Source organism: Pseudomonadota bacterium, assembly GCA_026388255.1.
Classification (GTDB): domain Bacteria; phylum Desulfobacterota; class Syntrophorhabdia; order Syntrophorhabdales; family Syntrophorhabdaceae; genus JAPLKB01.
On the sequence record JAPLKC010000103.1, the window covers coordinates 1 to 46,275 of the forward strand.

General features: G+C 43.9%; 43 protein-coding genes, 2 tRNA genes and 2 pseudogenes. 28 read left to right on the top strand and 19 right to left on the bottom strand.

The features are described from left to right. Positions 1-159: 159 nt before the first annotated feature. Together NT178_15890 and NT178_15895 are read right to left on the bottom strand one after the other, a co-directional pair. Positions 160-3,208 (bottom strand): annotated as a pseudogene (locus NT178_15890) (PAS domain-containing protein). Positions 3,209-3,733: 525 nt separating this feature from the next. Further along, positions 3,734-3,919, bottom strand: coding sequence for a hypothetical protein (locus NT178_15895; GenBank protein ID MCX5814006.1), 186 nt, complete (start codon positions 3,917-3,919; stop codon positions 3,734-3,736). A 186-nt stretch (positions 3,920-4,105) separates the two neighbouring features. On the opposite strand from NT178_15895, the gene NT178_15900 reads away from it, so the two are divergent. Continuing rightward, the gene (locus tag NT178_15900; GenBank protein MCX5814007.1) at positions 4,106-4,393 is read left to right on the top strand and encodes a nucleotidyltransferase domain-containing protein; all 288 of its coding nucleotides are present in this window, start codon (positions 4,106-4,108) and stop codon (positions 4,391-4,393) included. After that, entirely contained in the window at positions 4,374-4,814 is a 441-nt protein-coding gene (locus tag NT178_15905; GenBank protein MCX5814008.1) for a hypothetical protein, read from the top strand. Before NT178_15900 ends, NT178_15905 begins: the two co-directional genes overlap by 20 nt. Positions 4,815-4,903: 89 nt before the next feature. Here NT178_15905 and NT178_15910 read toward each other — a convergent pair whose 3' ends face one another. The 3 genes from NT178_15910 to NT178_15920 all read right to left on the bottom strand — a co-directional run bounded on the left by NT178_15910 (position 4,904) and on the right by NT178_15920 (position 6,801). After that, positions 4,904-5,407, bottom strand: a complete 504-nt coding sequence (locus NT178_15910; GenBank protein MCX5814009.1) for a hypothetical protein — start codon at positions 5,405-5,407, stop codon at positions 4,904-4,906. Positions 5,408-5,465: 58 nt separating this feature from the next. Further along, positions 5,466-5,687 (bottom strand): hypothetical protein, encoded by a 222-nt coding sequence (locus tag NT178_15915; GenBank protein ID MCX5814010.1) that lies wholly within the window; start codon positions 5,685-5,687, stop codon positions 5,466-5,468. Positions 5,688-6,294: 607 nt separating this feature from the next. Then, positions 6,295-6,801, bottom strand: coding sequence for a hypothetical protein (locus NT178_15920; protein ID MCX5814011.1), 507 nt, complete (start codon positions 6,799-6,801; stop codon positions 6,295-6,297). A gap of 347 nt (positions 6,802-7,148) precedes the next feature. Here NT178_15920 and NT178_15925 point away from each other — a divergent pair, with 347 nt between their 5' ends. The 3 genes from NT178_15925 (at position 7,149) to NT178_15935 (ending at position 9,622) form a co-directional block, all read left to right on the top strand. Further along, positions 7,149-8,108 (top strand): hypothetical protein, encoded by a 960-nt coding sequence (locus tag NT178_15925; protein MCX5814012.1) that lies wholly within the window; start codon positions 7,149-7,151, stop codon positions 8,106-8,108. 105 nt (positions 8,109-8,213) lie between these two features. Next, complete coding sequence (locus NT178_15930) at positions 8,214-8,558, top strand: helix-turn-helix domain-containing protein (protein ID MCX5814013.1); 345 nt, start codon at positions 8,214-8,216, stop codon at positions 8,556-8,558. Then, a complete protein-coding gene (locus NT178_15935) occupies positions 8,558-9,622 on the top strand; it encodes a site-specific integrase (protein ID MCX5814014.1) in 1,065 nt (354 codons plus the stop codon). Before NT178_15930 ends, NT178_15935 begins: the two co-directional genes overlap by 1 nt. A gap of 14 nt (positions 9,623-9,636) precedes the next feature. Here NT178_15935 and NT178_15940 read toward each other — a convergent pair. The 4 genes and pseudogenes from NT178_15940 to msrB form a co-directional block, all read right to left on the bottom strand. Further along, a tRNA-Met gene (locus NT178_15940) sits at positions 9,637-9,713 on the bottom strand. 208 nt (positions 9,714-9,921) lie between these two features. After that, the gene (locus NT178_15945; GenBank protein ID MCX5814015.1) at positions 9,922-10,548 is read right to left on the bottom strand and encodes a hypothetical protein; all 627 of its coding nucleotides are present in this window, start codon (positions 10,546-10,548) and stop codon (positions 9,922-9,924) included. Positions 10,549-10,614: 66 nt separating this feature from the next. After that, positions 10,615-11,523: pseudogene (locus NT178_15950) on the bottom strand (amidohydrolase family protein). Positions 11,524-11,877: 354 nt separating this feature from the next. Continuing rightward, positions 11,878-12,495 (bottom strand): peptide-methionine (R)-S-oxide reductase MsrB, encoded by a 618-nt coding sequence (gene msrB, locus NT178_15955; GenBank protein MCX5814016.1) that lies wholly within the window; start codon positions 12,493-12,495, stop codon positions 11,878-11,880. Between the two features lie 369 nt (positions 12,496-12,864). On the opposite strand from msrB, the gene NT178_15960 reads away from it, so the two are divergent. From NT178_15960 to serS, 5 genes are all read left to right on the top strand, one after another. Further along, on the top strand, positions 12,865-13,164 hold the full coding sequence (locus tag NT178_15960) for a hypothetical protein (GenBank protein ID MCX5814017.1): 300 nt from the start codon (positions 12,865-12,867) through the stop codon (positions 13,162-13,164). Positions 13,165-13,389: 225 nt separating this feature from the next. Next, entirely contained in the window at positions 13,390-14,163 is a 774-nt protein-coding gene (locus NT178_15965) for a TatD family hydrolase (protein ID MCX5814018.1), read from the top strand. 235 nt (positions 14,164-14,398) lie between these two features. Then, entirely contained in the window at positions 14,399-14,992 is a 594-nt protein-coding gene (locus tag NT178_15970; protein MCX5814019.1) for a cysteine hydrolase, read from the top strand. A gap of 183 nt (positions 14,993-15,175) precedes the next feature. Continuing rightward, positions 15,176-15,601 (top strand): GerMN domain-containing protein, encoded by a 426-nt coding sequence (locus tag NT178_15975; protein MCX5814020.1) that lies wholly within the window; start codon positions 15,176-15,178, stop codon positions 15,599-15,601. Next, positions 15,602-16,870, top strand: a complete 1,269-nt coding sequence (serS, locus tag NT178_15980) for a serine--tRNA ligase (protein MCX5814021.1) — start codon at positions 15,602-15,604, stop codon at positions 16,868-16,870. On the opposite strand, the gene NT178_15985 is transcribed toward serS, so the two are convergent. The 3 genes from NT178_15985 to secD are packed head-to-tail and all read right to left on the bottom strand — an operon-like array spanning position 16,857 to position 21,719. Continuing rightward, entirely contained in the window at positions 16,857-19,172 is a 2,316-nt protein-coding gene (locus NT178_15985; protein ID MCX5814022.1) for a hypothetical protein, read from the bottom strand. The two genes, serS and NT178_15985, sit on opposite strands and share 14 nt — an antisense overlap. Before the next feature lie 46 nt (positions 19,173-19,218). Further along, positions 19,219-20,127, bottom strand: coding sequence for a protein translocase subunit SecF (secF, locus tag NT178_15990; protein MCX5814023.1), 909 nt, complete (start codon positions 20,125-20,127; stop codon positions 19,219-19,221). After that, entirely contained in the window at positions 20,127-21,719 is a 1,593-nt protein-coding gene (secD, locus tag NT178_15995; GenBank protein ID MCX5814024.1) for a protein translocase subunit SecD, read from the bottom strand. The genes secF and secD overlap by 1 nt, the downstream gene beginning before the upstream one ends. Positions 21,720-22,129: 410 nt before the next feature. On the opposite strand from secD, the gene pyrR reads away from it, so the two are divergent. The 4 genes from pyrR to NT178_16015 are packed head-to-tail and all read left to right on the top strand — an operon-like array spanning position 22,130 to position 25,244. Then, on the top strand, positions 22,130-22,666 hold the full coding sequence (pyrR, locus tag NT178_16000; protein MCX5814025.1) for a bifunctional pyr operon transcriptional regulator/uracil phosphoribosyltransferase PyrR: 537 nt from the start codon (positions 22,130-22,132) through the stop codon (positions 22,664-22,666). Beyond that, on the top strand, positions 22,667-23,590 hold the full coding sequence (locus tag NT178_16005; GenBank protein ID MCX5814026.1) for an aspartate carbamoyltransferase catalytic subunit: 924 nt from the start codon (positions 22,667-22,669) through the stop codon (positions 23,588-23,590). After that, positions 23,587-24,870 (top strand): dihydroorotase, encoded by a 1,284-nt coding sequence (locus tag NT178_16010; protein ID MCX5814027.1) that lies wholly within the window; start codon positions 23,587-23,589, stop codon positions 24,868-24,870. The genes NT178_16005 and NT178_16010 overlap by 4 nt, the downstream gene beginning before the upstream one ends. Then, the gene (locus NT178_16015) at positions 24,870-25,244 is read left to right on the top strand and encodes a cyclophilin-like fold protein (protein MCX5814028.1); all 375 of its coding nucleotides are present in this window, start codon (positions 24,870-24,872) and stop codon (positions 25,242-25,244) included. Before NT178_16010 ends, NT178_16015 begins: the two co-directional genes overlap by 1 nt. 45 nt (positions 25,245-25,289) lie before the next feature. Here NT178_16015 and NT178_16020 read toward each other — a convergent pair. Further along, positions 25,290-25,374, bottom strand: a tRNA-Leu gene (locus tag NT178_16020). Between the two features lie 317 nt (positions 25,375-25,691). Here NT178_16020 and NT178_16025 point away from each other — a divergent pair. Next, positions 25,692-26,195, top strand: coding sequence for a YaiI/YqxD family protein (locus NT178_16025; protein MCX5814029.1), 504 nt, complete (start codon positions 25,692-25,694; stop codon positions 26,193-26,195). Between the two features lie 69 nt (positions 26,196-26,264). Here NT178_16025 and NT178_16030 read toward each other — a convergent pair whose 3' ends face one another. From NT178_16030 to NT178_16040, 3 genes are read right to left on the bottom strand one after another with little or no spacing between them, the layout of a single operon-like run. Beyond that, a complete protein-coding gene (locus tag NT178_16030) occupies positions 26,265-30,224 on the bottom strand; it encodes an AAA family ATPase (GenBank protein MCX5814030.1) in 3,960 nt (1,319 codons plus the stop codon). Continuing rightward, entirely contained in the window at positions 30,221-31,507 is a 1,287-nt protein-coding gene (locus tag NT178_16035) for a DNA repair exonuclease (GenBank protein ID MCX5814031.1), read from the bottom strand. Before NT178_16035 ends, NT178_16030 begins: the two co-directional genes overlap by 4 nt. A 33-nt stretch (positions 31,508-31,540) precedes the next feature. Beyond that, positions 31,541-32,272, bottom strand: a complete 732-nt coding sequence (locus NT178_16040) for a DUF4197 domain-containing protein (GenBank protein ID MCX5814032.1) — start codon at positions 32,270-32,272, stop codon at positions 31,541-31,543. Between the two features lie 199 nt (positions 32,273-32,471). On the opposite strand from NT178_16040, the gene ffh reads away from it, so the two are divergent. The 4 genes from ffh to rimM are packed head-to-tail and all read left to right on the top strand — an operon-like array spanning position 32,472 to position 34,830. Then, the gene (gene ffh / locus NT178_16045; protein MCX5814033.1) at positions 32,472-33,803 is read left to right on the top strand and encodes a signal recognition particle protein; all 1,332 of its coding nucleotides are present in this window, start codon (positions 32,472-32,474) and stop codon (positions 33,801-33,803) included. Positions 33,804-33,814: 11 nt separating this feature from the next. Further along, entirely contained in the window at positions 33,815-34,072 is a 258-nt protein-coding gene (gene rpsP, locus NT178_16050) for a 30S ribosomal protein S16 (protein ID MCX5814034.1), read from the top strand. Between the two features lie 16 nt (positions 34,073-34,088). Next, a complete protein-coding gene (locus NT178_16055; GenBank protein ID MCX5814035.1) occupies positions 34,089-34,322 on the top strand; it encodes a KH domain-containing protein in 234 nt (77 codons plus the stop codon). After that, on the top strand, positions 34,315-34,830 hold the full coding sequence (rimM, locus tag NT178_16060; GenBank protein MCX5814036.1) for a ribosome maturation factor RimM: 516 nt from the start codon (positions 34,315-34,317) through the stop codon (positions 34,828-34,830). The genes NT178_16055 and rimM overlap by 8 nt, the downstream gene beginning before the upstream one ends. 79 nt (positions 34,831-34,909) lie before the next feature. Here rimM and NT178_16065 read toward each other — a convergent pair whose 3' ends face one another. Together NT178_16065 and NT178_16070 are read right to left on the bottom strand one after the other, a co-directional pair. Then, the gene (locus NT178_16065) at positions 34,910-35,926 is read right to left on the bottom strand and encodes a hypothetical protein (protein MCX5814037.1); all 1,017 of its coding nucleotides are present in this window, start codon (positions 35,924-35,926) and stop codon (positions 34,910-34,912) included. A 372-nt stretch (positions 35,927-36,298) separates the two neighbouring features. Continuing rightward, positions 36,299-36,760: a hypothetical protein gene (locus NT178_16070; protein ID MCX5814038.1), complete on the bottom strand. Its 462-nt coding sequence runs from the start codon at positions 36,758-36,760 to the stop codon at positions 36,299-36,301. A 109-nt stretch (positions 36,761-36,869) separates the two neighbouring features. Here NT178_16070 and trmD point away from each other — a divergent pair, with 109 nt between their 5' ends. The 8 genes from trmD to NT178_16110 all read left to right on the top strand — a co-directional run bounded on the left by trmD (position 36,870) and on the right by NT178_16110 (position 42,344). Continuing rightward, a complete protein-coding gene (gene trmD / locus NT178_16075; protein ID MCX5814039.1) occupies positions 36,870-37,604 on the top strand; it encodes a tRNA (guanosine(37)-N1)-methyltransferase TrmD in 735 nt (244 codons plus the stop codon). A 28-nt stretch (positions 37,605-37,632) separates the two neighbouring features. Continuing rightward, complete coding sequence (locus NT178_16080; GenBank protein MCX5814040.1) at positions 37,633-38,178, top strand: RNA methyltransferase; 546 nt, start codon at positions 37,633-37,635, stop codon at positions 38,176-38,178. Then, a complete protein-coding gene (gene rplS, locus NT178_16085; GenBank protein MCX5814041.1) occupies positions 38,162-38,509 on the top strand; it encodes a 50S ribosomal protein L19 in 348 nt (115 codons plus the stop codon). Before NT178_16080 ends, rplS begins: the two co-directional genes overlap by 17 nt. Further along, positions 38,509-39,093 (top strand): ribonuclease HII, encoded by a 585-nt coding sequence (locus NT178_16090; GenBank protein MCX5814042.1) that lies wholly within the window; start codon positions 38,509-38,511, stop codon positions 39,091-39,093. The genes rplS and NT178_16090 overlap by 1 nt, the downstream gene beginning before the upstream one ends. After that, on the top strand, positions 39,083-39,433 hold the full coding sequence (locus NT178_16095; GenBank protein MCX5814043.1) for a YraN family protein: 351 nt from the start codon (positions 39,083-39,085) through the stop codon (positions 39,431-39,433). Before NT178_16090 ends, NT178_16095 begins: the two co-directional genes overlap by 11 nt. Then, positions 39,433-40,173, top strand: a complete 741-nt coding sequence (larB, locus tag NT178_16100) for a nickel pincer cofactor biosynthesis protein LarB (GenBank protein MCX5814044.1) — start codon at positions 39,433-39,435, stop codon at positions 40,171-40,173. The genes NT178_16095 and larB overlap by 1 nt, the downstream gene beginning before the upstream one ends. Further along, positions 40,170-41,339, top strand: a complete 1,170-nt coding sequence (gene larC / locus NT178_16105; GenBank protein ID MCX5814045.1) for a nickel pincer cofactor biosynthesis protein LarC — start codon at positions 40,170-40,172, stop codon at positions 41,337-41,339. Before larB ends, larC begins: the two co-directional genes overlap by 4 nt. Before the next feature lie 138 nt (positions 41,340-41,477). Next, complete coding sequence (locus NT178_16110; protein ID MCX5814046.1) at positions 41,478-42,344, top strand: formyltransferase family protein; 867 nt, start codon at positions 41,478-41,480, stop codon at positions 42,342-42,344. Positions 42,345-42,442: 98 nt separating this feature from the next. Here NT178_16110 and NT178_16115 read toward each other — a convergent pair whose 3' ends face one another. Beyond that, complete coding sequence (locus NT178_16115) at positions 42,443-44,068, bottom strand: methyl-accepting chemotaxis protein (protein MCX5814047.1); 1,626 nt, start codon at positions 44,066-44,068, stop codon at positions 42,443-42,445. A 148-nt stretch (positions 44,069-44,216) separates the two neighbouring features. On the opposite strand from NT178_16115, the gene pcnB reads away from it, so the two are divergent. Beyond that, positions 44,217-45,551 (top strand): polynucleotide adenylyltransferase PcnB, encoded by a 1,335-nt coding sequence (gene pcnB / locus NT178_16120; GenBank protein ID MCX5814048.1) that lies wholly within the window; start codon positions 44,217-44,219, stop codon positions 45,549-45,551. Positions 45,552-46,275 lie beyond the last annotated feature (724 nt).

Genomic DNA, 46,275 nt, shown 5'->3' on the forward strand with positions numbered 1-46,275 from the left:
TACCATCTACCCCATATTTCTGAAAAGGGGGTAGGTCTTCACTACAGCGGTTTTAGGGGGTAACTGGCTTGTAACCCATTGAAACTACATGACCAGAAAAATGAAATTAACGATTTTTAGGGTCGAATCCGCTAAGTCGGGTTAGGTCGATCATCCATATTACTCATTGTGCACCGTCATCCTTCGATCAATCCTGAATGCCTTTGCCCTCTCCGTTGTCGTAACCGCATACATATGCCCTACATCATTCACCAAAGCAGTGGCAGTCATCCAAACCTCCACGACAGTGCCATCTTTGGTAATCCGTTGCGTGTTATACGGCTCCAGAATTTCAGCCAAGCTAAGCTGATGTACCTTAGCCAATGCGTCCTCCCGGAGCCCCTTTGGGATCAGGTCACGGATATTCATGGAGAGCGCCTCGCTTTCGCTCCAGCCGTACATCTTCTCCGCCGCCGGATTCCAGCCCAGGATACGGCCATCCAGGTCCTGCACGGTGATTGCATCGTACGCGTCGCGCACTACCACGGCCAGCCGGTGCTGCTCATTGGCTTTCCGCAACGCTTCCTGCGTCCTTTTCATCTCAGTGATGTCAAAAAAGGTGATCACCGCACCTTCGATCACGTTGTCCATCGTGCGGTAGGGCAGAATGCGCATTTCGTACCACTCGCCCGCCTGGGTCCGGACTTCACACTCTTTGGGGATCAGGGTGCTGAGTACTGCCTGAGTGTCCGCCACAAGACGGTCGTAGCCCGCCAGGTTGGAGACAATGTGGCCCACGGGCCGCCCTATGTCGCTCAGGATCAGGTTGACAATCCGCGAAACAGCGGGGGTGAAGCGCAGAATGTGCAGCTTGTGATCTACAAAGATGGTGCCGATGCCCGTGCCGGCCAGGAGATTGTTCATGTCATTGTTGGCACGGGACAGGTCTGCCATCTTGGTGTTCAGCTCAGCGTTGACTGTTGCCAGTTCCTCGTTGAGCGACTGCAATTCCTCCTTGGAGGTCTCAAGTTCTTCGTTGGTGGATTGCAATTCTTCGTTGACCGACTGCATCTCCTCATTGGAGGATTTGAGTTCTTCGTTGGAGGTCTCCAGCTCTTCGTTGGCAGCCTTTAGATATTCTTCCTTGGCCCACAGTTCCTTTTTGAGCACAATGACCCGTGCGTCAACATCAATGCCATGGCCGTCCGCCATTGCACCGGCTTGCAGGGCGGCTGCCTGCTGCATCTCCTCGGGGTCAAAGGGCGGGGCTTGCTCCAGGATAACCAGATAGAGGGGCGCTTCAGGCGTTGCGGCAGGGCCTGTTGTTACCGGGCAGACCGTCAGATTGACTATGGTGAAGTCGCCGTTGGTTCTAACGCGCAGGCCCGGACAGCGCACGATTTCATGTATCCCCACTGCTTTGTGCAAGGCTGTGGTCAGGTCGCGTCGCAGTCCTTCCCGGGCCATCTTGAGGATGTTGTTGATGCCCGCCTCGCCCGGGCTCAGTTCCAGGTACAGGCCGGTGCGGCCATGGAGGTAGAGGATGTCGCCATAACCGTTGACGAGCGCGCCCGTCGGGGCGACCTGCTGCAAGAGCGCCTGTTCGGTCAGCTCCCGTAGCGGCGCCTTCTTGAGACCGGCTGTCTTTCCTGCGGTCCGGGGGAGCACCACATCTATCGCAGTCAAGGGCGGCAGAAACCGGCCCATAGCCGCACGTTGCGTACCGTGGATGTCTTCCCTGCGCTGATAGAGCTTCAATTTGTGGTCCATTGTCGCAAAGAGGTCCATAAATTCGCCCACGGTCTCGGAAGTGCCCAGGAAGAGAAAACCGCCCGGGGACAGGGCATAATAAAACATGGGGATGAGCTTGTTCTGCAATGCCCCGTTCAGATAGATCAGGAGGTTGCGGCAACTGATGAGGTCGATCCTGGAAAAGGGCGGGTTTTTGATCACATTCTGGTCGGAAAAGACCAGCATGTCGCGGATGCCTTTATGGATGCGGTAGGCGCCGCCGCCGGGCTCGGCAATGAAAAAACGCGTCAGGCGCTCTTGTGAGATGTCAGCGGCGATGCCGGCCGGATAGATGCCGGCCCGGGCCGTGGCAATTGCATGGCTGTCAATGTCGGTGGCAAAGACCTGCACCTTGTAACTCTGCTTCATCGCCTCCTGACGTTCAGCGAGGAGGATGGCGAGGGAATAGGCTTCCTCGCCGGTGGAGCAGCCCGGTACCCAGACGCGTATTACCGCGTCCGCAGGTTTGCCTGCAAAGAGCTTCGGGATGATCTGCTCCTCGAGGGCACGGAAGGCCTCGGGGTCGCGGAAAAAGCTGGTGACCCCTATCAGAAAATCGCGAAAGAGCGCTTCTACTTCTGCCGGTGTCTGCTGCAGATACCTGATATACCCGTCCATGGTTTCAATCTGGTGGACGGCCATGCGCCGTTCGATGCGGCGGTTAACTGTACTCTGCTTGTACTGGGAAAAGTCGTGGCCGGTCTGGGCACGGAGCAGGATGAAGACCTTTTTCAGTGTGTTCTCGGGCGCCGGGCCGGTGGCGGGCCGGGGGGGCTTGCCGAAGGCATGGGCTACATAAGCGATGAGCTGGGCGGGCATCTCCGCCGGCGGCAGCTCGTAGTCCACCAGGCCGGTAGCAATGGCGCTCCGCGGCATGCCGTTGTACTCCGTGGATGCGGGGTTCTGGACCATGACCATGCCGCCCGCGCCTTTAATAGCCCGCAATCCTGCAGTGCCGTCGCTGCCCGTGCCGGAGAGGACGATGCAGATGGCCCGCTCATGCTGGTCCTGGGCAAGGGAACGGAAGAAGAAGTCAATGGGCAGGCGCTGCCCGCGGGGCGCGCCGGGCTCCAGCAATTGGAGGGCGTTGTTGAGAAACGCCATGTCGTGGTTTGGGGGGATGATATAGGCGCAGTTGGGCTTAACCTTCATCCCGTCTTCGACCTCAAAGACCTCCATGTGTGTGTAGCGCCTGAGGCGCCAGATGCTGCACCAGGACAAAGGCCATCCCGGGATCAATGTCAGCGGGCATACCGGAGAAGAAGGCCTCGAAGGCCGCCAGCCCCCCGGCGGATGCGCCTATGCCCACGATGGGAAAAGCGCCTTCAGAAATGGTATGCTCATCTGCCTCCGTCGGAGTCTCAACCGCCTCGCTTACCCTGGAATCAAGCGTTACTATTGATTCTTTTGGCTTGCTTCTTTTTCTTGCTTTTATCATAATTGTTCCCTCCCTTCGGATTGCTGATTTCTGATAGTGACCAGTTAAAGACATCTTATCAAGCTCATTTAAAATAACCAGGGGTGTAGAAGGAATTGCTATCTTGCAGCGTAGGCTTATAAGTCTCGGATGACGGATTCGGGATTCTGTTTCCGCTTTGTCAACATTATTTATCTCTGTCATATCCTGACTCCTCTCAATTCTCGCACCTCGCAAAAGGCGAAAAAGATTCGGGGGGGGGGGGGGGGGATGAAGAAAAACACATTATTTTATCTCCATCAATATATCTATATTTGATTATAGCAGAGAAACATCGAAAAAACACAAGAGATATTTATTGCCATGCGAAAGTGAGTATAATTCCTATTTCGTCAAAACTGTTGCTTCAGGAAGAACACCCAGACTGTGCAGAATCAGAAAACGAGCTATCAGGCACTTGCTCATTTCATCGCGGTATTCAATTAGCTATCTCGAATGCGCATGGTATAGAAAAGATATTTGCAACGGTTGATATCTTCTTTCTTCTCATTCCCCAAACAACATCTCATCAGTGATTGCAGACAATAAACACTTATTCTCAAAATCATCCTCTTCTACAAGTTCATAAGGATCACCTTTTGCTATACCAGATCTTTCCAAGGCATCAACAAGGTCAAAGGCATCAACTGTCCGGCTTTCCAGATTGTTTATTTTAAAGGTATATTGTGGCATGATAACCCTCCTTTATAAATAAGTATAGCAGATAAGAGTGACAACAGTATGTCACCGATACAAAATTATTTTTATGTAACATTGCTGATTGATTTCCATTCATAACATTTTGTATTTGTGGTAAATTATGGCTCATAGATGTTTTTCGATTTGACAGTGGTGTAATTATAACCAGGAGGAGCAATCATGATCCCCAAGGAAGAGCTTGAAAAGGCAGTCGAGATAGCACGGAAATATAGAGTTAGAAAACTCTATTTAATAGGTTCATCGCTAAGTAAAGCTCCCGTAGATGTAAATGATTATGATTTTGCGGTCAGCGGTGTTCCAAAAGGTAATTTCTTTAAATTCTATGGAGAACTATTCAGATCAATGTCAAAAAACGTGGATTTGATAGACCTTTCCGGCAGCATGACTAAATTCAAGAAGATTATCATGAACGAAGGGAAGATCATCTATGACAAAACAGCAGCTTAGAAAATATTGCGAAGCTGAGTTTGACAATATTGATGTTGTCATCTCTGAAATTTTTATTGTGGTAGTCCCTGACAAAACAGAATATTCAACGGCAGAACTTGCAGCAATCGCTACTTTTATCCACAACTTTTACAATGGCATTGAAAACATACTGAAAAGAATACTTATTTATGAAAAAAACGAAATCAAGGAAACCTCAACCTGGCACAAACATCTATTAAAATCCTCGGCTGAAAAAGGCATTTTGTCTGATGAACTATATAATGATTTGTCGAACTATCTTTCCTTCAGGCATTTTTTTATTCATTCTTACGGTTTTCCCTTACGTTGGGATGAATTAAAACCGCTTGTTGATGGGATACATAGTGAGCTGGACTTGTTCAAGAATTCAGTAAAGGGATATATCGACAGCCTTTTGTAGCCATATAGAATGCTTATTAAATTGAAAGGGCAAAGAGTCTTCTTCACCCTTTGCCCCATCTTGTTTTCCCTTTAATACTACCTTCACTCTCAGGCTGAACTCTGTTGCATCTCACCAGTATTCAGTAACCTTCTCTCCAGGTCTTTTTCAGTGCATCTACCGTAGAATCTTTCTCCATTCCTTCTTCTTTTTTTATTGATTGGTTTTTGAGCAAGATAATCGCCAATAAGATACATATTGTTAATCTTGCGTCCTTCCTCAATTTTATTTGACAGATGCCTGTATTGTTTCTCTGTGAATAATCCGTCCTGATAAACAGTGTTGGTGAACTCCTTAACCGTGTCGAAGGACGATTCCCCGTAACCCCATTTCCAGACTTTTTCTTTGTAAATAATGCTCCCGAACTTCTCATTGGAACCAAGATACCAGAGGTTATAGTCACCCTTCATAGGCAGGCAGCATTCAGCGTCTTTTAATAGGAAATTATAAATTTCCTTTCCGGTGGCGTATCTGTCGATCATCTCATGGCTAAAATTCTCTGTGTAGATTTTGCAGTAAATGCTGATATAGACTTTTTTGTTGTATCTGTTCATTGGTTCCCCATCCTTGAATAAGTCAGGGAAGGTCTTTATGCACCTTCCCCTTTTGTTATTATTGAGTTTGACTCTGTTCACATGATTTCGTAAGCTGTGCTATTTGTTGCCTCCTCATAAAGTAAGTTATTTTGAGCACTGCCAATTCTTTTGTTATTTCAATTGCCGCCTTTTTTATCAGCCTGTTCTTTTTGAAGATGCTCACCACATGTTTCAGAGGTTTTCTGTTTTCCACAGGTACGGTTAGATAAGGTATGATCCTTGCTTCATCAATATCCATTCCCTTTAAAGGCCTAACACCACAGATGATGAATGATGCATTTCGCCAGGTTATTAGGATATTTGATCAATACGGAACAAAAACAGTAGCTTGCGAAAGGATATCTTTCTGGAGGAACAGTTTATCTACAATGTGGATACTAGGACAAAAAACTTAAAGAAAAGAAGAGGTGATATTACTGAATATTTTTTGGCTCAGGTATGGAGTTTTCTCTGCCGAAAGGTATGGAATTTTTGTTGACTTTAAAGGGAGATAAAATTTCTTGACATTTCTCCCCACTATAGAATAAACTTTTCAAGTTACAGTATCTTCAGTAGAATTTCGAAATATATTTTTCAATTCCTCTCAAGCAGAGGAGTACGATTAGACAAATTTTCAATTACATCATTTATAATATGGTCAAGGTTTATCTAATAATGGACACCTTGTTCCGCAAAGTATGCCGCCGCATTCGTGGGCAACTAAAATACTCAACATTTAGCAAGTTCTCAATATAATTTTCACCTTTAATTAATCAGGGAGCATAAGACAATATGTAGGGTACGCCCTTCTTCATCAACAAAAACATACCCTTTGACGGCACACAACATGCTGTCAAAAGAACTCATCATTCTTCTCCACGCATTTTGTGTTCAAGCGTTATCTGTTCGTAACATTGGCGCAAATAGGAGAAGGTAATCTTTGATTTATGATATTTTTCAAGGTACTTGGCTATTTCCCTCCACCCCAGCTCCTTCTCCCTGAGCTGCGTTATGAGGGCATAGTACCGTAATTCAATGAGATCTTTGATCCTGCTTGTCTTTTTCTTCTTCGCAGCCATGATTCTGCCCGCCCTCATGTCCCTGATCTTCTCCATGCCGGCTCCGACATACTCTCCTGTCTCGATACGCTTCATCTTTCTCAAAGCCAGGACAAGCATGGCATAGGTAAACTCTGCCTGTTTTTCTTTGATTCTTTGTCCTGTTTTCATCTGTCGCATAAGGTCTGTCTGGATCTTGTGGGCCTCTATTCTGACAGGTTCGGGCAGCCTGGCATAGTAGTTGATCAAGGACCGGCGTTCTGTATCTGAGAGGCCGGTGATCTCATAGATATAATTCAGATCATAGTCGTACATGTTTATACCTCCTTGACGTGTAGTTTATGTGTGTATTACACACTTGTCAAGATATTAGGTATAAACATGTACAGAAGGCACATTGCCAACAATCAAAATACATAACCTAAACTGTCCTTCTCCGAAGAACAGCGAAAATTAATTACACACCTGAAATACTCGGTGCGATTAAAACATATAGCCATATGCTTGTTTCTTCACGGTCTTCAACAGTGGCTATTCCAATGAAAAAAGACCATCAAGTGTTACGCGAACACACCAAAAAAAGTTCGGATGTATTTAACCAGAGTTTGTCCTGTAGACCGAGGGGTAAAGAAATATCGGTTAAAAAACTTAAGGAGGCAACCATGCGTGGAAGTATACATTATCAAATCTTAGCAGTATTCAACGAGTCAGGTATTTTTGTTCCGGGTCAAAGTAAGCACTGTGCGAAGCAGTTAGCCAGATCAAAAGGAAACAGAGGCTCACATGACGTATCAAAACAAATAGGGATATTCAGCTATGCAACAGCCGGAGCTTATCTGGATATATGGCACCAATGTGCATCATATATACGGCATTCCCACGGCGTAAAAAAAATCGAGAATATAACCCCAGACCATATCAAGGACTACCTGTGCCAAAAAATTGAACGGCAGGTGGCATATAGTACATTCCAGTTAGAATCTTCCGCCCTGCAAAAATTCGAACGGGCATTGAATCTCTTTTCTTTCAAGCATGGCCTGGGTGTTATGTATTGTTTTGATTCTGCCATCAATGAGGCATCAGAGATTGCCCGGAAGACACTGATTAAAAAGGAACATGCACGTGCCTACCGGAACCCCTATGCCATTATTAATGCACTGGACGGTATGCAAAAGCTATGTGGTCTCATCCAGGTTCAAGGAGGAGCGCGTATCCACGAGGTCTCGCTGCTAAAAGAAAGCCAGATGAGAGGAATGGATATTGATACCATAACACAGGAGCCGAGAGGTGTTATCCATTTGATGAACACGAAGGGAGGGCTTCCAAGGGATATCCGGATACTGCCGGAAACATATGATGAACTGCGGGGCTCCATATCAGATCGAGGTTTATTCTCGATCGATGTGAATTCTTACCGGCGTGCACTTATGACGGCTGCCTCCCAAACCGGCCAAACCTATCAGAGCACCCACGGCTTCAGGTGGAACTATGCCCATACGAGATTCAAGAAGTGCATGGACAAAGGCTTCACTTATGAGGAAGCTCTCACAATTGTAAGCAAGGAAATGGGGCACAGAAGGAGTTTTATTACCCTGCACTATCTTGTGCCTACGGTGGAGTAAAATGAGATGCGGAATGTTCCACGGGTGTATCGTGGCATTGATGACAGAACTGTTGGCCGGCAAATATATAACACATTCCACTGAAACCTCATCAGGGTGAAACACATGGAAAAAGGATTTCTCACAATTGAAGAGGTATCTCAGTACCTCAGTGTCAAGATCAGTACTCTTTATGCAAGGGTATCTGAGATACCTCATTACAAGGTGGGAAGCTTACTGAGGTTTAAGAAAGAGGACATAGATGCATGGATGGAATCAAAGAGACAGCCATCAGTAAAGACAATCGCAAGAACCAATAGAAAAGAGACGAATCACAGAAAACTTAATGAGCAGGAAAAAGGGGGTATTACCTCGATCGTTAGAAAGGCAATTGACGAGGCGCATGGCAAAGGTTATAATTTTGCCGGGAAATCAGACCATGTTAAGGGCCTTCGGAAAGGAGGCAAATAATGGGATTATTTAAAAGAGGCCAAACATGGTGGATCAGTTTTTCACACAATGGGAAACAGGTAAGACATTCAACTGAAACAAATGATAAAAAATTGGCAGAGAAGATTTATCACAAGATTATGACAGAGGTTAATGAAGGGAAGTGGTTTGAGAAGTTGCCCGGAACAACAATGGTGTTTGAGGACTTGATGACAAAATATATGAGGGAACATTCCTCGAAAAACAAGACTCCAAAATCACATGTAAGAGACAGAAGTTTGTCTAACCATCTTATAGAACACTTTGGCGGTCTTACGCTGACACAAATTGTCCCCAGTATCATATCTGAATATAAAAACAAAAGATTAGAGGAAGGGGCAGCTCCCAAAACCGTGGTCAACGAACTCGTGCTTCTCGGCCATGCCTTCAAAATGGCGGTTAATGAGTGGGAATTAATTCACGATAACCCTGTAAAGAAGGTATCAAGACCAGAGGTTAATAACACTATGGATCGATGGCTAACCCATGAAGAAGAAGCAAAACTGCTTGCAGAATCACCGGTATGGCTAAAGGAAATCATTGTGTTAGCGGTAAACACAGGCCTTCGGCAGGGAGAGATATTAAGCCTCAAATGGTCTCAGATAGATATATTCAGGAAAACGCTGTATATATCTGAGCAAAAAAATAAGGAAAAAGATACTTTACCCTTAAACAGAAATGCAATGGAAATTCTCAAGACTCGGATGCGAATAAGGCAACTCGATAACAATTATGTATTCTTCAACGGGCAAGGCAATAAGATTGACGCACGTAACCTTTTGCGCACTTTTTACAGAGTTTGTAAAAATGCCAAAATTGAAAATTTACGATTTCATGATTTGCGTCATACATTTGCCACGAGACTTGTTCAAACGGGTGTTGATCTGTACACCGTTCAAAAGTTAGGAAGATGGAAAGACATCTCGATGATTAAGCGATATGCCCACCATTGCTCTGAAAGTTTGAGACCTGGTGTTGAAAAATTGGATGAATTTATCACAATTTTATCACAATCAAATAAAAAAGGGGTTAGCCAAAATGGCTAACCCCTGGATTTGTTTGGTTGCGGGGACCGGATTTGAACCAGTGACCTTCGGGTTATGAGCCCGACGAGCTACCAAACTGCTCCACCCCGCTGTTCAATGGTATATAAGATAATGGAAATAGTTCCAAAAGTCAATCATATTATATACTCAAAAGTCAATCATATTATATACTTTTTCGTTATACAGGACTGCAAGCTTTTAGTCTCAAAGGATAATTTTGCAAAAAAATAATTTAAAGGCCAATATCCATGGGTCATCCGGCATACAATATGCTATTCCCGGGGCTTACCACTGTGAATCTATTTTACAAAAAGAGAGACTAACCGCTTGCTTTTCATATCAGCAAGCCCTTTATCCGTTATTCTGAAGAAGGGCAGACCTGTAAAGGGTATTGTCTGAACAGTCAGAAAGGGACGTTTTATCAATGACCCTATTGCCTTCATGGCTTCATCGAGGGACTTTATTTTATCCCTAAGCATTTCCATTGGGTCAAGCGGTATAAGCCCGTAAACAGGCATAGGAAATTCGTAGATAACCTTGCCTGCTCTCGATATAACCACCCCACCCTGCACATCTATGAGCCTGTTGACCGCTTCCTTCATATCCAGTTCGCTGCTCCCGATAACAAGGATATTGCATGTATCCCAGATAAGCGTTGTTGCAATCGCACCGTCTTTAATGCCTGTTCCCTTTACAAAACCCTTTCCCATCCGTTTCTTATCATTGCGATGTATCACGGCAGCATATGCAATGTCGTTTTGGAGATCATTTTGTAAAAACCCGTCCTTCACAGTAGCTTCCCACAGTAGTTCTTTTGTGATGGTCTCATTCACAAGCTCTTCCACCCTTACAATATTTTTCGACGGTTTTGCCTTTATTCTGAAATCATCCTCGCTCACCTTCTGGAGGGCAAGGGTATGTTTCATACCTTCAGGGTAATAGCTTGGCTCTATCTTTTCCGTAAAACGGCCATCGGAGAAAACAAGCTTGCCGTTACACATAACCTTTTTAACAGATACCCCCTCTATGCTTTCCAGAAAAAGTATGTCTGCATGCCTTAATGGCGCTATAGCTCCGACAAACCTGAGACCGTAATAGTCTGCCGGATTGATTGTTGTCATCTTAATCGCATCCAGCGGAGAAAAACCGTATGCTATCGCCCGTCTGACAATAGAATCAAGATAACCTTCCTCGATGAGCATAACCGGGTCAAAGACGTCTGAAACAAGGATTACCCTCCTTTTATCGATATTTAAGTCCTTCAGTTTTGAAAGTTCCTTCAACTCCTTCCTTACAAAACCTTCCCTGATCATGACATACACACCAAATCTGAGCTTCTCCAGGGCTTCGTCAAGGGTAACGGATTCGTGGCAGGATGTAATCCCTGTAAGAAGGTATTGGATTAGCTTATCCCTGCGTGCACCCGAGGAATGACCGTCAAGTTTTTTGTTAAGAGACATGGCAAGGGACGCCTGTTTCAGCACCCTATCATCTCCGTCTATAATCCTTGTCCAATAGCCTTCGCCGATACCGACGAAATCATCCCTCTTGAGAAGGGTGTTAAACTCTTTCAGGGTTAAACCGAGACCGCTTTCCATCTTAGGGAAAGGAGGGGTAAGCGGCGGTGCGAGAAAATAACACCTTAACGGATATCCCTTTGTGCTTTCAATGAATGAAAGTACACCATTGATCCCGCAAGCTGTTGCAGCCATTGTCGTTTCTGAAATAACCGTTGTGGTGCCTCCCCTGATTGCGTAAGGAACGAGTTCGCTGAAAGTCAGCATGCTGTCGAGGTGAGTATGCGCGTCAATAAAACCCGGGCAAAGATACAGTCCCTTCGCATCTATTTCCACTGTGCCTTTTGTGACAGGGATTTTTTCATCACTTTCGATAGAGACAATCCAACCGTCTTTAATTGATATGGCAAGACCTTCCTCTATCTCATTGGTAAAAACGTTTATGATTTTCCCGTTCCGGATAACAGTATCAGGAGGCTCAATGCCTTTTGCAACTTCCAGCAATTGCTTCATTAATTCTTTTGTCATGAACTTACCTCTGTTTTTTATTCTGTTTAATCTATGCGGGTAAATTCCCCGCAGCTTGTTGCTAAAACTTCATTTATTTTTTGTTTTGGATATCCTGTTCGCTTGGGGCAGGGCAGTTTACCCTCGGGTTTGTTTATGGGTACTTCCCGCACGTCAAAAACAATTGCCAGCAAACGTCGCATTGTCAAAATATTGTATTCTATCCTGTTTTCACTTTTTTTCGAAGAGTTTTTTGTATTCCCCGTAGCCTTCCTTCTCCAGATCTTCTTTGGAGATAAATCGCAGTGCAACGGAATTCATGCAGTACCTGAGCCCTGTGGGGTTAGGCCCGTCAGGAAACACATGGCCGATATGGGAATCGCCCCGTTTACTTCTCACCTCTGTCCGCACATTGAGCAATCTCCTGTCCTGCCGGGTTGCAATATTGTCCAGTTCGACAGGTTTCGAAAAGCTCGGCCAGCCTGTTCCCGAATCATACTTATCTATGGAACTGAACAATGGTTCTCCAGAAACTATATCGACATATATACCTTCCATTTTGTTTTTGTTATATTCATTCCGGAAAGGCGGTTCAGTTCCTTCATGCTGGGTTACCTCATACTGGAGCGGGGTCAAGATTTTCTTTAAAGTTGCATCGTCAGGCTTTGTAAAATTCTTCCAGTTTGGGGGCTGTCCCTTTTCGGGTTTGGCATCCACCGGATTCTTGCTTAAAGTTTTGACATCCTTTTTTACTTTCATTGTACCTTTATCCTCCTGTTGAGCTGTGCTGCAACCATGGAAACCAAGAATCTGAAGTAGGATTACAATGACTACAACCGGTACTTTCATGCTGCCTCCAATGAAAAGTTGAGCACTTCTCAAATAGTAATCGTAATATAATCACTTGTTAACAAACTGCAAGTAAGCGGAGAATTTCTTTCTGCCCTCTTTTGCAGTAACAGGTTTATCCTGAAAGGGGTCAATTATATGACGGATATCTGTCACATATCAGTAATATACATAATGTAAGTAAACCGCATTTTTTATTTGTTTCACTATACAATGTCATGTAAGCAACAGAGTTCCTACGCTGCTGAAGAGTGCAAATAAGAATTAGAGACATGAAACCGGTTAAATTATATTGGTGTGACAAGGGCACAATTATTGCAAAACATATTTAATAGACATACTTGAAATCCTGCATATAGAGGAGGCGACATGGGACAGAAGGTTTTCAAAAACAATTCTATGATGACTTTTGAAGGGTTTTATCCGACTCGCGAGGCATACGAAAGTTGTCTTTCAGGGCCTTCTCTTAAAGAATCGACCAATGTGCATCAACATACATTTAACACCTTTTGTGCTGGATCTCCAGAATGCCGCCGCCAGGATAAAATCGGACAATCTGTGTGTGAGTTTCAGGATTACTGCAACCACCTTTACTATATCGATGACAGGTGCGACTGTGCGTCCGTTTGGAAGAAAACAGCAGGACTTGTTATACCGATATCCACATAATTAAAAGGTACGGCCTTTATAATCTTCAGCGGTTATTAATTGCTCTCCTTGCCCCACATAACCCCCCTTCAATATAAGCAGTAGAGACGCAAACATTGCGTCTCTACTGCAAAAGCCCTCCATATCCTCAAACAGGCGCCCGGCTAATCATACTTATTAACACCAACAAGTGCGCGCCTGTGGAAATCTATAGATTGTCTTTCGTTGAATATGCTATAAAAAAACATGTTTGTTGACTCCCATTGCCATCTTGAAATGGAAACATTTGAACAAGACAGAGATAAGGTTATAGAAAAAAGCATAGAAGAAGGGCTCGATTATATCCTCACCGTTGGCACTGAGGAACGTTATTTTGAGAGGGTAGTCGAGATCATTGAGAAATACGATAATATATACGGCGCCATCAGCATTCACCCTCATAACAGCAGTGATTACACCGTACTAACGGCAAAGACCATATGTCAATATTTAACGCATAAAAAAATTGTAGCCTATGGAGAAATAGGGCTCGATTTTTTCAGGAATTATTCACCGAGGGATACACAGATTCAGGCTTTCAGAGATCAGTTGATAATGGCAAAAAGTTTGAATATCCCTGTTATAATCCATTCAAGGCATGCCAAAGATGAAACCTTGAGCATATTGCAAGGAGAATATCATGGCAACGCATCAGGGGTCATCCATTGCTATTCCTATGATCTGGATACTGCAAAAAAACTGCTTGATATGGGGTTTTATATTTCCATACCGGGGACAATCACCTATACCAACACGCAAAAAGCAATAGAAGTTGTAAAGAATATCCCTATGGACAGACTCCTTGCTGAAACGGACGCCCCTTTTCTGACACCGGTTCCACAGAGGGGCAAAAGAAATGAGCCTCATTTTGTAAAATATACAATTGCAAGATTGGCACAGATTAAGAATAAGGACATTGAAGATGTTGCATCAAACATACGTGACAATTTTGTGAGACTTTTTTTAGGGCAAAAAAGATAGATTCCAACTGGGTTAAGCTTGTGGAGGGGACAGCATAGGCCAGACTTGTAAGGCAGTTGTTTAGCATGCACAGTATGCGAAGAGTGGGGCCGGGGCACCACACCCGCTTGCGAGTGTCCGAGTTTATATAGCTTCAGTGTACTAAATAGCTCACACAGCGAGCGAGAAGGGTAGGCTCCGGCAGCTTGCTGACGGAGGGGGCGACGCAAGCCCCACTAACAGAAGGAGATAAACATTGAACCCTGCGATTATTATCATTGACATGCTTGAAGGCAATTACGGCAGCGTAAGAACAGGTGAAAAAGAGGAAGAAAAGATCATCCCTCATGTAAAGACCTTTCTCAAGGAATGCAGGGGTATTTCTATACCCGTTATTTTCGCCTGTGACAGTTTTTTGAAGGACGATTTTATTTTTAAAGGGCGGATGAAACCCCATGCCATCAGAGGGACAAAGGGTACTCAGCCGCTATCTGATCTCGATCCGCAGGACACAGATATAGTACTCGAAAAAAGGAGATTCAGTGCCTTTTTTAAGACCGATCTTGACCAGACATTACGTACAATTGGCGTTGATACTGTTGCCATCGGCGGCATTAATACCCATTTTTGTGTGCTTGCAACAGCTTTTGATGCTGTCTGTCATGATTTCCACACAATAATACTTGAAGATATGAGTGCTGCACATAAAAGAGAGATTCACAATAATTTCCTTAATGCCTATAGAAACTCTGCCATATACCCACTTTTCAGGGTAATGACCTCCGGAGAATTTTTAAATGAATTCAGCAACAGCCTCAGCAATGGTAAAAACGTGCTCCCTCCAATATAGACAAAAAACCGGCAGTTGTATATAATTTGGACAAAGAAGAATAAAAGCATGAAGCACAAATTCGATATTTATGATACTCCCAAAAGCTTTATAAACAAGAGGCTGGCTATTGTTATTTTTATTGTTGCAATTGCCCTTACAGTTCTTCTGACGGTTTACAGTTATTTGAAACACCCTGAGCCGATGAAAAACGCATCTTCCGTTGCCACTGATAGCTTGAATATTTTTGCCCCGAAGGAGGGGGTTAAACTTGTACAGAATACATTAGAGGTTAAATTGGGTATATCGGAAAAACAAAAGACTGATGAAATAATGAATGAGCTGAAGAGGCAGAAGTGCGTTCCCGAAAAATTGACTCTTTACGATTTCGCAACAGATGAGGATGGTGTCATGTATTTAAACTTCTCAAAAGAAATCCTGAATGATAAAACTGCAGGGCCGGACCGGGAGATAACCATGGCCTATGCTATCGTAAACACATTCATATCTAACTTTAAAAATATTAATAAAGTTCAGTTGCTTGTTGAAGGACATCCAACAGAAACCATAAACGGTGTAATATATATTTATAAGCCGATTGAGTTTAAAAAAGATTTAATGGAGGACTAAATGATTGACCCGAAGATTATCAGGGAAAAAGTCGGGCTTGTTAAAGAAAGTCTTGAGAAAAGAGGCGCTTCTTTTGATATGGAAAGGCTTCTCGTAACGGATGAAAAGCGCAGAGTACTCATACGGGAATCCGAAAAAATGAAAAATGAAAAAAATGAGCTTTCCAATGAGATAGCAAGATTGAAAAAGTCGGGTTCTATACCCCCGGATAAGATAGACCACCTGAAAGCACTGGGAAAGAATATTGAAAGCATTGAGCAGGATCTGAGAGAAACTGAAAAGGCATGGGATGATATGATACTGGTAATCCCCAATATCCCGCACAACACGGTACCTGTCGGTTCAAGCGAAGAAGATAATAAAGTGGTGAAGGTCTGGGGAGAAAAGCCTGTCTTCACCTTTGAGCCACAGCCCCACTGGGAGATAGGCGAGAAGCTTGACATATTGGATTTTAAAAGGGCGGCGAAGATTACCGGCTCAAGATTTACCCTGTATAAATCCTTTGGTGCGCTTCTTGAGCGCTCTCTCATTAATTTTATGCTTGATCTACACACACGTGAGCACGGGTACACAGAGGTGCTGCCGCCGTTTATGGTAAACCGGGAGGCCATGACCGGAACCGGCCAACTTCCCAAGTTCGAAGAAGAACTTTTTAAACTGGAAGGGCTTGATTATTTCCTTATCCCGACCGCCGAAGTACCTGTGACAAATATATTCAGCAACGAAATCCTGAAGGAAGATACGTTGCCCATCAAATATGTTGCTTACACGCCATGTTTCAGGAAAGAAGCCGGGGCTCACGGCAAGGATACGAGAGGGCTTACCCGCCAGCATCAGTTCAATAAGGTTGAACTTGTCAAGTTTTCTTCGCCTGAAACATCCTATGATGAACTCGAAGGTCTTCTGCTTGATGCAGAAGACGTGTTGAAAAAACTAAACATACACTACAGGGTTTCCGTACTCTGCACAAGCGACCTCGGGTTTTCCTCTGCAAAAACCTATGATATCGAAGTCTGGCTGCCTGGGCAAAATGTTTATAGAGAAATATCATCATGCAGCAATTTTGAAACATTCCAGGCAAGAAGGGCAAAAATCAGATACCGGAAAGATAATGGAAAAACAGAGTTTGTCCATACACTGAACGGCTCCGGCCTTGCCATCGGCAGGACAGTAATGGCGGTAATGGAAAATTACCAGACAGAAGACGGCGCTATTGTAGTCCCTGAAGCGCTAAAGCTGTATGTGAATGGGATACTCAGGTTTCCTTGATCGTTGACAAAAGATCGTCAATCTTCATTAATATGACAGGATCTTCCTCGATTTCCCTGAATTCGGAGAGTATGCTCTTAACATTACCGTTAAGAAGCGAATAAAAAAACTCTATGGCCCGCAATTTCAAATGTCTGTCGCCTATGTCCTTCAAGGTATCCATTATTGCAAAAATTGTCCTCTTTTTCCCGGCAAGCCCCATCCCCCGTATCATAAGGTCTTTTATCTCAAATACATTCTCCCTTTTCAAATGTTCCAGCAAGGGATTTATCATGTCCTTGTCCTGTATTTCAACCAACAGACTTATAGCCTTACTTCTTTTATCCGGGTCCTTAATGTAGAGCAATTTAAGGATAGGCTGAATATCTATCCCCTTACCATCCCTTTTTGCCTTTTCGAAAAATGGTACATAATCCTTTGCCTGAAGGATAATACTTGATAGAATCAGTCCCATCTCTTCTTTTGAAAAGACCAGCTCATCCTTCCATTTTTCAAGAATCTTTAACGCCTCAACATCAAGAAATGCTTCGTTTGCAGTTAAATTTTGGAGTATATTACGTATTTTTCTCTTCTCCTCAAAGGCGTCGAGTCTTAAAACCCTGTTAAGTGGCTCTTTCAGATATCTGCTTGATAAGGCATAGCATGCCTGTCCTGTTGACTCATATTCTATTAATATATCTTTTTCCTTTAAAAGTCCCATATAGCCAAGGATTCTTTTATGAGGTATAGCTGTTTCAGCAAAAACATTTTCAAGGGTATATCTCCTGATGTGCCTGTCATTTTTGTCTGCAAAAATTGCGATTATTCTTCTCAGATCGTCTTCATCTTTCAATTCCTCCAGAATATCTTCCAGCACACTCCATATATTCAAATTCGCCTGGATAAGTTCGCACTCTATAGGTTTGAACCGCTCACCTTCATTCCGGAAAATCTTATTTTCTCCGAACGCATCAATAGCCTTTGCACCTTCTATCGGTTTAATTTCACATATTGCAGACACGTTCGCGTTGCTGAAAAGCGTATTCCATTCGAAGAAGCTTTCTTTGTCACCTGAAATAATCAGGTAAACATTGTCCTGTTCGAAACAAAAATTTATAAATCTGTCGAGTTTCTCCTTTTCGGTTCTATCGAGATATGTATACCTCTCACAATTATCGAGAATGAAAAAGCAGGGGGGACCATCTTTTAAAAATTTATTGCACAGTGAGACAATATCAAGACTGGGATCATTAAGTTGCCCGCGTCGCTTGCACATAATATTCTTGATCTCGCTCACGGGTTTTTCCCACAGTTCACAGTAAAACACATTCGGGCTGATCAAAAGCATTTGAGGAACGATAAAAGACCGCATCACCGTGGTCTTGCCTGTAGTTGTTCCACCGACAGCGACAGCATAGCCAAAATTAAACATCTTGTCTAATATCAGAGAAGCCTTCTCCCACCTCTCAAAGGGCGGGCCCTCAAACTCATTGTAGGGAGAGAATTTCGGCATATCGAAAACTTCTCTTTCAAAATTAAAATCGGTTGTTATATCCCAGACAATATCCTTATAATTAAGACCAATTTTACCATTAACATTGCGCTTAAATGTACTGAAGATGGTATCCGTATATTTTTTTGCATTTTCAATAAGGTGTAAATCATATGGACATTTTGCTTTATATTTTATGTAAATAATCCCTTTTCTGCTGTCTATATCCACCTTCGTATCACTATGTCTTAATATGAAATGGGGCTCGTTAAAACGTCTGAATTTCCTGTGTTTCAAATCCGAGCAAAATATGTCAAGTATGAGATGCGAAAAGTTAAACACATGAGCTATAACCTTTGCGTTTCTGATGATAGCCTTCCCGCCGTCCTCGGTGATCTCCCATTCTACAGGTATTTTTCTTATTTCATTAGAAAAGATCAAATAATTTATAATATCAATTGCCATTTCAGGGATGTCTAACTTCTCGCATATCCCATAACTCAATAGCATCCTCTTATCGGCCCCTTCGAGGCTGCTTAATATATTTCTCGTCGAACTCAATCCAAAATTATTTACCAGACCTATATCGTGTAGATATATTGTGCCAAGAAGTGTGAATATCTCTCCGGAAAACATCTCTTCTGTTCTGTCTTTCGGATCAGGTATGATCTTTTCTATTAAAGCCTTCAGGTCTTCAATGTGTTGTTTTAAGGGCAGGTTGACTGACAAGAAAATCGTCTTTTCAAAAAACTGTTTTAAATCAAAAAATCTTTGATGGAGTTTTAACTCTCTTTCTTTACTCTTTAAGACATCCTCAAGTTTCAACTGCATTCAAATACCCGCATCTGTGTTTTGAATTTGACGGCATTACAAAGGACTAACGGAGCTTTTTTTTCCACACATATATTATAGGACTGGCAACAAAAATCGATGAATATGTGCCGATAAGCACGCCAATAAAAAGGGCAAAGGAAAAATCAAAAAGCACCTGTCCACCTAGAAATAAAATTGCGCCTATTGCAAGGAGTGTAGTAAGAGATGTAATGAGCGTCCGGCTTAATACCTCATTGATACTACGATTTATCGTATCGCCGAAATCTGTTTTCGATTTCATCTTGGGCATATTTTCCCTGATTCTGTCAAACACGACGACTGTATCGGTGAGGGAATAACCGGCAATGGTGAGAAGGGCTGTGATAAAAAGTATATTCATCTCCATGTTCAGTATATAAAAAACACCGAGGAGAGCAAGTACATCGTGAAAAGTCGCTATAGTTGCAGCCACACCGAAAATAAAGGTAAACCGCCAGGCAATGTATACGATAATGCACAACATTGATACAATAACGGCGATGGCAGCATTTCTTTTCAATGTTTTGCCAACTGTTGAGCCCACCATGTTGCTGCCGAGAATCTGGAATTTCTTTCCCTGGAATTCCTTGGACAAGAGTGCGCTCAGTTTATCTTGAATCTTTTCTTTCTCTGTATCGGAAAGCTTTGTCTTGATAAAAAACTCTTTTGTTCCACTCACCTGCTGTATCTGGACGTCACCTATGCCACCGTCTGTCAATACCTTCCTCAGATCGCCGATAGCAACCTGATCCTCAAACTTTACTTGCAACTGGGTTCCACCCGTAAAATCAACACTTTCATTTGCCTTACCAACAACTATCATGATAAAGGAAAACAAGCCGAGAAGTACAAGTGCTAATGACAGGACAAAGGCTTTATTCCTCAACCCTATGAAATCTATATTAGTCTTTTTTGTTATTTCAATAAATTTCATTAAATACTTAAGCTCCTCGGTTTATATTTCCCCAGAATCCAGTCAAAAATAGTCTTTGAACCAAGCACAGCAGTAAAAAGGTTTACGATAACACCAATGCTTAAGGTAACGGCGAAACCTTTTATCGGCCCTGTGCCGAATATGAAAAGGATAAATGTGGTTATCAGCGTTGTTATATGAGAGTCAAAGATTGTCACCCATGCCTTTTCGTAACCACCTTCCACTGCAGCTCTAACTGTTTTTCCGAGCCTGAGTTCTTCCCTTATTCTCTCAAAAATCAGAACATTGGAGTCCACCCCCATGCCCATTGTAAGGATTATGCCTGCAATGCCCGGGAGTGTCATCGTCGCCTTCAAAGCGGTAAATGCGCCAAGGAGGTATAAAAGATTTAGAAATAGCGCAATATTTGCAACAATACCCGAATACCGGTAATAAAAAAACATAAAAGCTACAACGAGGATTGCACCGAGAATTGCTGCCTGCACGCCCTTCCTTATAGAATCCTGGCCCAGGCTGGGACCGATAGTGATATTCTGGACAACCTTTACCGGCGCAGGAAGAGCACCTGCGCGTAGTACAATCGCCAGATCCTTTGCCTCATCCATTGTAAAACTACCGGAAATGGACGCTTTGCCACCGGATATTCTTTCTTTCACAACAGGGGCAGAATAGACTGTGTTGTCAAGAATAATGGCTATTCTTTTGCCCACATTTTCAGCAGTTACCTTATCGAATAATCTTGCGCCTTCACTATTAAATTCTATAGCAACATAGGACTCACCGCCGAATTCCCCGCCAATCTTTACCCTTGCATCTGTCAGCAACTCGCCTGTCAAAAGAGACTGTTTTTTTAACAGTATCTGTGTAGTGGTAGAAATGCCTGTTTCCTTGTTTTTTGTTTTCATTGTAAGGACTTCGTCGCCCTCCGGGGGTATGCCTCCCGTATACCTTACTGCATTTTCTTCATCTACAAGTTTAAACTCAAGTTGGGCTGTCCTGCCTATCAACTCCAGGGCCCTTTGTGGGTCTTTAATACCGGGGAGTTGAACAAGTATCTGGTTTTCGCCCTGACGGACGATAACAGGTTCAGAGACTCCAAACTGATCTATCCTGTTCCGTATGGTTTCGAGGGCCTGATGGACGGCATTCTCTTTTATGTTGGACAATTCTTTTTCCGACAGAAGAAATTCAATAGTCAGGTTCTCGCCGTCAACCTTTGTTGTCCCGGCTTTCATGTCAGAAAATTCTTTCCCTATAAGGTTGTAGAGTTTATCCTTTTGCTCCGCCCGTATTATTATAAAGAGTGAATTCTCTTTTTTATCAAGTCCCAGAAAACGTATTCCATCACGTATCATACTGTCTTTTAACGCATCAAATTTCCTGTTTACCATGTTTTCAAGCATCTTGGTAGTATCGAGTTCAAGGAGCAGATGCATCCCCCCTTTTAAATCAAGCCCCAGATGTATCTTGTCCGATGGGAGGTATTTCTTCCATGCACCTGTTGGTTCAATGATATTCGGCAGGCAGTAAATAACAGATATTACAAGAAATAAAACGATAAAAAAAGCCCTTAGCTTTATTGATTTAAGCACCTACAGCCCCGTTTCAATATATTTTTTTGGGTGACAAGCATACAGAAATTATCTTTATCCGTCCTGTTTGTCAAGAGATTTTTATCACAAGACGTTTCCCTGTAAGCCCGGGGGCAACAAGCACCTGCATAACAGCGTCTTATGAAATGACAATATTTAAAAAGTATGTTACAAAATGCTGTTGCTTTTCATTGATTTTTTTTTTTAAACCCATTATAGTTATGAAAGGTGAGGCCATACATTGAGAAACAGTTGTGCAACAACTGCAGAGAGTGTATTGATACCTGTCCCTATGAAGTCTTCTCAATAAATGATAATGGAGATCTGATGGTGTTGACACCTGAAGACTGTATCGAATGTACATCCTGCATTGACCAATGTCCTAAAAAAGCAATATACATGGATGACTGATGAGCGAAAAACCTCTGCAACTTCTTGACCGGAAGGCATTAGAAAGAACTATCACAAGAATTGCCCATGAAATCCTGGAGAGAAACAAAGGCAGCGAAAACCTTTGCCTTATAGGCATCAGGACAAGAGGGGTCCATCTTGCAAACAGGATCAGAAATAAGATAAAAGATATTGAAAACATAGAGCTTCCTCTCGGTATCCTCGACATCACGATGTATAGAGACGACATCTTTAAGCTGAAATTGCCTGCGATAAAAAAGACCGACATACCCTTTGATGTGAACAATATGACCATCGTTCTCATAGATGATGTGATGCATACCGGCAGGACGACAAGGGCAGCGATTGATGCCCTTATGGACATGGGAAGGCCAAGGAAAATCCAGCTTGCCGTACTTGTTGACAGGGGAAGCAGGGAGCTTCCGATACACCCGGATTATGCAGGCATCAAGTATACTGCAACCCCTGAAGAAGATATACTTGTGAGGCTCAAGGAAGTTGACAGCAAGGACGAAGTCGTAGTTGTGAGAACTTAAATGAATTGGATAAAAAAAGATCTTCTTGGCATTAGTGAACTTTCGAAAGAGGAGATCCTCCTTATTCTTGATACTGCCGAGTCTTTTAAAGACATATCAAAAAGAGAAGTTAAAAAGGTTCCCACGCTGCGTGGTAAAACAGTAATTACCCTGTTTTATGAGCCGAGTACGCGGACAAGGGTTTCCTTCGAGATAGCAGCAAAGCGCCTGAGTGCGGATACGATCAACGTCTCTTCCAGTACAAGCAGTTCCGTGAAAGGCGAAACCCTGAAAGATACCGCTAAAAATCTTGAATCCATGCAGCCTGATGTTATCGTTATCAGACACAGCATGCCCGGCGCACCCCATATGTTATCGAAGATAGTCAATTCTTCCGTCATCAACGCCGGCGACGGTGCTCACGAGCACCCTACTCAGGCATTGCTCGACCTCTTTACCATGAGAGAGAAAAAGGGCAAAATAGATGGCCTGAAATTTGTCATAATAGGCGATATCGCCCACAGCAGGGTAGCCCGTTCAAACATTTTTGCCTTGAAACACTTCGACACGGAAATAGTCTGCTGTGGCCCTCCGACCATGATACCGCCATATCTTGAAGACCTCGGGGTAAAAGTAGAATACGACATCAACAAGGCAGTAAGGAATGCCGATGTGATTATGATGTTACGGATTCAAAAAGAAAGGGGCGGCGTTTCCTACATACCTTCCATCAATGAATATTCGACCATCTATGGCCTGAAGCAGGACCACGTGAAAAAAGCAAAAAAGGATGTGATTATCATGCACCCCGGGCCTATGAACAGAGGGGTGGAAATCTCCGGCGAAGTGGCTGACGGGCCCTATTCCGTGATACTTGATCAGGTGGAAAATGGCGTTGCAGTGAGGATGGCAGTCCTTTTTCTCCTCACAGGGAGCGAAGCGTGAAAATCCTTATAAAAAAAGGCAGGGTTATTGATCCCAGGAACGGCATGGATGACGTGTTGGATGTTTTTATAAATGGCGGGTTTATTGAAAAGATTGATAAGCATATTCGTGAAAAAGAGCATGATGTAGAGGTTATAGACGCTGCCGGCCTGATCGTTGCCCCGGGCCTGATAGATGTTCATGTACATCTGCGTGAGCCGGGCTACGAATACAAGGAATCAATCAAAACAGGTACAATGGCTGCTGTAAAAGGTGGATTTACCACAGTAGTATGTATGGCAAACACGAACCCGGTAAACGACAATAAAAGCGTTACAGAATATATTGTGAATCAGTCTAAAAACGAAGGTGTCTGCCATGTTTTCCCCTGCGGCGCAATAACAAAAAAACTGAAAGGGGAAGAACTTGCCGAGATAGGCGAGATGTATCAGGCAGGCATTGTTGCCGTCTCTGATGACGGCAGATCGGTAAAAAACTCCGAGTTGTTGAGGAAAGCCCTTGAATATACAAAGCTATTTGGTATCCCTGTAATATCCCACTGTGAAGACGAAGACCTGTCAAATGGCTTTGTCCATGAAGGGAGGGCCTCTATTATATCCGGTCTCGATGCGGTTCCCTCCATTGCAGAAGAGATCATAGTAAAAAGGGATATGGCTTTAGCAGAATATGTTGGTTCCCCAATCCACCTGACACATCTTTCGGCAAAAGGAAGTGTGGATTCTGTCAGGGAGGTCAAAAAAAGGTTCAAAAAGGTAACATGCGATACCTGTCCGCACTACTTCACGCTAACCGACGAAGCGACCCTCGGTTTTGACACAAATACAAAGGTCAACCCGCCCTTACGGTCAAAAGAGGATGTGGAAGCAATCAAGGAAGGGCTTAAAAATGGATCAATCGATATCATTGCAACAGACCATGCCCCCCATGATTTTACATCAAAAGACGTGGAGTTCAATATCGCCACTTCAGGGATTTCAGGCCTGGAAACTGCATTTTCACTCTCCCTTGCCCTCGTCCATGAAGGCGTGCTTGACTTATCGGGGCTTTTGAGGAAATTTACGGAAAACCCGGCAAGGGTATTTAAACTCCCGTATGGCGAACTCACACCCGGCAGTGCAGCAGACATTATCATTTTTGACCCTGTCGCCCAATGGACAGTCGATAGAAATACCTTCCTTTCGAAAGGCAAGAACACACCCTTTCACGGCTGGAAATTACGTGGCAAAAACCTCCTTACCATTGTTGGCGGAAAGGTTGTTTATAGAGATAAGACACTCTGATGTCTACAAAAATATCCATTAATATTAAAGGTATCACGCTTTCCGGGGAACTGGGAGATACGCTTTGCGCAAAAGCAATAGCAGATGTCCTGCCCATAGAGACAATGCCCAATGAATGGGGAGATGAATTCTATTTTACGATTCCGGTCAGCATGCCCCTTGATGAAACGGCAACAACAAAAGTGAAGGCCGGCGATATCGGCTACTGGCCTCCTGGAAATGCCCTGGCCATATTCTTCGGACCAACGCCCTTGAGTAACGGTTTGGACCCGGTGCCTGCAAGCGAAGTAAACCTTGTGGGAAGAATCACTGATAATCCGGCTATATTAAAGACGGTGAAGGGCACAGCCAAAATCAAGATTGAAAAAGCTTAACGGACCTTACCCGGATAGACAACCATCTTTTTTGAATGATTTTAATGCCCGGGACGAGAATCGAACTCGTACAGCCGCGAGGACCGAGGGATTTTAAGTCCCTTGCGTCTACCTATTCCGCCACCCAGGCATCTTTCTTTTTATAATAGGAAATGCTTTTATTGTCAACAACAATAACACCATTCGTTTTCGAAAGTGTCGAGTGCCAAGTTTATTTTGTCATCTTTAAGGATGATTCTACCGGCTTTCTGTGTGTACATATCAATTTTGCCGCAATAGAACGGTATCGTAACGCTCAAGTTATCTGAGGATATCTTGTCAAGATTACACAATATCATGTGACTTTATTCATGAACAAAAATTGTGAGAAGCTTGAATCGTTATTGACAAAAAACACGTAAAAGAATAGGATTTTGGCAATTTATTTTGCAGCGTAATTTTTGTCAGGTGGTTCACCTTAAAATCACCGAAGATCTTTATGAACCGAAAGGATATCTCTTGATTACAATATATGTTGATGCTGATGCCTGTCCTGTGAAGAATGAGTCAATTAAAGTGGCCAAACGTTACGGGCTGAAAATTTACCTTGTCTCCAACTTTAAAATGCGGATTCCGAAAGATGAATTGGTTGAGACAATATTTGTGAATGACCACCTTGATGCTGCAGATGATTGGATCGTAGAACACATCGGCAACAAAGACATTGCAGTATCAGCTGATGTGCCTCTTGCTTCGCGGTGCCTGAAAAAAGGCGCGCGAGTGCTGGATCCCAATGGACGTGTTTTCACCGAAGAATCCATTGGTGAGGCTCTTGCGCACAGAGATCTGATGACGTATCTTCGCGACCTGGGGAACATAACGGGTGGTCCAACTCCCCGTAAAAAACGAGATAGTTCTCGATTCCTGCAGCGCCTCGATGACCTGATTCAGGCAATTCTCAGAGGAAAATAGTAAGCGATAAAGGGCATAGTATCAAGTGGCTGCCCGGAGTAAAGGTATACGGATGAAGGCAATCTGGTATCATACACCCTTTATCGTTCCATCCTGTAGTTTGTAAACGGGTATATTTCCGTTGTTTTCTCTGAAAATGCCCGCTGTTTCCGGGTGGCAGGTAAAGAACAACACCTGATGTGTTTCAGAGAGCCTAAGTATGGTCTTCGCGGTTTGACGCGCCCGTCCGGGATCAAAATTCACCAGTATGTCGTCTATAATCACGGGAAGCTTCTCTCCGTTGACTGTGAAGTTCGAGATATAACCAAACCGTATGGCAAGATATAATTGTTCGGCAGTACCCCGGCTTAGTTCTTCAGGCTGTTTACGCTGACCGTCCCGTGTGATAACATCTATAGTGCCTTCCCCGATAGGGGCGATGATTTTTTCATATTGCCCCCCGGTAATGGTTTGGAAAAACGTACCAGCATCATGAATTACCCTGGGCTGCTGCTCCTGCTCAAATTGTTTCCTCGCCTCACCGAGGAGAAATCTGGCAATGGCATAGCATGCCCAGTCTCTGGAAAGAAGCCGTATCTCTTCCAACAGGCCCTCTTCTTCCGTTCTCAGACGTGATATATCGTCTGCTGAGGCCAGACGGGATATTTCCTGGGACAGGTCGGCCCTCTCCCGGTGGAAATGATTGAGTTTTATTTCCATAGACTCGATTTGTTCGGAAAGCGCGGCATGGGCAGTATTAAGATATGCATTGTCCAAGGTTTTCAGCTTTTCCTTAAGCGCTGCAATATCTTCTTCCCCTGAAAAGAACTTCAAAGCCCGTTCTTCCTCGCTGATCCTGTTTAACAAATCTGCCCTCTTTGCGAAAAATCTGCCCCTTGTTCTGAACGTCTCCTGATCCTCGCTGCCACCGGCCTTTATAAGCGTGTCGATCTCCTTTTCAAGGCCTGCAATCTTTTCATTGGACAGGGTAATCTTTGCCTCAATGCCGGGCATCTTCCGGGAAAGCTCTTCTTTCCTTGCCCGATTTGCCTTTGTTTCATCAAGGTCTTCCCCGAGCCTGTCAATTGCTGTTAACAAAGACTGTGTTTCAGGCATAGCTTCACCGAGTCTTTCAAAGACTGTCCTTGCCAGAAGCAGGTATGTCTCTATAGAGTCCTTCTTATCAATGATCTGCGCAGTCAGTTCGGCCTTTTCATGCATTAACCGTATGCATTCATCTATTTTCTGGAATGCCTCAAGGGCAATAGCAGGGGATAACTCGTAGTCAAAATCATGCTCCTCAAGCCAATCCTGCCAGGATGCACGGGCTCTTTCTTTATTGTTTTCAACCTCTCTGAGGTGATCTGCTGCCTCCTGAAATGAATCTTCTATCTCTCTTGTTCTGACTTTCTTTCCTGCCAGCATCTCCTCGGCTAATATCCTTTCATGGCGTCTTTTTTCCATTTCACGGTTTTCTTGCAGGAAAAGATCCACACCTGAAAGCAATTCCATCAGTCCCTTTCCCATCAAGACTGCAAGAGAAGGGATATCTTTCGCAAAGGTCAGGTATGTGTCCTTAGTCTCTTCCATCAGCGCAATTCTGTCTTTTATCTCATCTATATGTTTGATCCTGGTCTTGACGGTTTCGATCTTTGTGAAGATCAGGTAGACCGTTCCGGGTAATAAACCCTGCTGGAGTCCAAGTTCCCCCAGGTATTTTTCCCAGTCATCTTTGGCTTCTAGCAGGATCGATTCAATGTTATCAACGGCCTTTGCCTGGATTTCCACTGATTGTTCCATTTGCAGGACGTGGTGTTTGAGGGACTGTACCTCATCGATAAGACGTTTTTTGTTGTCGGATATGCGGATGCCCTCATCTATGCCGGTTTCAAGGCTGTCCATATCGCCGGGCCTGATCGGAATATTTATGCCAAGTTCGTCAGCCAGTCCGGTAATTTTTTCAGAAAGCCCGGCATGTTGCTCCTTCATCTCAAGAAGTTGCGTATCCATGGCAGATACCTGCTGTTCAATTTCTGAAAGATGGGCCTGCTTTTGGGCAATCTGTAACGCTTCTTTGCGGAGGGTATTGCGATACACAAAGAAGATCATGGCACCTATTACAACCAACATACCACCTGTAACCATACCTATTGTCCAGGCCTTGAAGACGGCCAGAATACCAAAAACTGCCGGACCCAGTATAACTGCAATAAAGGCCGTGAGTTTAAGCGCATTGAGTGAATATCCGTTCTCAACCGGGCCTTGACGTGTCATCTCCTGGCGCTTATCCGACAGGCGTTCCTCAAGATGCCTTATCTCCGCGGTAAGGTGATCATGTTCAAGGACGTAGCTTTTCAATATCAGCAGCGCTGATTTCTTTTTTGTCAGTTCATCCCTGGATACCGTAGAAGTATGTTCCATGTTTTCAAGCTCCCTGGCCTTTGCATCATATTTTTCCCGGGCGCTTTTCAGTTCAGTATGAACTGATTCGAGCCTCATCCGTGCATGGGTAGATTCCTGATCTGCCTTTGCCAGGGCAGATTCATGTGATTGGACCTTCTGTTGCGCAGATATAGAGCAGTCGAAATCAATTATGTTTGTTTCAGTCCATTCAGGCGATATCTCCTTTATAGTTTCAACAAGCTCATCTTTTGCTTTTTCCAGTTCTCTAACCCTTTGAGGCAGGTCTCTTGCTATTGAAGCAAATTGATCTCTGCCTTTTTGCAGGGCAATAATGATCTTTTCATCAGCTTCGGCAGGCATATCAAGATAACGCTCAACATCTTTTTGCGCCTGTACCTGTTCAGCCAGGGCTGTTTCGTACTCCTCCTGTTTTGACTTGACAAAACGTTGGGCTTCTTCCCCCTTTAAGCTCATGGTTTCCAGGAGTCTCTGCTGTTTCAGGATTGCCTCCCGTGTAAACAATGATCTGTCCACCTTTGAAATCCGTTCTTCAGTCCAGTCTTTTCCAAGAATGTTGAGGATGTCGAAAATTTCTCTTTTTCTGAGTTCGAGCTTATCGCTCATAATCGGCATGTTTTCCCTTGCAAAAATATAACCTTCCTTTTTATCAAGAAGGGTTCTAATCGGTGCCGCTTCACTGAGCATTTTTTCGGCAACATTTATAGACTTGATCTCCATTGCAAGGTTGTTCCAATCCGAGACAAGCTCGATGCGTATATCTTTCTCTCTGGCAAGTTTTTCAAAGTCACGGTCAAGCCTTTCAACACCGTTTTCAGGGAAGCTATCCACTACCAATGGGAGTTCAGACAATTCTTTTTGGTGATCCTCCAGGGAAATCCAGTTATTCCAGAGCTTCAGGTATGTCTCTGTCAGGTTTTTTTCCTTATTGACAGACTTCTGCTCTTCTTGTAATGCGTCAATTTCATGCATCTTTTTTTCGAGTGCTTCTGAGGCTGCATCATATAATTCAATGCCTGTGCGTGCTTGACGCAGACTTGCCCTCACCGCTTCAAGGGCGACGAGTTTCTGGTTTATCAGGGGGTTTCTGCCTCCAGGTTTAAACATCTCTCCCATTTTTGTCTCGATGCCTGTGATCGCCTTCGGCAATGAGAGCATAGCCGTACCAATTCCCGCGCTGTAGAGAACATTTTTTACTGATTCATTATCCAGGGTGTCTATGGTCTGAAGCTCGTTTAAGCTGAAGGCGTAAATATTTTTGAAGAGTTCACGGGTTGTATTGCCGAGAATTTGATGTAATTCTTCCTCAGTCCCTTTTCGCCCGTCAGCGTATGTAACGGTGACCGATCCCCCTTTTTTGCCGGACCTGCGTTCAACAACGGCCTCTCCGAAGAAGTTTCCGGCAACGGTAATGCTTCCTCCCTGGCGTCCTCCGGCAAGAGGCGGATAAATATTATCCTTTTTGACTTTGTTGGAAAATCCGAAAAGGATATCCCTGAGGAAGGAAAGGCAGGTTGATTTGCCTGCTTCATTGTCTCCGATAAAGAGCGTAAATCCCGGCTGGAGGTCTTTTACGGTAACATTATGAAAAATACCGAAACCGTCTATAAAGAAACGGACAATCTTCACTCGTTGCCCTCCAGCATATTCACGCAAAGAAGGGTGGCCCTCTCGATTATTCTGCTCATTTCATCCTGAGAAAGTTCCTCCAGAGCCTTTTGAATATGACGGTTTTCGAAGAGGTCAGAAAGGACAGGTTTAAGCAATTCGGGGATGTTGCCCTTAGGATCATTGATTGTCTCTGCGATTTTTACCACCTGACCGAGAAAATCCCCGCGTTGTTTTAATTTCTCCAGGTCTATCTCAGGACGGCAGTTTGCTTCTATTTCCTGTACCCATACGAAAGGGTCTTCAGAGGCAAAGGCCTCCCTGGTGCGATCAAGCAGGTCAAGTATGGCGTTTTCCTTTTGAAGTTCGTTGTATAACGGGCCATTTCCTACAATATTTACCCTTAAAACAATTGCAGGGGCTTGGTGCTGAGAACCCATAAGTTCCTGAAGTTCCTGTATGTTTTTCCCTATGGCCCTTTCCAACTGATCAATAGTGTTCATGCCGTCTATACTCACATTCGCGCGAATCCACCTTACTGGACCAAGGGGGCAGAATCGTATATCTGCCACAAAACGGTCTTCTACAGTAACAAGATAACAACCCCTCTCTCCTTGCTCGCGAATGTTGCTTCCCTGCGTGTTGCCTGAATATACAACATAAGGATTGGTGCTGAGGATTACCTTTTCATGGACATGCCCTAATGCCCAATAATCCATACCGAGATTCGTCAGGTCGGGCAGTTCACATGGCGCGTAAGGGTCGTGTCCTGTGTTTGAACCTACATTACAATGGAGAAGTCCGATGTGAAAAACGCCCGGGTCCTCCTTGCTGAATTTTCTTGTCAGATTTTGCGTTTCGTTGCCTTTTGCATGGCTGATGCCTGAGATGATGGCCATGGGAACGTCATTGTGCCCTGTTACTGTCTTTGATTCGACTTTGTTGCCATCAAAAATATGGACGTTTACCGGCCACTCAATGGCAACAGATTGGCTGGGAGCTGGATCATGGTTGCCATGGACTACAAAGGTATGGATATTGTGTTCCGACAGTCTGGCAAGGCCATCGCGGAATTTAAGCTGGGCCCGCAGACTCTTGTCTGCGCCGTCATACACATCACCTGCAACCAGTAAAAATCGAACCTGTTCTGCTATGCACAGGTCTATCAGAGTATTAAATGCATCAAACGTTGCCGAGCGCAAAGTATTGCCGATTGATTTGCTGTCAGTTGTAATTCCTTTGAATGGGCTGTCAAGATGCAAGTCTGCTGCATGGATAAAGCTGAAGGAATTATGTTTTTTCATACGGCTAAACCTTGAAGCACCCGTGAGATCCTTTTATTTTCCAAATACCTTTTTAAGCAGGTCCGTCACCTGCGCGACAGGATCGGTTCTGATCTTTTTTTCTTCCTGGCCAACCATATAGAAGAGCCCATCAAGGGACTTATTTGTAACATACTGGTCAAGGTCAAGGGATTCCATTTTGCCGAAGGGAACAGCGGAAGTATATTTCCCGGTCATTTCTTTATATGAACGTGTAGCCCCTACTTCATTCATACTTTTTGCTACAATGGGTTTGAAGGCATCATAGAGCTTATTGAAAGTTTTTGACTTAAAATAATCGGTTGCAGCAGTATCGCCACTGCTAAGTATATTTTTCGCATCCTCAAAAGTCATTGCCTTGATTGCATCAACAAAGAATGACTTTGCTTTGGGAGCAGCTGTTTCCGCTGCACGGTTCATGCTCAAAACAAAGTTGTCCACCTGCTTTTGATAACCCACCTTTCCCAGTATATTTGCGGCATCTTGAATCTTGTCGGGGAGCAATATCTTGATTATCTGATTCTTGAAATACCCGTCGATTTTAGAGGTAGAGGCTACCGCATTGCCCGTGCCGATGGAAAGCGCTTCCTTAAGACCTGATACAATGGTTTTGTCATCCTTATCGCTGCCAATGGCACCGGTAGGGAGTTTAACTCCCTTCATAAGATCATCAAGGGGACCTGCATAGGAAATAAATGTCATAGCTGTTAAAAGAATAACGGACAGTAAAAATATCCTTGTTTTCATGTGCTCCTCCTTTTTTCCTATGGAGACTATGTTGATTGTGTTATCTTGATATCGCTTTTATATGAATATGCCACTATGTAACACAAATAACAACTTTTTTTCACAGTAATTCCCGGTAAATCGTTTTCAGCGAGAATTGCTGCTAAATATTAATTAACATTGACTATTCAATGAGTTATTTGTTATCTTATTACCTATCATGTTTGAAAAGTTACAGGAAAGATTAGAGGTAACCTTCAAAAAAATGAGGGGTTACGGGAAACTTACTGAAGAGAATATCAAGGATTCTCTCAGGGAAGTAAGGGTTGCACTTCTCGAAGCCGACGTCAATTACAAGGTTGCAAAGGATTTTCTCGAAAGGGTTAAAGAAAAGGCCTTAGGCGGTGAGGTATTAACGAGCATAACACCGGGACAGCTTTTTATACGGATTGTCCATGAAGAGTTATGCGAACTGCTCGGCAAAGTAAATAAACCCCTCGATGTGTCAGGCTCTCCACCTGTGGCGATCATGCTTGCAGGGCTTCAGGGGTCCGGTAAGACAACAACAGCAGGCAAGCTTGCAATATTTTTAAAGAAAAAAGGCAGGAAGCCGCTCCTTGTCCCTTCGGACGTTTACAGGCCAGCTGCTATCGACCAGTTAATGAAAATTGGCAGCCAGATAGGGGTAACCACATTTCCATCGAAGGGCATGACAGACCCGGTTCAGATATGTGTTGATGCCAAGGGTTACGCCATGAAGAATGGCTTCGATACGATGATTGTAGACACCGCAGGCCGTCTCCACATAGATGAAGGAATGCTTGAAGAGTTAATAAAACAGAAAAAATTTCTCAATCCACGGGAGACCATTCTTGTTCTTGATGCCATGACAGGCCAGGATGCGGTAAATATCGCAAAGACATTTAACGAGAAATTGGATATAGACGGCGTTGTCCTGACAAAGCTCGATGGAGACACAAGGGGCGGGGCAGCCATTTCTATTAAAGCTGTTATAGGCAAACCGATAAGATTTATCGGCACAGGTGAAAAGCTCGATGCACTGGAACCATTTCATCCCGAAAGGATGGCATCACGAATCCTCGGCATGGGGGATGTCGTATCGCTTGTAGAAAAGGCCCAGGAAGTCTTCGACGAAAAAAAGGCAAAGGAATTTGAAAAAAAGCTCAGGAAGGACGAATTTACCCTCGAAGATTTCAGGGATCAGATAAAGCAGATGAAAAAGCTTGGTTCTTTGGAATCCATTATGGGCATGTTCCCGGGTTTCAGTAAATTCAAGGGGGCAATTGACTTTTCTGAAGCTGAAAAGGACATTAAGAAAGTAGAAGCCATTATTAGTTCAATGACGCCAAAGGAAAGATTATATCCGAATGTTATCGACGGCAGCAGAAGGGTGAGAATATCAAAGGGAAGCGGGACAAAGGTTCAGGATGTTAATGAACTTTTAAAAAAATATACAGAAACGAAAAAGATGATAAAGAAGCTCACAAAGGGAGGCATGAAAGGCTTCCCGAAACAACTACTTATGAGATAGGAGGTGGCAGTTTGTCTGTAAAATTCAGATTATCGCGGTATGGTAAAAAGAAGAAACCTTTTTACAGAATTGTTGTGGCTGACAGCCGGTATGCAAGTGATGGCAGATTCATAGAAAATGTGGGGACCTATAACCCGTTGACTGACCCTGCCAGTGTAACCATTGATAAAGAAAAGATCAAGGCATGGTATGAGAAAGGGGCAAAACCCACGAAGACTGTTCATAGCATATTCAAAAAAGAAGGGATCCTGAAGGAAGTAACTCAATAATCGATGGAGGGGAGCCGTGTTGAAAGAATTGATCGAATTTATCGCAAAAGCTTTGGTAGACAATCCTGATCAGGTAAGGGTTTCGGAGATTGAAGGCGAAAAAACATCCGTTATCGAGCTTAGTGTTGCCAAGGACGATCTCGGTAAGGTGATAGGCAAGCAGGGAAGGACCGCACGGGCCATGAGAACCATATTAAGCGCAGCTTCCACTAAGGTAAGAAAACGGGCGGTACTCGAAATAATTGAGTAATGAAGTGTATATCCCGGTCGGGAGAATAGTATCCACTCACAGCATTAAAGGGGAAGCTAAATTCCGGTATTATAATGAAGACAAAGAGGTGTTCTACAGGTACACCTCTTTTTTCATTAAAGATGGCGACGGATGGGGAAAACTTGAACTGACTGGCATAAGCTTTCGCAAAGGCTTCTTCCACATAAATTTTAAAGGGTTAGAAAAACCTGAAGACCTTTCCTATCTGATAAACAGGGAACTATTCGTAAAAGAGGAAGACCTCCCGCAGTTGAGCGAAAATGAATATTACGAATATCAACTTCTGGGGCTTGATGTATTCAGCGAAAATGGCGAAGAACTTGGTAAAGTGGCGCAGATCATTCGTACAGGCGCAAATGATGTAATGCTCGTAAGAGGTGAAAAAGAAATTCTTATCCCCATGATAGAAGACTATATTAGTGAAATAAACGTTAAGAAGGTCTTTATAAAATTAACAAACCTATTTACAGAGTTTCCGGGCAACTGATAACAGTTCGTTAAAATTCCGTCATTAATCATCTTTCCGGCAGCAAAAGGAAACTTCTATCGGCAACTGCAATTCGGCATCAACCTTCCCTTACCCTCTCCCTCTCAACCGTTATGCGTTGCGATGAGGCGCCTTCTATTGCCTTTATTGCAATGCTCTGCACCTGAAGCCCTGCTTCGTTTGCTTTCTGAGTCAATTGTTTTATCAGATCGTCCTGTTCGCTTATTTTAGACTCCAGCGCTGCAATCTTTTGCTGGTACAGTTTTCTGTCGCCTTCTATTTCTTTTGATGCAAGTTCGGCTTCGTGGCTATAGGTAAAGTTCAACCGCTCTGTTACAGATTTTTCCGCATCTTTTATCGCCTCTTCAAGCTCTTTCGGGAATGACTCAACCCTGATCTTCAGGTCTGCAAGCTCTTTCTCTCTGGCGGACAGATTTGCCTCACGTTCTGAAAACTCCTTCTCAAAGGCAGCTTTCTTTTCTGTAAGCCCTTTTTCGAGATTGGCCGTGTTTCCCTCGTAGGCATCAGCCTCTTTTTTGCGTTTAAGCTGCAAATTGTACAGATAGTCTTCTTCTTCCCTCTGCCGTTCCTTCTTGGATTGTGCTTCCCGTTCCTTTTTTACAAACTCGAAATCGTCCTGCTCTTTTTTCCAAAGGAATCTTTTCTGTGTTATGTCATTGTCGAAATCCGCCTTCTTTTGCTCCATCTCTGCTTCAAAGGCAACCCGCTTATCCCTCTGTGCTGCAATAAGCGCAGTCAAGGATTCGGCTTCAACCTTAATGTTATAAATGTCCTCAATCGTTTTTGTTTCAACATCTATTGCCTGCTGAAGTTCTGTCAGCTTTTTATATTCTGTGATCAGTCGTTCACCAAGGCCGTCCATGGACTTGATAATCTCCAGTTTTAGATCTGCCATGTTTTGTACTATCCCCTCAACAGAATGCTGTGAAGCCTTCTTTACCGTTTCTTTTTCCTCAACCTCTTTTTTTATCGCCTTGACGTCCATTGCCTTCTGCTCTTTCATCTTTTCAAGCAGATCGTTATAGGCCTCAAGGATTTCCGTTTTTGTGTTCTTATCGGACAATGTCTTTGTCATAAAAACCTCCTCTTTGGAATATATGAGTGATTACGGTTTGGTTTTTGTTTATTGTATTTTTGATATAATAATAGCTTAAAACCGAAATTGCAAAAGGTTTATAAAAAACTTTTCTGGTTCAATTTCTTCACCGGCTGCTTGCAAGGCATTCCCGCCTTCCCTTCAGACATATATTTCCATATGCTATGGTCAAAAACTGTCCTGTTTAAAACTCTTAAACTTGATTATTCCCGGCAGCTTGCTACATGGTAAAGCAAGAAGTTTTTTGTAACAGAGTTTCTTTCCTCTGATACCCCGCAGCTTGCTACATGGAGGTTCATTAATCGACGTTTTTGTTGCCTATTCCTTTTATACACTCCAGTTTTTGAATATTTATATCAAGTTGCCTTCATTCGCATGCCTGCGTCGGCTCCTTGTCGACTCCTCGGTCTGCTTTTGAATGCAACTCGGTATTACAGGGTGTCCGAGCCATGTTTTTAGGTCAACTTCAGTCACAACACCTTCTCTCATGAACAATTCAGTCAGTCCCATAATACGGCTCGTTTTTTCAGAATTCTTCCAGCCTATGAGGATTTTGATCCCGATTTCTTCCAGGGCTGTATTTACATCGGGATGATGGATTTTATAATGGATGTCAGTAAAAATATTAGGCTTAACAACGGGAAAATCCGGGGAAGTTAAGTCTACTTCAGAAATAAGAGCCCTATCCTTAGTGACAAATTGATGCGGTCTTATGTGTAATATTCTGGCTGGCACCTCACCGTTCAATGCAAGCAGCAACCAGCAGGCATGCATCTGTGGCGTACCGGATGTAAAAACACATGCAGGTACCATATATTCTGTGTAAATTCTTGCAAAGTAAAGTGATATCAAAAAAGAAATATGCTATAGTATCCTGTTTTTCGAAAGACATAAAACTGGAACTAAATAAATAATTAATAAAATGATAATTACCATTCTGACATTGTTTCCGAACATATTTGCATCGCCCCTACAGGAAAGCATCATAAAAAAAGCAACGGACAAGGGCCTTGTTGCCTTTAATATTGTAAATATCAGGGACTTTGCAGAAGACATACACAGGACATGCGATGACGCCCCTTACGGCGGAGGCCCGGGCATGGTTATGAAGATAGACCCAATATATAAGGCTATGCAGCACGTTGAGGCACAAATGGGAAAGCCGAAGCATATCCTTCTAACACCGCAGGGCCGGGTCTTCGAAGAAGCAACGGCAGTCAGACTGTCAAAGTTGTCCCACATCTCCCTTATCTGCGGAAGATACGAAGGCATAGATGAAAGGGTACTTCAATTTGTTGACGAAGAGATATCCATCGGCGATTATGTGCTTTCAGGAGGAGAGATGCCTGCACTTGTTCTGATAGACGCCATTGTCAGGCACATCCCTGGGGCGCTGGGCAACGAGCAGTCAACATTGGACGAGAGCCATACGGACAAGCTTCTCGAATACCCACAGTATACAAGGCCGCCTTTATTTATGGACATGGAAGTACCTCCGGTACTCTTATCAGGCGACCACGAAGAGATACGAAAATGGAGGCGAAAAGAGGCGATAAAAAAAACGTTTTTTAAAAGACCCGATCTTATGGATGCCTTTGAGCCAAACGATGAAGACAGGAAATTGTTAAGGCAGATAATGGAGGATATCCCTGAATAAAGTCTATTTAGCCATTATCCATTATCCTGTGTATGACAAGAACAGAGATATAATCGCAACAAGCGTAACCAACCTGGAATTACATGACATTGCAAGAAGTTGCATGACATTTGGTATTGAGTTATGCTATATTGTTACGCCACTTACCAGACAGAGGGAAATATCGGAGAAGCTTATCCACCACTGGGAACATGGGTACGGGGCAACATACAACCCCAAAAGGAGTGCGGCACTAAAGAGGGTAAGGATAATAAGCGATTTCAACGAAATGTTGGAAGAAGTTAAAATAAACGGCGCTCCTATAATCATAGGGACATCCTCCCATGAGAGGGCGCATAAAGCGATAGGCTATCGAGAGCTTCGCGCATGGACTGAAAGAGAAGAAAGACCTTTTCTTATGTTGTTCGGGACAGGCTGGGGTCTGACCGATGAAACAACAGATTTATGCGAGAAGATGCTCATACCGATAAAAGGTGCAGGCGAATATAACCATCTATCCTTAAGGGTAGCGCTCGGCATCATTCTTGACAGAATTTTTGGTGAAAGAGGAGACAAACATGAACGAGATGATTGATTTAATTGAAAAAGAACATATGAGGCTCGATTTACCGGAGATAAACATCGGCGACAACGTAAAGGTCTATACGAAAATCCTGGAAGGAGACAAGGAGCGCATACAGGTTTTCGAGGGCGTTGTCATAAGAAGAAGGGGCGGCAATACCAGGGCAACCTTTACTGTGAGAAAGGTATCTTACAGCGTCGGGATAGAAAAGACATTCCCCGTGCATTCACCCCTTATAGACACTATCGAGGTAATAAGCAAGAGCAAGATCAGGAGAGCAAGGCTTTTCTACTTGAGGAACCTGAGAGGAAAAGCAGCAAAACTCAAAGAAAAAAGGTATTAATGGCTTGTTCTCTCACAGGGCTCATTGGCGGGATTGATGAGGCCGGCAGGGGACCGCTTGCGGGACCTGTGGTATCATCGTGCGTTATCTGGAAAGAATTGCCCGGTGAAAGAGCAGCGATCAATGACTCAAAACTCCTTACTGAAAAAAAAAGGGTGGAATTTTTCAGATGGATCTTTGCCAATGCATATAAAATAGGCATAGGAACCGCAACCCATGAGGAGATAGAAAAGATAAACATCCTGAGAGCCAGTCTCCTGTCAATGGAAAGGGCTCTTAAGGATACAGATATTCAGCCGGACCTCCTGCTCATTGACGGGAATTACGGTATAAAGACATTTCCGCGCAGCAAACCGATAGTAAAGGGGGACAGGAAGTGTTTCTTCGTTGCCTGCGCCTCCATCATTGCAAAGGTTGTAAGGGACAGCATCATGGAAGAATATGATGCGCTTTACCCTCAATACAATTTCAGGAAAAATAAAGGCTATCCCACAAAAGATCACAGAAAGGCAATAGAAGAATATGGGGCTTCTCCCATTCACAGAAAAACATTCAAGGGTGTAAAAGAATATCTTGTCGGGTAAAAGAGAAGAAGGTATACAAGGCGAAGAGGAGGCAACAAAAACCTTGAAGAGCAAAGGCTACAAAATAATTGAGAAAAATTACAGGAGCCCCTTCGGAGAACTTGACATTATAGCTGAAGAAGGTGGTTATCTTGTGTTTGTTGAGGTAAAAAAAAGGAATACCCGAACCTTTGGCAATTCCCTTGAAGCTATCAATGCCGTAAAAAAGAAACGTATAGTCAAAACCGCTATGTTTTATATGAAAACCCATAAATGCCTTGATAGAAAAGTGAGGTTTGATGTAGTAGGTATTGACAGGGAAAATGTGAAGATAGTAAAACATGCATTCATACTGGAATAATGGAAAAAAAACTCATAGATCTGCTTAATGCCGTGAAAGATGGGGTAACATCCGTTGAAAAGGCCTATGAATCCTTAAAGGATATGCCTTTTGAGGATTTGAACCATACAAAGATTGACCATCACAGGGTATTACGGAAAGGTATGGAAGAGGTCATATTCGGAGAAGGCAAAACTCTTGCGCAGATTACGGATATTGTCAGTGCTATGAGAGCAAAAAACCTGGATGTGCTTGCCACGCGAGTCGATAAGAAGACAGGCAGACAGATTCTGAAGCAATTTCCTGAAGGAATCTACAATGAAGATGCCCGATGTTTCTATATAAAAGAAGATAATACAACCAAAGGGAAAGGTACAATTCTCATCGTATCTGCTGGCACCAGCGACAACAGGGTAGCGGAAGAGGCATATGTTACATCTCATTTTTTTGGGAATCAGACAGAAAAGCTCCATGATGTCGGTGTTGCAGGCATACACAGGCTTTTTCAAAACCTTGATATGCTGAAAAAGGCACGGGTAATTATAGTAACTGCAGGCATGGAAGGTGCGCTACCGTCTATTGTGGCCGGCGTTGTCGGGGTGCCGGTAATTGGTGTGCCAACAAGCATAGGCTATGGTGCCAGTTTCGGCGGTCTTACAGCACTCCTCGCAATGCTCAATTCATGTTCCACTGTTTCGGTGTTCAATATTGACAATGGTTTCGGTGCAGCATACTTCGCAACCCTGATAAACCGGTTATGAATATACTCTATATAGACCCCATTTTTGGTATAAGCGGCGATATGGCAATCAGCTCATTTATCGATGCAGGACTGCCTTTTGAAGAATTTGAGGGGTTACTGAAAAAAATGCCCCTGCCTGTGCCTTCAATAATACCGGAAAAGAGGATGCACGGCATTATTGAAGGTATACACCTGAACATTGAACATTCCCATATCCACCTTACAATCAGGGAGATGGAAGATATCATAGAAAAGGTAGAGACACAGACAAAGATCAAGGAAGACGTAAGGGCCATGCTGGCCATTATACTCAATGCCGAGGCAAAGGTGCACGGGGTGTCAAGAGACGAACTGCACCTGCATGAACTGTCTAATATTGATACGCTCATCGATCTTTTCGGCGTTGCAAAGGGAATGGATTATTTCGGGATAGATAAGGTCTTTTGCGGGCCCATTCCCCACGGCCGGGGTACGATAAAAACATCCCACGGAATTATACCCAATCCGCCTCCGGTTACCCTCGAAATCCTTTCAGGGTTCAGGACGGTTTTTCTTGAAGAACCCCTGGAACTTACCACCCCTACAGGCGCAACTATAGTAAGTCATTATGTAAGGGATAGGAATATCCAGCCACCACCATTCAAAATTGAAAATATCGGGCATGGAGTAGGCACATACAAAACGAATAAGCCCGATGTCCTTAGAATATTCATCGGAAAATCTGAAGAACCAGCCTTTGAGGAAGAAGATATATGGGTCATAGAAACGGATATAGACGATATGGAAATGGAATATATCGGCGCAGTTGCCGACAGGATAAGGAGTGCCGGCGCCCTTGATGTCCTCTATTTCCCCGTATATATGAAAAAAGGCAGAATCGGTATGCGGCTCTCAATCACTTCAAGAACAGAAATGCTGCAACGCATGACAAAAATACTTTTTGCTGAAACAACTACATTCGGACTGCGGGTACGGACAGAACACAGAAATGTGTTAAAAAGAGAGGAAATTCTCGTTGAGACATCCTATGGGAGCATCAGGGTAAAATATGGTTATGACATCAATGGCAGTCTCATAAAAACACATATCGAGTTTGAAGACGTCAAAAAAATTGCCGAAGAAACGGGTTTGCCCTACCGATCGGTATTAGAGATGCTCGAATCTGAAATAAGGGGTAAGAAATAATTCTAATTTTAAATCTATCTGCCGCAATAAACTCAGGAAACTCCGGTTATTTTCCTCTTGACACATATTTCCCTTTTTGTTATAAACGACCCAGTTAAGACGCTTTCTTGTAAATATTATAAAATAGAAATGTGAGAAATGACAGCAAGATTGGTTTATGATCCCTCTTATGCACCAATGAATTATGCCTGCGGCGTTTCAGGCTCCGGAAGTAATTACGACAAAATTTACGCATACGATCCCGATAAACATCACGTCGTTTTCAGCAACGCGCCGGGCTGTGAAGGTATAGTAAAAGCAAAAAAACATCTTACCCCGGCAGTTTCGATAGATTCTGATAGATATTTCCATGATATGTGCAGACTTGAAAAAGTTCCCAGATATGGCGTTGAAAGGGACAGTTATGATATGGCAATTATGACGCTTGTAGAGCAAGCATTGAACGGTCAACCGGATCTCATATGCCTGGCTGGCTATGACCTGTGGATAGGGAACTGGATGGTTGATAGATACTATCCAAAAATTCTTAACGTTCATCCGGGTGATGCGAGGAAATACATTGGACTCGGATGGATACCTACTGCCAAAGCAATATTGGCAGAAGAAAGCAGTGTAAAAGCAACTGTATTTTTTGTTGATCAAAGCGATGATGGCGGTCCCATCCTGATCCAGTCGGCATCCTTGCCGATCTCACGCTGGGATAATGAGTTGCGTGACATAAGAAAATTCGCTGAAAAAACAGAAACAAGGGCTCTCAAGGCATTCAGGGAAGCTGCGCAAAGAGAAGGAAACAATCTTTACAAATCACTTCAGGAGGTTTCTGCCAGTGTTCAGGAAGTTCTGAAAGTCGAAGGAGATTGGCAGATATACCCTTTTGCCGTGCATGAACTCATTGCAAAAGGCAGGGCAACCCTTGATGGCAGAACACTCTATATCGACGGCGTGAAAATGCCGGAGGAAGGGTGGCAGGTTGATAAATATGGTTTTGCTGCCAGCATAAGTTAAAATTAATCCTAAGACGTTAGAAGGGGGCGCTTTTTAGCGCCCCCTTAGTTAAATAAAAACCCTCTCGCCTTTCAAGGTTTTTGCGTACCCATAATCAACTACAGTTTAAACTCACTTACCGCTATTTCCATAGTCTCAGATAAATCTGACAGCTTTATCGATGACGATGCAACATTCTCAGCCGAGGCGCATGTATTTTTTGATATCGATGCTATCTGCTCTATATCCTTGCTGATTTCCTCGGATGTGGCAGACATCTCTTCTGTCGCAGAGGCAATCTCCTGAACCATGACCTGAAGCTCGTTGGCGCTTACCACTATATCCTGGAGCGCAGAACCGGCCCGTGTCACAAGGTCCACACCAAGATTGACATTGCTCGTGGCATTTTCCATTGAATTGACTGCCATAGAGACTTCGTCCTGAATCGCCTTTATCATTTGACCTATTTCTGAAGTTGAGTGGGCGGTTCTCTCTGCAAGCTTTCTCACCTCGTCTGCAACAACAGCGAATCCCCTGCCCTGATCCCCTGCCCGGGCTGCTTCTATTGCAGCATTGAGGGCAAGAAGATTTGTCTGATCTGCTATTTCATTAATGACATTTACGATATCTCCTATCTGTTTTGATCGTTCACCAAGAGATTTTACAAATCTTCCCGAATCATCAACAATCCTGGCAATCTCCTTTACCTTCTGTACCGATTTCGTCACTATTTGATCTCCTTCCTTTGCTACCACTACTGTATTGGAAGCAGATTTTGCAATGTTATTCACGTTTTGAGCAATATCCAGTATGGTCTGGGACATTTCTTCCGAGGCTGTAGCCACCTGCGAGGACCTGTTTGCCTGCTCGCTTGACCCAGTTGACATATGTTTGGCGCTGGAGTTCATCTCCTGGGCTGCCGACGATATCTGATTCGCAGCCGACTTCATGTCTGTTACAACAGTTCGCCACTGCTTTTTGAGGCTTATCAGGGCATCTTTTACCACATTGAATTCATCCTTTGTTGCACCTCCCAGATCTACCGCAAGGTCTCCGTTGGCAAATTTTGAAGTCAAATAAGCGATACGGCCAATAGGTCGAAGTATGGACCTCGTTATCAAAAAGGCTGCCACAGTGCCTATCGCCATTGATATAAAACCACATACGAGAAGAAATAATTTTGCCCCGCTGGCGCTGTCCATGATCCCCTCAAGGCTTGCCTTCAAACCCTGATCCTGGTGCTGGACCATCTCATCCATGGCGCCGATAAGCTCCTTCGATGCAGGCACTGCCTCGTTCAAATATTTTTGTGAAGCCTCTGTACTGTTCCCGCCTGCTACAAGATCAATGATCTGATTGTTTATTGCCTGAGCTTTTTCAAGCAGCCCCTTGTACTTCCCGATTATTGCTTTTCCTTTATCAATTGTCTCCAGTTTTTCAAGCTTATCAAGCTCTTCCTTGTACATCTTCGTTTTTGCTGTTACATTCTCTTTTTCCCTGTTTAATGCACCGCTGTCCTTTTCTGATGCAATAATTGCTAATGAGTTGTATACACTGTGAACGGCGTTGATTATTTTCTGTGATAATATTGTTTTCTCGTAGACAACCTTCATGATTTCATTTGTCCTGCTGCTGACGTTTCCCAGGCCAGCGAAGGAGATAACACAAATGAGAACAACAAAAAATATACACATCCCGAAGGAGACATATAGGCGTTTTTTAATGCTGACGCTTCGAAGATCCATCTTCTTTACCCCCTATAAAAAACAACTTCATTTCACAATAGTGCCCAAAAGTGCTACACATTTATTATATTATCGTTTTTCGCCAATTTTTCTTAAGTTGGCCTGTCGGCAGTTTGCTTTTTCGATTGAGTGTGTTATGGTAAAGATCATGGAACCACGAATTATTCCCCGAAAGGAACACCGTATATCACGCAAGCAGATAAGCCCCAATGCCTTGCGCACGCTCTACAGACTTCATGGATACGGTTTTATCGCCTATCTGGTAGGGGGATGCGTCCGCGACCTGCTTCTGGAGCGGATACCCAAGGACTTCGACATAGCCACAAATGCCGCACCCAGGCAGATCAGGCGGATTTTTCGCAACTGCTTTCTCATAGGTCGCCGTTTCAGGTTGGCCCATCTTCATTTTCAGGATGAAATCCTGGAAGTAGCCACGTTCCGCCGTGCTGCCCTTCCTTCCGACAATGCTGACACTGAAGAGACAGTGCACCATAACCGCCCTCCCCGCCACATCAAGGACGAGGATGGAATGGTGCTGCGGGACAACATCTTTGGGACACCGGAAGAGGATGCTCTCTGCCGTGACTTCACTATCAACGCCCTTGCCTACAATATTGCAGATTTTTCAATTATTGACTACAGCACCGGACTAAGCGACCTCCAGCAGCGGCTTATTCGTCCCATCGGCAATCCTTATGTCCGATTTACGGAAGACCCTGTACGAATGTTGCGTGCTGTTCGTTTTTCCGCATCCCATAACCTCGTCATAGAACCTGCTACCTGGGAGATCCTCTGCGAGCTGTCCTCCGCCATCTCCCGCGTTGCACCGTCAAGGCTCTACGAAGAGATACAGAAGCTCTTTCTGCTTGGGTCTGCTCGACCTGGTTTCAGCCTCCTGGACAAGAGCGGACTCCTTGCCGCCCTTTTCCCCGGTCTCAGTCGGTGGATCTATGCAAACAACCATCGCCTGACATTGCTGCAGGCAAACCTTGAATGCTTTGACCAACTATGTCGAAATGGAACGCCCCCATCGCCGGCGCTCTTCCTAACGACACTCTTCGGCCCCAGCCTGGAGGAGGCGGTACTGGCACGCCACCGCGACGGCATCCCCTACCAGCAGGCACTGGATAACATATGTGCTATTTTCATGGAAGAAGTCTGCAAGCCCGCGAGTATTCCTGGACGGGTCGGTAATCAACTGCGCGCTATTCTCGCCCTCCAGCCCTCCCTGCATAGAATGCCCCCACGACGTCCACTTTCCATAGTCAGCAGGCCTGAATTTGCAGACGCCATGTCATATCTCCGTCTTACAGCGGAGACGAGAAGGGAAAACAGAACCTCCCTGGAATGGTGGGACACCTTCCTTCTGGAGGCTCCATTCGTAACGTGTTCAGAAACACCAACCAATGAAGCCCCTGTAAAACGACCAAGAAAGAGACGGCGTAAACATCGCCATACTCCGACCGGACTGCCGTCTGACTAAAGAAAGAGCTTGTACGTGCTCATTCTTGTCCCTGGTTCATCTGTTATCTTCAATTACAACTGGCAATATTTCATGAACGTCCTGCCGATGGCCCGTTATGCACCGTCATTATTGACTCTCCGAAGATTTCCCAAATCGTTAAAACATTTTTAACAACTTCCTCCGGGAGGGCAGTAATTGCTTTAATGAGAAAATTGCTTCTTATTGCTCATGTGGTTCATAAGAGTGTTGAACCATACCGTGTGATGCTTTATATAGGATTGATCCCCCCTTTTTTTTTACGGACACGCGGTAGGCTACCATACGTCCCGGAAAAATTCTCTGACACTGTGTCAGAAACCGCTCAAGCCTTCGTAAAGTCAATACTGACACCATCTCGTACGCTCAAGCTCTCAAAACTAAAGAGCTGAGGGTCAAATCTTTACGGCCTGTTGCCCAAATCCCCTTAACCTTTGCGAGGGTAGTCCAACTATTTTGCTACAATGTCCACAATAGTATACAATAAACTGGCATTTTATGCCTTCATATGATACAAGAACTCATCTCAACTACAAGGAGATACATCTATGATGGGTTATCAGCCGCCTTCACAGGAAAATATATTTATGTATAATATTTATCTTGAAAACAGGGTACGGAAGGATCATCCCTTACGGAGGATAAAAGAACTCATCGACTTTGATTTTATATACAAAGAGGTAGAGGATACATATGGCAAAAACGG

Bases quoted from the DNA above. Each gene is read 5' to 3' on its own strand.
- NT178_16005 (MCX5814026.1), top strand. From the start codon at position 22,667: ATGAATTGGATAAAAAAAGATCTTCTTGGCATTAGTGAACTTTCGAAA.
- NT178_15965 (MCX5814018.1), top strand. From the start codon at position 13,390: ATGTTTGTTGACTCCCATTGCCATCTTGAAATGGAAACATTTGAACAA.
- NT178_16110 (MCX5814046.1), top strand. From the start codon at position 41,478: ATGACAGCAAGATTGGTTTATGATCCCTCTTATGCACCAATGAATTAT.
- NT178_16015 (MCX5814028.1), top strand. From the start codon at position 24,870: ATGTCTACAAAAATATCCATTAATATTAAAGGTATCACGCTTTCCGGG.
- NT178_16035 (MCX5814031.1), bottom strand. From the start codon at position 31,507: ATGAAAAAACATAATTCCTTCAGCTTTATCCATGCAGCAGACTTGCAT.
- larC (MCX5814045.1), top strand. From the start codon at position 40,170: ATGAATATACTCTATATAGACCCCATTTTTGGTATAAGCGGCGATATG.
- NT178_16115 (MCX5814047.1), bottom strand. From the start codon at position 44,068: ATGGATCTTCGAAGCGTCAGCATTAAAAAACGCCTATATGTCTCCTTC.
- NT178_15935 (MCX5814014.1), top strand. From the start codon at position 8,558: ATGGGATTATTTAAAAGAGGCCAAACATGGTGGATCAGTTTTTCACAC.
- NT178_15915 (MCX5814010.1), bottom strand. From the start codon at position 5,687: ATGGATATTGATGAAGCAAGGATCATACCTTATCTAACCGTACCTGTG.
- NT178_16090 (MCX5814042.1), top strand. From the start codon at position 38,509: ATGGCTTGTTCTCTCACAGGGCTCATTGGCGGGATTGATGAGGCCGGC.
- NT178_16065 (MCX5814037.1), bottom strand. From the start codon at position 35,926: ATGACAAAGACATTGTCCGATAAGAACACAAAAACGGAAATCCTTGAG.
- NT178_15910 (MCX5814009.1), bottom strand. From the start codon at position 5,407: ATGAACAGATACAACAAAAAAGTCTATATCAGCATTTACTGCAAAATC.
- NT178_15920 (MCX5814011.1), bottom strand. From the start codon at position 6,801: ATGTACGACTATGATCTGAATTATATCTATGAGATCACCGGCCTCTCA.
- larB (MCX5814044.1), top strand. From the start codon at position 39,433: ATGGAAAAAAAACTCATAGATCTGCTTAATGCCGTGAAAGATGGGGTA.
- NT178_15905 (MCX5814008.1), top strand. From the start codon at position 4,374: ATGACAAAACAGCAGCTTAGAAAATATTGCGAAGCTGAGTTTGACAAT.
- NT178_15925 (MCX5814012.1), top strand. From the start codon at position 7,149: ATGCGTGGAAGTATACATTATCAAATCTTAGCAGTATTCAACGAGTCA.
- NT178_15900 (MCX5814007.1), top strand. From the start codon at position 4,106: ATGATCCCCAAGGAAGAGCTTGAAAAGGCAGTCGAGATAGCACGGAAA.
- NT178_16040 (MCX5814032.1), bottom strand. From the start codon at position 32,272: ATGAAAACAAGGATATTTTTACTGTCCGTTATTCTTTTAACAGCTATG.
- NT178_15985 (MCX5814022.1), bottom strand. From the start codon at position 19,172: ATGCAGTTGAAACTTGAGGATGTCTTAAAGAGTAAAGAAAGAGAGTTA.
- NT178_15960 (MCX5814017.1), top strand. From the start codon at position 12,865: ATGGGACAGAAGGTTTTCAAAAACAATTCTATGATGACTTTTGAAGGG.
- pcnB (MCX5814048.1), top strand. From the start codon at position 44,217: ATGGAACCACGAATTATTCCCCGAAAGGAACACCGTATATCACGCAAG.
- NT178_15930 (MCX5814013.1), top strand. From the start codon at position 8,214: ATGGAAAAAGGATTTCTCACAATTGAAGAGGTATCTCAGTACCTCAGT.
- trmD (MCX5814039.1), top strand. From the start codon at position 36,870: ATGATAATTACCATTCTGACATTGTTTCCGAACATATTTGCATCGCCC.
- secF (MCX5814023.1), bottom strand. From the start codon at position 20,127: ATGAAATTTATTGAAATAACAAAAAAGACTAATATAGATTTCATAGGG.
- NT178_16070 (MCX5814038.1), bottom strand. From the start codon at position 36,760: ATGGTACCTGCATGTGTTTTTACATCCGGTACGCCACAGATGCATGCC.
- serS (MCX5814021.1), top strand. From the start codon at position 15,602: ATGATTGACCCGAAGATTATCAGGGAAAAAGTCGGGCTTGTTAAAGAA.
- rplS (MCX5814041.1), top strand. From the start codon at position 38,162: ATGAACGAGATGATTGATTTAATTGAAAAAGAACATATGAGGCTCGAT.
- NT178_15945 (MCX5814015.1), bottom strand. From the start codon at position 10,548: ATGAAACATACCCTTGCCCTCCAGAAGGTGAGCGAGGATGATTTCAGA.
- ffh (MCX5814033.1), top strand. From the start codon at position 32,472: ATGTTTGAAAAGTTACAGGAAAGATTAGAGGTAACCTTCAAAAAAATG.
- NT178_15975 (MCX5814020.1), top strand. From the start codon at position 15,176: ATGAAAAACGCATCTTCCGTTGCCACTGATAGCTTGAATATTTTTGCC.
- NT178_15895 (MCX5814006.1), bottom strand. From the start codon at position 3,919: ATGCCACAATATACCTTTAAAATAAACAATCTGGAAAGCCGGACAGTT.
- pyrR (MCX5814025.1), top strand. From the start codon at position 22,130: ATGAGCGAAAAACCTCTGCAACTTCTTGACCGGAAGGCATTAGAAAGA.
- msrB (MCX5814016.1), bottom strand. From the start codon at position 12,495: ATGAAAGTACCGGTTGTAGTCATTGTAATCCTACTTCAGATTCTTGGT.